50 protein-coding genes (1 of these 50 only partly in view) are annotated in these 56,826 nt (G+C 67.3%); 21 read left to right on the top strand and 29 right to left on the bottom strand.

The genetic code is table 11. The annotated features are described in order from the left end of the window. Positions 1-74: 74 nt before the first annotated feature. The 5 genes from AACH06_RS14360 to AACH06_RS14380 form a co-directional block, all read right to left on the bottom strand. Positions 75-728, bottom strand: a complete 654-nt coding sequence (locus tag AACH06_RS14360) for a DUF4126 domain-containing protein (RefSeq protein WP_341426421.1) — start codon at positions 726-728, stop codon at positions 75-77. An 8-nt stretch (positions 729-736) separates the two neighbouring features. Then, on the bottom strand, positions 737-1,528 hold the full coding sequence (locus AACH06_RS14365; protein WP_341426422.1) for an enoyl-CoA hydratase/isomerase family protein: 792 nt from the start codon (positions 1,526-1,528) through the stop codon (positions 737-739). Positions 1,529-1,828: 300 nt separating this feature from the next. Continuing rightward, positions 1,829-2,212: a nuclear transport factor 2 family protein gene (locus AACH06_RS14370; RefSeq protein WP_341426423.1), complete on the bottom strand. Its 384-nt coding sequence runs from the start codon at positions 2,210-2,212 to the stop codon at positions 1,829-1,831. Between the two features lie 8 nt (positions 2,213-2,220). Next, entirely contained in the window at positions 2,221-3,843 is a 1,623-nt protein-coding gene (locus AACH06_RS14375) for a carboxyl transferase domain-containing protein (RefSeq protein ID WP_341426424.1), read from the bottom strand. Continuing rightward, positions 3,844-5,016, bottom strand: a complete 1,173-nt coding sequence (locus AACH06_RS14380) for an isovaleryl-CoA dehydrogenase (RefSeq protein WP_341426425.1) — start codon at positions 5,014-5,016, stop codon at positions 3,844-3,846. It abuts the gene before it with no gap. A 144-nt stretch (positions 5,017-5,160) separates the two neighbouring features. Between AACH06_RS14380 and AACH06_RS14385 the strand changes: the two genes are divergently transcribed. After that, the gene (locus AACH06_RS14385) at positions 5,161-5,901 is read left to right on the top strand and encodes a TetR/AcrR family transcriptional regulator (protein ID WP_341426426.1); all 741 of its coding nucleotides are present in this window, start codon (positions 5,161-5,163) and stop codon (positions 5,899-5,901) included. Between the two features lie 30 nt (positions 5,902-5,931). Here AACH06_RS14385 and AACH06_RS14390 read toward each other — a convergent pair whose 3' ends face one another. Beyond that, a complete protein-coding gene (locus AACH06_RS14390) occupies positions 5,932-7,266 on the bottom strand; it encodes a dicarboxylate/amino acid:cation symporter (RefSeq protein WP_341426427.1) in 1,335 nt (444 codons plus the stop codon). 210 nt (positions 7,267-7,476) lie between these two features. Continuing rightward, on the bottom strand, positions 7,477-8,628 hold the full coding sequence (locus tag AACH06_RS14395) for an acyltransferase family protein (protein WP_341426428.1): 1,152 nt from the start codon (positions 8,626-8,628) through the stop codon (positions 7,477-7,479). A gap of 276 nt (positions 8,629-8,904) precedes the next feature. On the opposite strand from AACH06_RS14395, the gene AACH06_RS14400 reads away from it, so the two are divergent. Then, complete coding sequence (locus AACH06_RS14400) at positions 8,905-9,147, top strand: DUF2789 domain-containing protein (RefSeq protein ID WP_341426429.1); 243 nt, start codon at positions 8,905-8,907, stop codon at positions 9,145-9,147. 109 nt (positions 9,148-9,256) lie between these two features. Here AACH06_RS14400 and AACH06_RS14405 read toward each other — a convergent pair whose 3' ends face one another. Continuing rightward, positions 9,257-9,727: an Lrp/AsnC family transcriptional regulator gene (locus AACH06_RS14405; protein WP_423222033.1), complete on the bottom strand. Its 471-nt coding sequence runs from the start codon at positions 9,725-9,727 to the stop codon at positions 9,257-9,259. A gap of 126 nt (positions 9,728-9,853) precedes the next feature. Here AACH06_RS14405 and AACH06_RS14410 point away from each other — a divergent pair, with 126 nt between their 5' ends. Continuing rightward, on the top strand, positions 9,854-13,426 hold the full coding sequence (locus AACH06_RS14410; protein ID WP_341426430.1) for an indolepyruvate ferredoxin oxidoreductase family protein: 3,573 nt from the start codon (positions 9,854-9,856) through the stop codon (positions 13,424-13,426). A gap of 14 nt (positions 13,427-13,440) precedes the next feature. Here the strand turns inward: AACH06_RS14410 and AACH06_RS14415 are convergent, their stop codons facing one another. Further along, positions 13,441-14,748: a GGDEF domain-containing protein gene (locus tag AACH06_RS14415; RefSeq protein WP_341426431.1), complete on the bottom strand. Its 1,308-nt coding sequence runs from the start codon at positions 14,746-14,748 to the stop codon at positions 13,441-13,443. A 64-nt stretch (positions 14,749-14,812) separates the two neighbouring features. Further along, positions 14,813-15,415 (bottom strand): 2-hydroxychromene-2-carboxylate isomerase, encoded by a 603-nt coding sequence (locus tag AACH06_RS14420; protein ID WP_341426432.1) that lies wholly within the window; start codon positions 15,413-15,415, stop codon positions 14,813-14,815. Positions 15,416-15,575: 160 nt separating this feature from the next. Here AACH06_RS14420 and AACH06_RS14425 point away from each other — a divergent pair, with 160 nt between their 5' ends. Continuing rightward, positions 15,576-16,460 carry an amino acid ABC transporter substrate-binding protein gene (locus tag AACH06_RS14425; RefSeq protein WP_423222034.1) on the top strand — a complete coding sequence of 295 codons (885 nt, stop codon included), beginning with the start codon at positions 15,576-15,578 and terminating at the stop codon, positions 16,458-16,460. 376 nt (positions 16,461-16,836) lie between these two features. Here the strand turns inward: AACH06_RS14425 and AACH06_RS14430 are convergent, their stop codons facing one another. From AACH06_RS14430 to AACH06_RS14470, 9 genes are all read right to left on the bottom strand, one after another. After that, positions 16,837-17,376 (bottom strand): chorismate--pyruvate lyase family protein, encoded by a 540-nt coding sequence (locus AACH06_RS14430; protein ID WP_341426433.1) that lies wholly within the window; start codon positions 17,374-17,376, stop codon positions 16,837-16,839. Then, positions 17,373-18,503, bottom strand: coding sequence for an acyl-CoA dehydrogenase family protein (locus AACH06_RS14435; RefSeq protein WP_341426434.1), 1,131 nt, complete (start codon positions 18,501-18,503; stop codon positions 17,373-17,375). The genes AACH06_RS14430 and AACH06_RS14435 overlap by 4 nt, the downstream gene beginning before the upstream one ends. Before the next feature lie 28 nt (positions 18,504-18,531). Then, complete coding sequence (locus AACH06_RS14440) at positions 18,532-19,203, bottom strand: SDR family oxidoreductase (protein ID WP_341426435.1); 672 nt, start codon at positions 19,201-19,203, stop codon at positions 18,532-18,534. Continuing rightward, positions 19,200-19,862, bottom strand: coding sequence for a LysE family translocator (locus AACH06_RS14445; protein WP_341426436.1), 663 nt, complete (start codon positions 19,860-19,862; stop codon positions 19,200-19,202). The genes AACH06_RS14440 and AACH06_RS14445 overlap by 4 nt, the downstream gene beginning before the upstream one ends. Before the next feature lie 148 nt (positions 19,863-20,010). Further along, on the bottom strand, positions 20,011-21,189 hold the full coding sequence (locus AACH06_RS14450) for an acetyl-CoA C-acyltransferase (protein ID WP_341426437.1): 1,179 nt from the start codon (positions 21,187-21,189) through the stop codon (positions 20,011-20,013). Positions 21,190-21,220: 31 nt separating this feature from the next. After that, complete coding sequence (gene aceK / locus AACH06_RS14455) at positions 21,221-23,023, bottom strand: bifunctional isocitrate dehydrogenase kinase/phosphatase (protein ID WP_341426438.1); 1,803 nt, start codon at positions 23,021-23,023, stop codon at positions 21,221-21,223. Positions 23,024-23,211: 188 nt separating this feature from the next. Then, positions 23,212-23,880, bottom strand: coding sequence for a carbonate dehydratase (gene can / locus AACH06_RS14460; RefSeq protein WP_341426439.1), 669 nt, complete (start codon positions 23,878-23,880; stop codon positions 23,212-23,214). A gap of 120 nt (positions 23,881-24,000) precedes the next feature. Further along, complete coding sequence (locus AACH06_RS14465; RefSeq protein ID WP_341426440.1) at positions 24,001-24,711, bottom strand: Type 1 glutamine amidotransferase-like domain-containing protein; 711 nt, start codon at positions 24,709-24,711, stop codon at positions 24,001-24,003. 62 nt (positions 24,712-24,773) lie between these two features. Next, complete coding sequence (locus AACH06_RS14470; RefSeq protein WP_341426441.1) at positions 24,774-25,241, bottom strand: MerR family transcriptional regulator; 468 nt, start codon at positions 25,239-25,241, stop codon at positions 24,774-24,776. A 96-nt stretch (positions 25,242-25,337) separates the two neighbouring features. Between AACH06_RS14470 and AACH06_RS14475 the strand changes: the two genes are divergently transcribed. After that, positions 25,338-26,417: an MBL fold metallo-hydrolase gene (locus AACH06_RS14475; RefSeq protein WP_341426442.1), complete on the top strand. Its 1,080-nt coding sequence runs from the start codon at positions 25,338-25,340 to the stop codon at positions 26,415-26,417. A gap of 266 nt (positions 26,418-26,683) precedes the next feature. Here the strand turns inward: AACH06_RS14475 and AACH06_RS14480 are convergent, their stop codons facing one another. The 5 genes from AACH06_RS14480 to glyQ all read right to left on the bottom strand — a co-directional run bounded on the left by AACH06_RS14480 (position 26,684) and on the right by glyQ (position 32,111). Beyond that, positions 26,684-27,601: a M48 family metallopeptidase gene (locus tag AACH06_RS14480; protein WP_341426443.1), complete on the bottom strand. Its 918-nt coding sequence runs from the start codon at positions 27,599-27,601 to the stop codon at positions 26,684-26,686. 70 nt (positions 27,602-27,671) lie between these two features. Then, positions 27,672-28,427: a lysophospholipid acyltransferase family protein gene (locus AACH06_RS14485; RefSeq protein WP_341426444.1), complete on the bottom strand. Its 756-nt coding sequence runs from the start codon at positions 28,425-28,427 to the stop codon at positions 27,672-27,674. Positions 28,428-28,446: 19 nt separating this feature from the next. Then, a complete protein-coding gene (gene gmhB, locus AACH06_RS14490) occupies positions 28,447-29,031 on the bottom strand; it encodes a D-glycero-beta-D-manno-heptose 1,7-bisphosphate 7-phosphatase (RefSeq protein WP_341426445.1) in 585 nt (194 codons plus the stop codon). A gap of 48 nt (positions 29,032-29,079) precedes the next feature. Then, complete coding sequence (gene glyS, locus AACH06_RS14495) at positions 29,080-31,188, bottom strand: glycine--tRNA ligase subunit beta (RefSeq protein ID WP_341426446.1); 2,109 nt, start codon at positions 31,186-31,188, stop codon at positions 29,080-29,082. After that, positions 31,185-32,111 (bottom strand): glycine--tRNA ligase subunit alpha, encoded by a 927-nt coding sequence (gene glyQ / locus AACH06_RS14500; protein WP_341426447.1) that lies wholly within the window; start codon positions 32,109-32,111, stop codon positions 31,185-31,187. Before glyQ ends, glyS begins: the two co-directional genes overlap by 4 nt. 168 nt (positions 32,112-32,279) lie before the next feature. On the opposite strand from glyQ, the gene AACH06_RS14505 reads away from it, so the two are divergent. Next, the gene (locus AACH06_RS14505) at positions 32,280-32,759 is read left to right on the top strand and encodes a hypothetical protein (RefSeq protein WP_341426448.1); all 480 of its coding nucleotides are present in this window, start codon (positions 32,280-32,282) and stop codon (positions 32,757-32,759) included. Here the strand turns inward: AACH06_RS14505 and lnt are convergent. Together lnt and AACH06_RS14515 are read right to left on the bottom strand one after the other, a co-directional pair. Continuing rightward, entirely contained in the window at positions 32,728-34,239 is a 1,512-nt protein-coding gene (gene lnt, locus AACH06_RS14510) for an apolipoprotein N-acyltransferase (RefSeq protein WP_341426449.1), read from the bottom strand. The genes AACH06_RS14505 and lnt overlap by 32 nt on opposite strands. After that, a complete protein-coding gene (locus AACH06_RS14515; RefSeq protein ID WP_341426484.1) occupies positions 34,236-35,129 on the bottom strand; it encodes an HlyC/CorC family transporter in 894 nt (297 codons plus the stop codon). The genes lnt and AACH06_RS14515 overlap by 4 nt, the downstream gene beginning before the upstream one ends. Positions 35,130-35,313: 184 nt before the next feature. Here AACH06_RS14515 and AACH06_RS14520 point away from each other — a divergent pair, with 184 nt between their 5' ends. From AACH06_RS14520 to AACH06_RS14565, 10 genes are all read left to right on the top strand, one after another. Then, complete coding sequence (locus tag AACH06_RS14520) at positions 35,314-35,898, top strand: sigma-70 family RNA polymerase sigma factor (RefSeq protein ID WP_341426450.1); 585 nt, start codon at positions 35,314-35,316, stop codon at positions 35,896-35,898. Next, a complete protein-coding gene (locus AACH06_RS14525; protein WP_341426451.1) occupies positions 35,895-36,716 on the top strand; it encodes an anti-sigma factor domain-containing protein in 822 nt (273 codons plus the stop codon). Before AACH06_RS14520 ends, AACH06_RS14525 begins: the two co-directional genes overlap by 4 nt. A gap of 112 nt (positions 36,717-36,828) precedes the next feature. Next, entirely contained in the window at positions 36,829-37,344 is a 516-nt protein-coding gene (locus AACH06_RS14530) for a tetratricopeptide repeat protein (protein ID WP_341426452.1), read from the top strand. Positions 37,345-37,617: 273 nt separating this feature from the next. After that, entirely contained in the window at positions 37,618-38,673 is a 1,056-nt protein-coding gene (locus tag AACH06_RS14535; RefSeq protein ID WP_341426453.1) for a CobW family GTP-binding protein, read from the top strand. Between the two features lie 165 nt (positions 38,674-38,838). Continuing rightward, positions 38,839-39,567, top strand: a complete 729-nt coding sequence (gene dksA, locus AACH06_RS14540) for an RNA polymerase-binding protein DksA (RefSeq protein WP_341426454.1) — start codon at positions 38,839-38,841, stop codon at positions 39,565-39,567. Positions 39,568-39,614: 47 nt separating this feature from the next. Next, complete coding sequence (locus tag AACH06_RS14545) at positions 39,615-41,468, top strand: STAS domain-containing protein (protein WP_341426455.1); 1,854 nt, start codon at positions 39,615-39,617, stop codon at positions 41,466-41,468. A gap of 240 nt (positions 41,469-41,708) precedes the next feature. Further along, positions 41,709-42,260, top strand: coding sequence for an ATP-dependent protease subunit HslV (gene hslV, locus AACH06_RS14550; RefSeq protein WP_341426485.1), 552 nt, complete (start codon positions 41,709-41,711; stop codon positions 42,258-42,260). Positions 42,261-42,309: 49 nt separating this feature from the next. Next, positions 42,310-43,638 carry an ATP-dependent protease ATPase subunit HslU gene (gene hslU, locus AACH06_RS14555; RefSeq protein WP_341426456.1) on the top strand — a complete coding sequence of 443 codons (1,329 nt, stop codon included), beginning with the start codon at positions 42,310-42,312 and terminating at the stop codon, positions 43,636-43,638. A gap of 110 nt (positions 43,639-43,748) precedes the next feature. Further along, the gene (locus AACH06_RS14560) at positions 43,749-44,741 is read left to right on the top strand and encodes a Bug family tripartite tricarboxylate transporter substrate binding protein (RefSeq protein ID WP_341426457.1); all 993 of its coding nucleotides are present in this window, start codon (positions 43,749-43,751) and stop codon (positions 44,739-44,741) included. 94 nt (positions 44,742-44,835) lie between these two features. Next, positions 44,836-45,723 carry a potassium channel family protein gene (locus AACH06_RS14565; protein ID WP_341426458.1) on the top strand — a complete coding sequence of 296 codons (888 nt, stop codon included), beginning with the start codon at positions 44,836-44,838 and terminating at the stop codon, positions 45,721-45,723. On the opposite strand, the gene AACH06_RS14570 is transcribed toward AACH06_RS14565, so the two are convergent. Then, positions 45,670-46,437, bottom strand: a complete 768-nt coding sequence (locus AACH06_RS14570; protein ID WP_341426459.1) for a type III pantothenate kinase — start codon at positions 46,435-46,437, stop codon at positions 45,670-45,672. The two genes, AACH06_RS14565 and AACH06_RS14570, sit on opposite strands and share 54 nt — an antisense overlap. 191 nt (positions 46,438-46,628) lie before the next feature. On the opposite strand from AACH06_RS14570, the gene icmF reads away from it, so the two are divergent. The 3 genes from icmF (at position 46,629) to AACH06_RS14585 (ending at position 53,245) form a co-directional block, all read left to right on the top strand. Then, the gene (gene icmF, locus AACH06_RS14575) at positions 46,629-49,919 is read left to right on the top strand and encodes a fused isobutyryl-CoA mutase/GTPase IcmF (protein ID WP_341426460.1); all 3,291 of its coding nucleotides are present in this window, start codon (positions 46,629-46,631) and stop codon (positions 49,917-49,919) included. A 140-nt stretch (positions 49,920-50,059) separates the two neighbouring features. Then, complete coding sequence (locus AACH06_RS14580) at positions 50,060-51,958, top strand: M48 family metallopeptidase (protein ID WP_341426461.1); 1,899 nt, start codon at positions 50,060-50,062, stop codon at positions 51,956-51,958. 165 nt (positions 51,959-52,123) lie between these two features. Further along, complete coding sequence (locus tag AACH06_RS14585; protein ID WP_341426462.1) at positions 52,124-53,245, top strand: GGDEF domain-containing protein; 1,122 nt, start codon at positions 52,124-52,126, stop codon at positions 53,243-53,245. Here the strand turns inward: AACH06_RS14585 and AACH06_RS14590 are convergent. Both AACH06_RS14590 and AACH06_RS14595 read right to left on the bottom strand, forming a co-directional pair. Further along, positions 53,220-54,164 (bottom strand): sigma-70 family RNA polymerase sigma factor, encoded by a 945-nt coding sequence (locus AACH06_RS14590; RefSeq protein ID WP_341426463.1) that lies wholly within the window; start codon positions 54,162-54,164, stop codon positions 53,220-53,222. The two genes, AACH06_RS14585 and AACH06_RS14590, sit on opposite strands and share 26 nt — an antisense overlap. 190 nt (positions 54,165-54,354) lie before the next feature. Continuing rightward, positions 54,355-54,870, bottom strand: a complete 516-nt coding sequence (locus tag AACH06_RS14595; protein WP_341426464.1) for an EF-hand domain-containing protein — start codon at positions 54,868-54,870, stop codon at positions 54,355-54,357. Positions 54,871-55,052: 182 nt separating this feature from the next. Here AACH06_RS14595 and AACH06_RS14600 point away from each other — a divergent pair, with 182 nt between their 5' ends. Together AACH06_RS14600 and fusA are read left to right on the top strand one after the other, a co-directional pair. Next, positions 55,053-56,522 carry an AMP nucleosidase gene (locus tag AACH06_RS14600; protein ID WP_341426465.1) on the top strand — a complete coding sequence of 490 codons (1,470 nt, stop codon included), beginning with the start codon at positions 55,053-55,055 and terminating at the stop codon, positions 56,520-56,522. A 260-nt stretch (positions 56,523-56,782) separates the two neighbouring features. Then, positions 56,783-56,826 carry the 5' portion of an elongation factor G gene (gene fusA / locus AACH06_RS14605; protein ID WP_341426466.1) on the top strand. Its footprint extends 2,068 nt past the window's final position, so only the first 44 of its 2,112 coding nucleotides appear in the window; it begins with the start codon at positions 56,783-56,785; the stop codon falls past the right edge of the window.

Genomic DNA, 56,826 nt, shown 5'->3' on the forward strand with positions numbered 1-56,826 from the left:
GCCTTCACCGCAACGGCCCGTCGGCCGTTGTCGCCGCGGTTGGCAATCAGGATCTTGTGGAACATCTCTTTTTCCTAGGCGCGTACGGGAGACGCACCGAAGTGTTGGCGCAGGCGGCCGACGAGGCCGCGAACGAACTTGAACAGCAGCACCGTCAACGCCACCATGACCACGAGGGCCAAGGCCAGCGCGATGAAGAACGCGAACGGATGGGACCAGGCCAGCCACAGCATCACAGGCACCGTCGCGTCACCCAGCAGCGACAGGCCGATGTTGGAGAACGGCTCGGGCGAGGCGTTGACGGCAGCCCGCGTGGTGGCCTTGGCCGCGTGCGCCGTGGCCGCGAGGCCGCCGCCCATCAACGCTGCCATGAAGGTCCAAACGCCTGCATCGGCGCCCAGCGCACCGGCCGCCAGCGCCGCGCCCGCAGGGATGCGGATGAAGGTATGGACAGCATCCCAGGCCGAGTCCACCCAGGGCACCTTGTCCGCGAAAAACTCGACCAGCACCAGGAACCCGGCCAGGCCCAGCACACCGGGATGCTGCAGCACTTGCAGGCCAGGTGGAAGGTGGATCCAGCCCATCGCGCCCGCGAGGCCGGTGAGGAAGACGACCAGGTACAGACGCAGGCCACTCGCCCAGCCCAGCACCGCCGCCAGCGCCAGCAGGTGCATCGCATCCAGACCACTCACGGTCTGCTGCAGCGAAGAAGGCCAGGCCCAATCCATGGTGGCAGTCAGTTCGCCAGCCAGGCAGCCGGGCGCTTTTGAAGGAATGACTGCACACCCTCCTTGCCCTCGGTGCTGGCGCGGATGTCGGCGATGCGCCGCGCGGTGTCGGCCCGCAGTTCGGCGGTGATCTGCTGCCCGGCCAGGTCTTGCACCAGACGCTTGCAGGCCTTCACCGCCGCCGGCCCATTGGCGACGAGTGCCGCGACTGTGGTCTGCACCTGCTGGTCGAGCAAATCGGGCGCGACGCACTCGTGCACGAATCCCAGCGCCTTGGCGTGGGAAGCGTCAAAGCGCTCGGCGGTGACGAAGTAGCGTTGAGAGGCCCGCTCGCCCAGGGCTCGCACCACATACGGCCCGATGGTGGCTGGCAGCAGGCCGAGCTTGGCTTCGCTGAGGCAGAAGTTGACGCCTTCGGCCGCGATGAGGATGTCGCACACCGCCGCGAGGCCGACGCCCCCCGCGTAGCAGTCGCCATGGATGCGGCCGATCACGGGCACAGGGCAGCTGTAGATGGCCCACAGCATCTCGGCCAGCCCTTCGGCATCGGCGCGGTTCTGCTCCCACGAGTAGTCGGCCATCGCGCGCATCCAATTCAGATCGGCGCCAGCGCAAAAGGCCTTGCCGTGGCCGGCGAGCACGACGGCGCGCAGATCCTTGTCTTGCGCGAAACCACGGAACGTTGCCGTCAGTTCCGCGATGACGCTGTCATTGAAGGCGTTGCGGACGTCGGGGCGGTTGAGCCAAACCTCTGCAACATGCTGAGTGGGGCGCTTGATGTCGAGGGTGGTCGTGGTCATGACGTTTGCTTGCATAGGTTGGAGCGAGCCAAGGCGCCGGGGTGAGGGGCTCCGTTCATGTCCCCCGCCGTCAGCCTGCGGCTGCCGGCTCCTCCTGATACTTCACTGCGCCCCTCACCCCGCCACCTCGGACAGCACTGTTTCAGCGGCGCATCGCGATGAGAAGCCCGTGCCAGATTGGGACGGAGGGGTGTCCCCTGTAGCGAAGTAAAGGAGGAGCGCCGGGTGAAGACCGGCGCGGGGGACATGAGCGCAAGGGGGCGCCCCACCGTCCCGATCCCGCTCCACCCCAAACAAGGATCAATCACGCCGATACGCCCCAAGTGCATCGGCAGTGCGCCAAGCCGGCGGCGCCTCGAAAGTGCCCCAATACTCGGTGATCTCGGCGATCAAGCCGCGATCGAAGCGGAACAGCGAGTTGGCGAAGAAGCGGTCGTCGCCATGCGTGACCATGACCGTCGAATGAACGCGGCCATCGGCCAACGCATTCACCTCGATCACGTGGATCGACCAGCCTTCCGGGTAGACCGCCTGCACCTTGATCGCCGAATCCGCGTCGTCGAAATGCTCGCCTGAAGTCGGCCAATGCAGCTTGGCGTCGTCGCGAAACAGCGCACGCGCGCCGGCCCAATCGCGGGCCTCGAACCGCTGCCACAAGGCGCGAACCATATCGACAGGGTGCATCATCGTCATCACATCCGGAAGACGCCGAACTTCGCGTCGGGAATCGGGGCGTTCAGGCTGGCCGACAAGCCCAAGGCCAGCACGCGTCGGGTGTCGACCGGATCGATCACGCCATCGTCCCACAGCCGTGCGCTGGCGTAGTACGGGTGCCCCTGCACCTCATACTGCTGGCGGATCGGGGCCTTGAACGCCTCTTCCTCGTCGGCGCTCCACTGCCCGCCCTTGGCCTCGATACCGTCACGGCGCACGGTGGCCAGCACACTGGCCGCCTGCTCGCCGCCCATCACCGAGATGCGCGCGTTCGGCCACATCCACAGGAAGCGCGGCGAATACGCACGGCCGCACATGCCGTAGTTGCCGGCCCCGAACGAGCCGCCGATGATCACGGTGAACTTCGGCACGTTGGCGCAGGCCACCGCCGTCACCATCTTCGCGCCGGCGCGGGCAATGCCCTCGTTCTCGTACTTGCGGCCCACCATGAAGCCGGTGATGTTCTGCAGGAACACCAGCGGCACCTTGCGCTGGCAGCACAGCTCGATGAAGTGCGCGCCCTTGTTGGCACTCTCGGCGAACAAGATGCCGTTGTTCGCGACGATGCCCACCGGCATGCCCTCGATCCAGGCAAAGCCACAGACCAGCGTGGTGCCGTAGCGCGCCTTGAACTCGTCGAACTCGGAGTTGTCGACGATGCGAGCGATGATTTCGCGCACATCGAAAGGCTTGCGCGTGTCGGTCGGGATCACCGAGAGCAGCTCATCGGCAGAGTACTTCGGCGGCTGCGGCTCACGCATCGCCACCGGCACATCCTTCTTCCAGTTCAGGCTGCCCACCACCTGCCGCGCCAGGGCCAGCGCGTGCAAATCGTTGTCGGCCAAGTGATCGGCCACGCCCGAAAGGCGGGTGTGCACATCGCCGCCGCCCAGGTCTTCGGCGCTCACCACCTCGCCGGTGGCGGCCTTCACCAGCGGCGGGCCGCCCAGGAAGATGGTGCCCTGGTTCTTGACGATGATGGTTTCGTCGCTCATGGCCGGCACATAGGCGCCGCCGGCCGTGCACGAGCCCATCACCACCGCCACCTGCGGGATGCCTTGGGCCGAGAGGTTGGCCTGGTTGTAGAAGATGCGGCCGAAGTGATCGCGGTCGGGGAAGACGTCGTCCTGGTTCGGCAGGTTGGCGCCACCGGAATCGACGAGGTAGACGCAGGGCAGGCGGTTCTGCTGCGCGACCTCCTGCGCCCGCAGGTGCTTCTTCACCGTCATCGGGTAGTAGGTACCACCCTTGACCGTGGCGTCGTTGCAGACAATGACGCACTCGACGCCGCCGATGCGGCCAATGCCGGCGATCATGCCGGCGGCCGGTGCGGCGTCGGAGCCGTCCTTCTCGGTGTACATGCCGAGCGCCGCCAACGGCGCGATCTCGAGAAAGGGCGTGTCAGGATCGAGCAGCATCTCGACCCGCTCGCGCGGCAACAACTTGCCGCGGCCCAGGTGCTTGGCCCGGGCGGCTTCGCCCCCGCCTTCCGCAATCTTCGCCAGTTTAGCGTTGAGGTCTTCCACCAACGCGCGCATGGCAGCGGCGTTGGCCTTGGCCTCTTCGGAGCGCGGGTTCAGCTTCGACGCGATAACCGCCATTTACATGGTCTCCGAAAACAGTTCACGGCCGATCAGCATGCGGCGGATCTCGCTGGTGCCTGCACCGATTTCGTACAGCTTGGCGTCGCGCCACAGGCGGCCGGTGGGGTATTCGTTGGTGTAGCCCACCCCGCCCAGCGCCTGGATCGCTTCGCCGGCCATCCAGGTGGCCTTCTCGGCGGTGTAGAGGATGACGCCGGCGGCATCCTTGCGCAAGGTGCGGGCGTGGTCCCCGCGGTCGCAGGCCTGGGCGACAGCGTAGCCGTAGGCTCGGCAGGCCTGGAAGGTGGAGTACATGTCGGCCAGCTTGCCCTGCATCAGCTGGAACTCGCCGATGCTATGGCCAAACTGCTTGCGCTCGTGCACGAAGGGGACGACCACGTCCATGCACGCCGCCATGATGCCCAGCGGACCGCCCGACAGGACGACGCGCTCGTAGTCCAGCCCGCTCATCAGCACCTTGGTGCCCTGGCCCTCGAGGCCCAGCACGTTTTCGGCCGGCACCTCGCAATCGTCGAAGAACAGCGGGTAGGTGTTGGAGCCCCGCATGCCCAGCTTGTCGAGATGCTCGCCCTTGCTGAACCCCTTGAAGCCCTTCTCGATGATGAAGGCCGTCATGCCCCGAGCACCCAGCTCAGGCTCGGTCTTGGCGTAGACGACGAGCGTGTCGGCGTCGCCACCGTTCGTGATCCACATCTTGCTGCCGTTGAGCACGTAACGATCGCCCTTCTTCTCGGCGCGCAGCTTCATGCTCACCACATCCGAGCCGGCACCCGGCTCGCTCATCGCGAGCGCGCCCACATGCTCGCCGCTGATCAGCTTGGGCAGGTACTTCTTCTTCTGCGCATCGCTGCCGTTGCGGTTGATCTGGTTGACGCACAGGTTGGAATGCGCACCGTAGCTCAGGCCGACCGAGGCGCTGGCCCGGCTGATCTCCTCCATCGCCACCATGTGGGCCAGGTAACCCAACTGGGTGCCGCCGTATTCCTCGGGAACGGTCAGGCCCATCACGCCCAGCTCGCCGAGCTTCGTCCAGAGATCGGCCGGGAACAGGTTGGCCTTGTCGATGTCGGCCGCGCGCGGGGCGATCTCGTTCTGCGCAAAGTCGCGCACGGCTTCACGCAGCGCGGCGATGTCCTCACCCAGCGGAAACGAGAAAGTGGATTCGAACATCGAAGCTCTCCAGACAATGAATTGAGTTTCTCTCAACAATTCCGGCCGGCCACTTCAGTTCAGCGCGCCAGCCGAGCGCATCAGCCGCGAAATCTACCAGCGCACCGCTTGCGTCGCAAGCAATTGTTGAGTCATACTCAAAAAATGCCGACCCGACGCCCCACCGCGGCCGCCCACACCAGCCCCACCGCCCGCCCCGTGCGCCGCGAGCCGGCCAGTGCCAAGAGTGAGCAACGCATCCGCGACATCCTGCGCGTCGGGCGAGAGGTGTTCGCCGAGAAGGGCTATGAGCGCGCCACGACGACCGAGATCGCCCAGCGCCTGGGCGTCTCCGAAGCCACGGTGTTCACATACTTCCACGGCAAGCGCGAACTGTGCGAGCGGGTGATCACCGACTGGTACGACGAAATCATCGCGGCCATCGAGGCGGGCCTGCCCCGCCAGGAGCCTGCTCGGGTGCAGCTCGACTGGTTCGTGCGCACCCACTTGCGACTGTTCCTGATCCACGGCACCGGGCTGTGCGCCCTGGTGCTCTCCGAGGGCCGGAGCAAGGGCCAGGATTTTTCCGGCACGCTGCAGCCGCTGCAGCGGCGCTACACCGCGCCGCTGATGGATCTGCTGGCGCGCGGCCAGGCCAGCGGTGAATTCCGGACCGATGTGCCACTGCGGCTGCTTCGACCGCTGGTGCTGGGCCCGATGGAACACATCTTGTGGGAAGCCATCGCGCCGGGCGCTGACGGCGGCAAGCCCGCGATCGACCTGGAGGCGACGGCGAGCGCGGTCTCGCGCATGGTGTGGAGCGCCGTGCAGGCGCCCGATGCCGAGCTGGCGGCGCTGCGCCAACTGCGCGGCGACGTGGCCGCCGCCTTGCGCCGCTGCGGCTGAAGCACGCGCCGCGGCGGCGCCGTCAGGCCGTCAGGCGGCTTGGCGCTCTGGCGGCATGTGCAGATCGATCTGGTCGAGGATCTGCTCGGGCTCGTCGGCCAGGTCGCTTTCGTCACCGTCCAGGCGACGCTGCAGTTGCGCGGCATCGAGGTCGCCCGTCCACTTGGCCACCACGACCGAGGCGACACCGTTGCCGATCAGGTTGGTGAGGGCTCGGGCTTCGGACATGAAGCGATCGATGCCGAGGATCAACGCCAGGCCGGCCACCGGCACCCCGCCGACGGCCGACAAGGTGGCGGCCAGCACGATGAAGCCGCTGCCGGTGACACCCGCGGCGCCTTTGCTCGTGAGCAGCAGCACGGCCAACAGCGTCAACTGCTGGGTCAGCGTCATCGGCGTGTTCGTGGCTTGCGCGATGAACACCGCGGCCATCGTCAGGTAGATCGAGGTGCCGTCGAGGTTGAACGAATACCCGGTCGGCACCACCAGTCCCACCACCGACTTGCGTGCGCCCAGGTTCTCCATCTTCGCCATCATCCGCGGCAGCACCGATTCGGATGAGGACGTGCCGAGCACGATCAGCAACTCCTCCTTGATGTACTTGATGAACTTCCAGATCGAGAAGCCGTGTGCGCGGGCGATCAGGCCCAGCACGCCAAAGATGAAGATCAGGCAGGTCAGATAGAACGTGCCCATCAGCTTGCCCAGCGACAACAACGAACCGACGCCGTACTTGCCAATGGTGAAGGCCATGGCACCGAACGCGCCGATCGGGGCCACCTTCATGATGAACCCCACGATCGCGAACAGCACGTGCGAGCTCTTCTCGATCAGATCGAACACCACCGTGCCCCGGCCACCGAACTGGTGCAGCGCGAAGCCGAAGAGCACCGAAAACAGCAGCACCTGCAGGATCTCACCCTTCGCAAAGGCATCCACCACCGTGGTGGGGATCACGGCCATCAGGAAGTCGACGGTGCCCTGCATCTTGCCCGGGGCGGTGTAGGCCGCGATGCCCTTGGTGTCGAGCGAAGCCGGGTCCACATTCATGCCCGCACCAGGCTGCACCAAGTTGACGATCACCAGGCCGACGACCAGCGCGAGGGTGCTCACCACCTCGAAGTACAGCAGCGCGAGCCCGCCGGTCTTGCCGACCTTCTTCATGTCCTCCATGCCGGCGATGCCCACCACCACGGTGCAGAAGATGATCGGCGCGATCATCATCTTAATGAGCTTGATGAAGCCATCGCCCAGGGGCTTGAGCGCCTCGCCGGTGCTGGGAAAGAAGTGGCCCACCGCCACGCCAATCAGGATGGCGACGATGACCTGGACGTACAGCGATCGGTACAGCGGCTTGGAACTCATGCGGGTTCTCCCTGAGAAGAAGGGCCGCAGTGTGCGCGCCGGAAGGCGCGCTGGCGTCCGTAGCAACCACATGCCGCCCGGCCCAGGCGCCGCCCGACACCACCCTACCGAACGCTCGAAAGTGCCTGACGAGACATCCGACGGGACGTCAGCCAGCAGGCCTGGCGGCCTGCGCGAGAACTCCAGCGCCAAGCGCCGGTGCGGCCCGGCTCAGCGGCGCTCGACCGCTCGATGGATCAGCGTGCCGGCTACGAGGCTGGCCACCCAGGCCAACACCATGCCCATCGCGTGGGCCTCGGGCGACTCGGGCCACTGGTTGTAGACCACCGCACCGGTGATGAGGATCACCGCATAGTGGAAGAGGAAGACGGGGTAGGAAATCTGCGCCAGGAACGCCAGAGCCGATTGCGCGGCTCGTGCCAGGCCGCTGCGCATCGCGGCAGGCTCGGGCAACAGGCACAGCAGCACGGCCGTGGCTCCCGCGAGCGCAATGCGACTGCGCCATTCCACCGCCAACGCCAGGCCCACGATGAGCATCAGGCCCAGGGCCGCGGGCTCACGCGCCACACGCAGGCCGCGCACCCAGCGCGCCAGCACCCCGAGACCGTAGGCGCCGATGAAGTACGGCGCATAGGCATCGAGCGAGGCATCCAGGTTCCACCACAGCAGCGACACCAGCACCAAAGCCAGCACCACGGCGATGGAGACCGCAGCGCGCGACCAGTCGCGGCCCGGCATGCCGCGCAAGGTGGCGGCCAGCATCAGCAGCACCACATAGAGCTGGAAGTCGATCGCCACATACCAAAAGCCTGCCGACAAGGACTCGATGCCCAGCACATCCTGCGCGAGCACGATGTGGGCCGCGAGTTGACCGGGCTCAGGGGCGGCCGGGATCGTCGGGTGGTCCATCAGCCCTCGCGCCAGCCAGGCCGCCACGACGACGGCCAGCACCGCGAGCAGATAAGGTTTGGCCAGGCGCTGATAGCGGCGCCAGCACCCCGCCGGCACATCACGCCAGCCAACCTTCGGGGCAGCACCCGGCGACGGCCACAAGGAGCCGGCCGCCAGGAAACCTCCTGTCACGAGAAACACCTGCACCACCATGCGTGCGTGCTGGTTCAACGCATCCAGCAATGCGGGTGCCAGATCGTGGGCCACATCGCACATCGGCCCGTACAACGCCATGTGGTGCCAGAGGATCAACTGCGAAGCGACGGCCTTGAACAGGTTGATCCAGAAGACCGGCAGCGCGGCCACGGTGTCGCGGGCGCCCACGCGCGTGGGCGTGCCTGCGGGCGCCGAGCGCCAGCCGGGGTACCAGACGGGGGTGGGGGCCGGGAGCGTGGCTTGCCGCTGATTCATCGGCAGCACCTCTTGCACACGACCCGCGGAACATGCTGCCCCGAGAGCGTGCGGGCAGCACCGTGAATCTCAAGTCTCACCACAAGGCTATCGAAGCAGTAGAAGGTCTTAACGCGGCGCGGAACTTAGCATTCTCCCTCATGGCTGCAGATTGCGCAGTCGTGACCTGACGCAACAAGCTGCAAGCCGATCGCCATGGCGAATCCCACCCTGGTGGCACGGCTCACAGCTTTTGACCGCCCCTGATCTCGCACCCGATCTCGCACCGGAGGACGCATGGACACCACTGAACACACGCTGGAGAAACTGTTCGCCCAACTCGGCCTGCCCGAGGACCAGGCTTCGATCGAGCATTTCATCGGCCAGCACGCGCCGCTCGCGGGCGAGGTGCTGCTGTGCGACGCGCCGTTCTGGTCGGAATCGCAGGCCACGTTCCTGCGCAGCGCCTGGAAGAGCGATGCCGACTGGGCGCCGACGGTCGACACCCTCGACACCTTGCTGCGCACGCCGCCGCAGTGAGCGCACCCAGGCCCTGCGCCTGAGCGTCAGACCGCGCGGCGTCGCGGTCGGGGCACTCTTCGGCTGCGCACGACAGCCCAGGAGAGCGGAACGACAGCCGCTCGATCGTTCAGGGCAAGGGCAAAGGCAACGCGGTCTCGTACTTCACTTCCCGCAGCACCACGTTCGTGCGGATGCTGGAGACACCTTTGAGTTTGAACAGGCGTTCCTGCAGGAAGCGGTCGTAGGCCTTCATATCGGGCACGACCACCTTGATCACGTAATCGGCCTCGCCGGTGATGCTGGCGCACTCCATGATCTCGGGGCTGCTGGCGACCAGCCGTTCAAAGTCTTCGACCGCCCCATCGGTGTGGCGAACCAAGGAGACATAGGCCCAGGCGCAAATCGCGAGGCCCAGCTTCTCGCGGTCCATCAGCACCACCTCGCGGCGGATCACGCCGCTTTGCTCCAGCTCTTTCAGGCGGCGCCAGACCGGCGTGGCGGACATGCCCACGGCCTCGGCCAGCTGCTGCGCGCTTTGGCGCCCTTTGCGCTGCAAGGTGTCGATCAGCCGGCGGGTGACCCTGTCGAGTTCAATCATTCCTCATTTTCTGACTATTTGGAATGAATGCACTCACGCCAGCCGGAAATGGCGGCGAAAGGGAAGCACTCTTTCTCGCCGGAAGACGAGAATCAGCCCACTTCTTTGCCCGCCGCCAGGTGCCGCATGACCGCCGTCCCCGCCCTTCGCCCCTACGCCCTGACCGACAACCTGGCCGCTCGCCAGGGGGCGGTCTTCCTCACCGGCACGCAGGCCCTAGTCCGGCTGCCCCTGATGCAAAAGCGCCTGGACGAAGCGGCCGGCTGGAACACCGCCGGCTTCGTCTCCGGCTACCGAGGCAGCCCGCTGGGCATGGTGGATCAGCAGATGTGGAAGGCGAAGAAATTCCTCGCCGAGGCCTCGGTGCAGTTCCTGCCGGCCATCAACGAAGATCTGGCCGCCACCGCCTGCCTGGGCACGCAGCGCGTGGCACTCGACCCGCAGCGCACGGTCGACGGTGTGTTCGCCATGTGGTACGGCAAGGGCCCGGGTGTCGACCGCTCGGGTGACGCGCTCAAGCACGGCAACGTCTACGGCTCCAGCCCCCTCGGCGGCGTGCTGGTCGTCGCGGGTGACGACCACGGCTGCGTCAGCTCATCGACACCCCATCAGAGCGATGTGGCGCTGCAGGCCTGGAGCATGCCCGTGCTGCACCCGGCCAACGTGGCCGAGTACCTGGAGTTCGGTCTGTACGGCTGGGCGCTGTCGCGCTTCTCGGGCGCCTGGGTCGGCTTCAAGGCGATCTCGGAAGTGGTCGAGTCGGGCATGACCGTCGACCTCGATGCCATGCCGCTCGACTTCGTGCTCCCGGTGGAGCACCAGCCCCCGGCCCACATCGGCAGCCTGCACGTGCGGCAAGTCGACTTGCCCTCGCTGGGCCTGGAAGAGCGGCTCGCCGCCAAGCTGGATGCAGTGCGCGCCTTCGCCAAGGTCAACTCGGTGGACAAGCACATCGTCGCCAGCCCGGCGGCCACGTTGGGCATCGTCACCGTCGGCAAGGCGCACTACGACTTCATGGAAGTGCTGCGCCGGCTCGACCTCGACCCGAACGCGCTGGCCGCAGCCGGCGTGCGGGTCTACAAGGTCGGCCTGGTGTACCCGCTCGAGCCGACGCGCATCGTCGATTTCGCGCGTGGGCTGGAAGAGATCCTGGTGATCGAAGAAAAGGCGCCGGTCGTCGAGCGCCAGATCAAGGAGTTGCTCTACGGGATGCCGATCGGGGCCGGGGCCCAGCCGCCGCGCATCGCCGGCAAGACCACCCCCGAAGGCTCGCCGCTGCTGTCCGCGCTGGGCGAGTTGCGCCCTTCGCGCATCATGCCGACCATCGCCGACTGGCTGGCTCGGCTGAACCCCGCGCTCGACCGCCGCGATCGGGTGGTCGACTTCCTGATGCCTTCGCTGCTGAGCAACGAGGCCGATGCGGTGCGGCGCCAGCCCTACTTCTGCTCGGGCTGCCCACACAACTCGTCCACCAAGGTGCCTGAGGGTTCCCGCGCGCTGGCCGGCATCGGTTGCCATTTCATGGCCAGTTGGATGGAGCGGGGCACCTCGGGCCTGATCCAGATGGGTGCCGAGGGCGTCGACTGGGCGGCGCACTCGCGATTCACGAAAGAAAAGCACGTCTTCCAGAACCTGGGCGACGGCACCTATTTCCACTCCGGCCTGCTGGCGATCCGCCAGGCGATCGCCGCCAAGACCAACATCACCTACAAGCTGCTCTACAACGACGCCGTGGCGATGACTGGTGGCCAACCGGTGGACGGCACGATCAGCGTGCCGGAGATCGCCCGCCAAGTCGAGGCCGAAGGAGCCAAGCGCGTCGTCATCGTGTCGGACGAGATCGAGAAGTACGACGGCCACCACGGCCAATTCCCGGCGGGCACCACCTTCCACCCCCGCACCGAGATGGATGCGGTGCAGCGCGAGCTGCGCGAGATCGAAGGCGTGACGCTGCTGATCTACGACCAGACCTGCGCGGCCGAGAAGCGGCGTCGCCGCAAGAAGAAAGAGTTTCCCGATCCGCCTCGCCGCGTGTTCATCAACGAAGCCGTGTGCGAAGGCTGTGGCGACTGCGGCCAGGCCTCGAACTGCCTGTCGGTGATCCCGGTGGAGACCGACTGGGGCCGCAAGCGTCAGATCGAGCAGAGCTCGTGCAACAAGGATTTCTCCTGCGTCAACGGCTTCTGCCCGAGCTTCGTGACGATCGAAGGTGCGGTGTTGAAGAAAAAGGCCGGCGCGAAGTTCACGCCGGCCGACCTGGCTGCCGAGATCGAGCGCATCGGCGCCCCCCGCCCCTGGGATTGGACCGGCCCGTTCGACATGCTGGTCACCGGTGTGGGCGGCACGGGCGTGGTGACCGTCGGCGCGCTGATCACGATGGCGGCGCACCTGGAAGGCAAGCAAAGCTCGGTGCTCGACTTCATGGGCTTTGCGCAAAAGGGCGGCGCGGTGCTGAGCTTCGTGCGCGTGGCCCCGACGCCGGATCTGCTGAACCAGGTCCGCATCGACACCCAGCAGGCCGACGTGCTGCTAGCCTGTGACCTGGTGGTGGGCGCCTCCGCCGACGCGCTGGGCACCGTCAAGCATGGCCGCACGGTCGTGCTGGCCAACACCCACGAGATCGCCACCGCCGCCTTTGTGCGCAACCCCGATGCCAGCCTGCAGGCCCGCGCGCTGCTGGCCAAGCTGCGCCACGCAGCGGGCGACGACCTGGTCAGCACGCTGGATGCGCAAGACCTGGCACAGCAACTGATGGGCGACACCATGCCCAGCAACATCGTGATGCTGGGTGCCGCCTTCCAGCGCGGCCTGGTGCCGGTGAGCGAAGCGGCCTTGCTGCGCGCCATCGAGTTGAACGGCGTGGCGATCGAGGGCAACAAGGTGGCCTTCGCACTGGGCCGGCTCGCGGCGGCCGACCCCACGGCCCTGAAGCGGCTGGCCGGTGCGAACACGGGCAAGGCGGCCCTGTCGAACGCGCTGTTCGGGCCGGACAGCCTGGTTGAGCGTCGCGAGAAGTTCCTGACCGACTACCAGGACGCGGCGCTGGCCCAGCGCTTCCGCGCGCTGGTCGACGCGGTGCATGCGCGTGAGTCGGCCCTGTCGCAGGCGGGCAGCGTGATGGGCACCCCCATCACCGAGGCGGTGGCTCGGCAGTTCTCGCGACTGCTGGCCATCAAGGACGAGTACGAGGTGGCCCGCCTCTACACCGACGGCCGCTTCCAGGCGGCCCTGGCCGAGCAGTTCGAAGATGCCGGCAGCCTGCGCTTCCACCTGGCCCCGCCGCTGCTCTCGCGCCCTGGCCCCGATGGCCGTGCGCGCAAGATGACCTTTGGGCCGTGGATGATGGGCGCCTTCCGCTGGCTGGCCCGCATGCGGCGCATCCGCGGCCAGTGGTTCGACCCGTTCGGCCACACCGAAGAACGCAAGATGGAGCGCGCGCTGGCCGACGAGTACGAGGCACTGTGGCGCAACCAGTTGCTGCCCAAGCTGGATGAGGCCAACCACGCCGCAGCGCTGGCGCTGGCCAAGCTGCCCGAGCGCATTCGGGGCTACGGTCACGTCAAGCTGGCCAACGTGGCGGCCGTCAAAGCTCAGCAGGCCGATCTGCTGCACCGCTTCGAAACCGGCCAGCCTCCGGCTGGCACGCCGTCGGGCCCGGTCACCCGCAAGGTGATCGCCATCAGCGAGCTGACCACCTGAAAGGCTGGGCCGGATCAGCCGAGCGGCACCGCGCAGACTACCCGGTCGCGCCCTTGCCGCTTGGCCTGGTACATCGCCTCGTCGGCGCGGCGAATCGCGTCGTCCAGATCCTGGCCCCGCGACCATTCGGCCACGCCGAAGCTGCAGCTGACCTGCAGGCGGGCGGGCCAATCGGCCTGGGCCACGGCCTGGCGAAGGCGCTCCGCAATGCCGTAGGCCTCGGCCATCGGGGTGGCCTGGCACAGCAGCAAGAACTCTTCCCCGCCCCAACGGGCCAGCAAATCTTCGCGCTGGACCTGCGCCCGCACGAGCTCGGCCAAGCCGCGTATCACCTCGTCGCCCACAGCGTGGCCATGGCGATCGTTGATCTGCTTGAAGTGGTCGATGTCGATGAAGACGAGTGCCGCCGGGAACAGCGCCGCATCGCCCAGCCGCGTCTGCCCGATGAGCGCTTCGGTGAGACCATGCCGGTTCAGGGCACCGGACAAGGCATCCTGCCGGGCCTGCCGCGCCAGGTCGTTCGCCTGCGATTGCAAGGTGGCGTTGAGTCGCCGCAGCGACGTCTGCAAGGCCGAGCTGCGGCGCAAATGCCGGCGTGCCGCCAGGCTGTCGATCACCAGACAGACCAGCATCGTGGCGGCCCACATGCCCACCAACCCCAAGCCCAGCGTACCGGCGCTGATCCACTTGCCGTGCAGCTCGATGCGCTCGACCGCCAGCGTGTGCAGACCCGCATCGACCTTGCCCGCGGTGGCCACCGACAGGCTCACCACATGGGTCAGATCCTGGGCGATGAACTCCAGCGGCAAGGGGTGCTCATCCACCCACCACGAGGCGACGCCGATCTGCGACAGCGGGAACGCGAGCGCCCCACGGTAATCGGCCGGCGTGAAGGTGATCTCATGCACCTTCAGCGACCCCTCGTCGCCGAGGGCGCTGTAGCGCGGATGGAAACTGCGGATGAAGACGCGCACCGGCACGGCAGCCTGCGCCGCCCGCGCGCTCATCACGATCTCGATCGTGTCGTAGTGCGACAGGTCCAGGCCCTGCGGCGCTTCGCCCAGGCCGAACTGCAGTTCACAAAAGCGGTACTGGTAGCCGGCCCCGAGATGGCAGTCCAACACCACCTGCCGGCCTTCACGGCGCAGCACCGCCACGCTGTTGCCCCCTTCAAGATCGCGATCGTCGGTGACCAGCACCGGCCAGCGGCTGTCGGCATCGATGACCAGTCGGTCGTCCATGCCCCACCGGTTCCACGCGAGCGCGATGCCGGTGATGGCCAGCAGAACCATCAGCAACCGGCGCCACGCCCTGTTCGACATCGCGCGGGTCGATCAACTCAGCGGACAGCCACCGCCGGGGGCACCACCCGCTCGCCGTGGGCGCTCAGAACGGGCTGGTCAGCCATTGCTCGATCTGGGCCTTCCGATCGTTGCCCCAGAACGGTTCACCATCGATCACGAAGAACGGTGCACCGAAGACGCCCGCCGCGATCGCTTCATCGTTGGCGCGCTTGAGCCGGTCTTTCCAGACCGGGTCGCTCCAGGCCCGCTCGGCGGCATCGGCGTCGAGCCCGGCGTCGGCCGCCAGGGCCTTCAGCGCCGTCGCATCGTTCAGCAGCACGCCCCGCGTGAAGAAGGCCCGAAACCCGGCGCGCGTCCAACCCGCGGCCGCCGTTTCGCCTAGTGTCTCCTTGAGCCACCAGAAGACGCGGGCGGCGTTCTGGGTCGGGATCGGGAAGGTCTCGGGCGGCACATACGGCACCCGCTCGAATCGGGCGGACCGCTGAAAGTCGCGCAGCGAATAGTCCCGCTTGATCGGGTACGAGACGGGGCTCTTGAGTTCAGCCGCCGTGAAGGTCACCCCCAACAGGATCGCCTGGCGCCGCACGGTGCGGCCGTGGCGGGCAGCCAAGGCATCGATCCATTCATTGGCGATGTACGAATACGGCGAAGAGAAGTCGAAGTAGAAGTCGATCGGCGCTTTCATCGCACCGACGATACGCCGAAACACCGCCCCCGGTGAACGGCCGCGAGCCGATCGTGAAATAGGTGCTCCTCTGCCGGCGTGGCCGCGCTCACAATTCGAAGGGTTTGCCCTGTGGGCATTTGGTATCTGCGAGGGAAAAACGATGACAAAGATGCTGCGCATGGCGGCCCGAACGGGCGTCGCCACCTGGGTGCTCGCGGCCGCCGCCAACGCCCTGGCCTCGGCCCCGGTGCTGGACAAGCTGCGACAAGGTGGTGCGCTGGTGATCGCCCACCGCGAGTCGTCGACACCGTTTTCCTACCTCGACGCCGACAAGAAGCCGGTGGGCTACGCGGTCGACGTGTGCCTGAAGCTCGCCGAGGCGGTCAAGAAGGAACTGGGGCTGAAGGCCATGCCCGTCACCTTCAAGATGGCCACGCCGGCCAACCGCATTGCGATGATCGAATCGCACGAGGCGGATCTCGAATGTGGCTCCACCACCAACAACGCCGAGCGGCGTCAGAAGGTGGCCTTCACGGTGCCTCACTACATCACCGGCTCGCGCTTCCTGGTGCGGGCCGACAGCGGTGTCGAAGAACTGCCGCAGTTCGAGGGCAAGAAGCTGGTGTCGACCAAGGGCACCACCCCGCTGAAGGCCGTCCAGCAGGCCAACCGCGAGCGGCTGCTGCGCATCAACGTGCTCGAAGCGCCCGACCATGCCAAGGCGGTCGAGATGGTCGAGAAGGGCGAGGCTGACGGGTTCGTGATGGACGACGTGCTGCTCTACGGCCTGATCGCCAGCCGGCCCGACCCCAGCAAGCTGAAGGTGGTGGGCAAGCCGCTGACGATCGAGCCCCTGGCGATCATGCTGCCCAAGGATGACCCGGCCTTCAAGCACATCGTCGATGAAGAGATGAAACGCATGGTCCGCAGCCGCGAGGCCCATGCGCTCTACGAGAAGTGGTTCGAAAAGCCGATCCCGCCCAAGGGCACCTCGCTGAACCTGCCGATGAACTACCTGCTGCGCGACTTCTGGAAGTACCCGACGGACCAGGTGCCGTTCTGATGAAGCCCCCACGGGCCCTCCGGAGGGGCTCGCGCAGCGGACCGGCAGAGCCGGATCCGCGCTCGCCACTAGTCCAGTGAAACGGAGAAATCGGATGTTCGTGGACACCTGCCAGCGATGCAATCAAGGCGCCAAGCGCAGCCGGGTTGGACACCCGGCGAGCATTGGCAACGCCGAGTGCGCCGCTGGCAGGTGCCCACCCTGTGGGCCGGAGCTTGGCAGGGCGCGCCGCGGCGTTGCGACCCTTGCCCAGGCGTACAGCCTGGGCTGCGGGCCGCGCCTTGCTGCGCGCCCTGCCAAACACCGGCGAACATCCGATTTCTCCGTTTCACTGGACTTGGGATGAGCGGCGCTGCGCACGCTCAGGGAATGCGGCTCAGCGTGTGGGGGGCCAGGCGGCGACGAGCCGCGGCAGAAAACACTCCGCCACGCGCAGCGCCTGACCGGCGCGATGGAACACCGAGTGGCGCATCCACAGGCCGCGCGCCAGCCATGGCCGGTCTGTGGCCGCCAGCCATTTCCGCGCGATCTCCCGGGCCTGTGGGTGTTCGATCGACAGCCATTGCCACTCGAGCGGGGTGCGCCGGATCTCGCTGCGGCTGAACAGCAGGTGCGCGAGCGGACGGGTGCCCAGGCCCTGGATCGCGCGCCAAGCGCCGTGGGCCGCCTGCATCGAGGTCACCGAACGGGCGAAGACCAGTGGCGCACCGTTGCCGAAGAGGATGACCTCTCGCGCCAGCAACGGGGCCTGCGCCGGCAAGCCCAGCGAATCGTGCTCACCTGGCCAGGCAGGCGCCAGGCCCTGCTGCAGCACCCGCACGCTGAACGGCGGGTGCGCGCGCGCCAGGCGCGCCGACAGCGAGCCCGTCGCGCCGACCCACGCCGCGACGTTCGCCCTGGCGGGCTGCGGCCTCACGCGAGAGCGCGGCCGATCAGGATCTTCTGCACTTCCGACGTGCCTTCGTAGATCTGCGTGACCCGCACGTCACGGTAGATCCGCTCGACCGGGAAGTCGCTGACATAGCCGTAGCCGCCGTGCACCTGGATCGCCATCGAGCAGACACGCTCGGCCATCTCGCTGGCGAAGAGCTTGGCCATCGCGGCCTCCTTCAGGCAGGGCTGGCCCGCGTCCTTCAGGCTCGCCGCGTGCCAGATCAACTGGCGCGCCGCTTCGATCTGGGTGGCCATCTCGGCCAGCTTGTGCTGGATGGCCTGGTGTTCGAAGATGGGCTGGCCGAAAGCCACGCGCTCCTTGGAATACTTCAGCGCGGCCTCGAAGGCGGCCCGCGCCATGCCGACGCTTTGCGAGGCGATGCCGATGCGCCCGCCTTCCAGCCCCGACAGCGCGATCTTCAGGCCCTGCCCTTCCTCGCCCAGCCGGTTGGCCACCGGCACGCGGCAGTTTTCGAACAGGATCTGCGCCGTGTCCGAGCTGTGCTGGCCCATCTTGTCTTCGATGCGGGCCACGGTGTAGCCCGGCGTCTTGGTGGGGACGACGAAGGCGCTGATGCCCTTCTTGCCGGCCGCCTTGTCGGTCACCGCCATCACGATGGCCACATCGCCGTTCCGGCCGGAGGTGATGAACTGCTTGACGCCATTGAGCACGTAGTCGTCACCGTCGCGAACCGCGGTGGTGCGCAGGCCGCCCGCCTCGGAGCCGACGTGCGGCTCGGTCAGGCAGAAGGCGCCCAGCATCTCGCCACGCGCCAGCGGCTTGAGGAAGCGCTCCTTCTGCTCGTCGTTGGCGAAGGCCATCAGGATCGAGCAGACCGGGCAGTTGTTGACACTGACCACGGTCGAGGTGCCGCCGTCGCCAGCCGCGATCTCTTCCAGGATCAAGGCCAGCGCGAGGTAGTCGAGCCCGGCGCCGTCGTACTCGGTGGGCACCGCCACGCCGTAGCAACCCAACTCGGCGAGGCCCTTGAGTTCGGCCGCAGGAAAGTGGTGCTCCTTGTCCCAGCGGGCGGCCTGGGGGGCGATGTTGTCTTGCACGTAGGCGCGCACGGCGTCTTGCACGGCGCGATGGTCTTCATTGAGCAGCATGGAGCGCGTCTCTTCGGTTCAGTGTGGATTACCAAGCCAGCGGCTGGCCGTCGTGGTTCAGGAAGCGGCCGTTGTCTTCGGGCGTCAGGGCGGCCAAGGTGCGGCGCAGGTCGCGGGCACTGTCGGCCACATCGAGATCAGCCTCGCTGCCACCCATGTCGGTGCGCACCCAGCCAGGGTGCAGGGCCACGCAGACCGCCTTGCCGGCGAGCGCGAGCGAGATGTCTTTCAGCACCGAGTTCACCGCAGCCTTCGAGGCGCGGTAGAGCCACCCTTCGGCGTTGCTGCGCAGGCCCATCGAGCCCATGCGCGACGAGATCACGCCCAGGCGGGCGCCCTCGCCCAAGGCATCCACCAGTTGGGGCACCACCCGCATCGGGCCCAGCACGTTGGTGTGCATCACCGCATCGAAATCGGCGGCGGTGGGTGTCTGCAGGCCCTGGGTGCGCGGGCCGTAGACACCGGCGTTGATGACGATGGTGTCAAAGGCCTCGCCGTCGATCTGCCAGGCGAGGCCCGCCACGCTGGTCGCATCGTTCACGTCCAGCTTCAGCACGCGCGCGCCCTCGGAGCGCAGCAGCTTCAAGCCGTCTTCGGTGCGCGCGGTCGCGAACACGCGGGCGCCGTCACCCAGATACTGGCGCGCCAATTCGAGGCCGATGCCCCGCGACGCGCCGACGATCAGAACAGTGGTGGTCATGAATGAACTTCCGCCTGCGCCAGGCGCGCCGCCAGGCCCAGGAACAACACGCCGCCTGCGGCGTTGAGCCAGCGCGTCAGCCTCGGCGATCCGCCCAGTCGGCGCAGCCAGGCGGTGGCGGCCACGACCGCGAAAAGGAACAGCATGCCCTGCACGATCGACCAAGCACCGAGCGCCAGGAAGGCCCAGGTCTTGTGCTCGGCATCCGGCGCGATGAACTGCGGCAGGAAGGCCAGGAAGAACAAGGCCACCTTGGGGTTCAGCACGTTCGTCAACAAGCCCTGGCGGAACACCGCCGCGAGCGGAGCAGGTGCCGGAGGAGTGGGTTGCTGCGTGAGGGGCTGCGTGGGCGAGGCGACGCGACGGGCCGCTTCTCGCAGCATGCCGAGGCCGAGCCACACCAGATAGGCCGCGCCCGCCCATTTGACGAGCGAGAACGCCCACGCCGACACGGCCATCAACGCCGCCAGCCCGAAGGCCGCGGCCAGCGTGTGGACCACGCAGCCGGCGCACACGCCCAGCGCCGCCGCCACGCCCGCGCGCCATCCACCGGTGAGGGTGCGGCTGACGGTGTAGAGCATGTCGACGCCCGGGGTGGCGTTCAGCACCAACACCGCGACGGTGAACAGTGCGAGGTCGTGGATACCGAGTTCGATCATGTGCTTCCCCGAAGGCCGCGGCGTGCTCTGATCCGACCACCACGCCCTCGATTTTGGTCAAGGTGCTTGCGCGGATCCGGCTCTGCCGGTCCGCCGCAAGACCCCCTTTGGGGGGCAGCGACCGGAAGGGAGCGTGGGGGTCGACAGGTCACAGCAGCTCGACCGTCATCGCGGTGGCCTCGCCGCCGCCGATGCACAGCGCAGCGCAGCCACGCTTGAGGCCACGCTTCTTCAGCGCCCCCAGCAACGTGACGACGATGCGGGCCCCGGACGCGCCGATCGGGTGGCCCAGCGCGCAGGCGCCGCCGTGCACGTTGACGATCTCGTGCGGCAGCTTGAACTCGGCCATGGCCGCCATCGTCACGGCGGCGAAGGCTTCGTTGACTTCCCACAGGTCGACCTGGCCCGCGGTCCAGCCGGCCTTCTTCAGCGCCTTCTCGATGGCACCCACGGGCGCGGTGGAGAACCACTCCGGCGCCTGGGCATGCACGGCGTGAGAGACGATGCGTGCGATCGGCTTGGCCCCCATCTGGGCTGCGCTGGATTCGCGCATCAGCACCAACGCGGCGGCACCGTCGGAGATGCTCGATGCGTTGGCCGCGGTGATCGTGCCGTCTTTCTTGAACGCGGGCTTCAGGCCCGGGATCTTGTCGAGCTTGGCCTTGAAGGGCTGTTCGTCGTGCCGGATGACGGTGTCGCCAGCCTTGCCGGGCAGCGAGACCGGCGCCACTTCCCAATCGAAACTGCCGTCTTCGTTGGCCTGCTTCGCACGGGTGGTGGAAGCGATGGCGAACTGGTCCTGCGCCTCGCGGCTGAACTGGTACTTGGCGACGCAGGCCTCGGCGAACACGCCCATGGCCTTGCCGCGCTCGTAGGCGTCTTCCAGACCGTCCATCGCCATGTGGTCGAACATCTGCGTGGCGCCGTACTTCACCCCCTTGCGGGCGAACATCAGGTGGGGCGCGTTGGTCATGCTCTCCATGCCACCAGCGACCATCACCTCGGCGGTGCCGGCCATCAGCATGTCGTGGGCGAACATCATCGCGCGCATGCCCGAGCCGCACATCTTGCTCATCGTGACGGCGCCCGTCGAATCGGGCAGGCCGGCGCGACGCATGGCCTGGCGAGCGGGCGCCTGGCCCTGACCCGCCATCAGGCAGTTGCCCATCAGCACCTCATGGATGGCATCGGCCGGCACGCCGGCGCGCTCGACCGCAGCCTTGATGGCCACGCCGCCCAGTTCCCAGGCCGCAAGAGAGGCGAAGTCGCCGAGCAGGCCGCCGATGGGCGTGCGCGCCGCGGAAGCGATGACGATGGAATCAGCCATGGTGAGCTCCTTTTAGCTGTCGGAAAGTGATTCAGAAATGCGCGGCCTGTCGGCCGCTGACGCCCCGCCGCTGCGCAGAGAAGCGGCGTTCGGGGTCGTAAGGGAAAACGTCGTGCACATGGCCGGCGGCGATGCGCTCTTTGTGGGACTGCCAGAAGGCGGCATCGAGCAGGTCGGCGTGGTGCTTCATGAAGATGTCGCGCACCTGGCTGTTGCCCAGCAGGAAGGGACCGAACGTCTCGGGAAAGACATCGTGCTTGCCCACCGAGTACCAGACCTCGCCTGACAGCTCTTCCTCTTCGTTGCGCGGCTCCGGCACCCGGCGGAAGTTGCAATCGGTGATGTACTCGATCTCGTCGTAGTCGTAGAAGACGACCTTGCCATGGCGCGTGACGCCGAAGTTCTTCCACAGCATGTCGCCGGGAAAGATGTTGGCCGCGACCAGATCCTTGATCGCGTTGCCGTACTCGACGACGGCGTGCTCCATCTGCTGCGGCGTGGCATCTTTCAAGAAGATGTTCAGCGGGATCATCCGACGCTCGATGTAGACGTGGTTGATGATCACCTCTTCCTGGCCGTCGCCGTCACGATCGGAGATTTCCAGCAGGCTTGGGCAGAAGGTCTTGAGTTCTTCGATCAGCTCGTCTTCGAAGCGCGAGCGGGGAAAGGCCACGTTGCTGAACTCGAGGGTGTCGGCCATGCGGCCCACCCGGTCGTGCTGCTTGACGAGCAGGTACTTGCGCATGATCTGCTCGCGCGTGGTGTCCTTCTGCGGCGGATAGAAATCCTTGATCACCTTGAAGACGAACGGGAAGCTCGGCAGATCGAACACCAACATCACCATGCCCTTGATGCCGGGGGCGATACGGAACTTGTCCGAGCTGTGTCGCTGGTGGTTCAGCAGGTCGCGATAGAAGAGGTTCTTGCCGTGCTTCTGCAACCCGATCGCGTTGTAGATCTCGGCGCGGGGCTTGCGGGGCATCAGCGAGCGCAGGAACTGCACATAGGCCGAGGGCACCTCCATGTCGACCATGAAGTAGGCGCGCGCAAAGCTGAACAGCAGCAACAGATCGTCTTCACCGAACAGCGCCGTGTCGATGATCAGCTGGCCGCGCTCGGTGTGCAGGATGGGCAGCGCGAAGGGCAACTCGTTGAACCCGTTGACGATCTTGCCGACGGCGTAGGCGCCCTTGTTGCGGAAGAACAGGCTCGACAGCACCTGAATCTGGAAGTTCGCGCGGGGACGGAAATCACCCAGCGCCTTGAACACGGCCGCCAGCACCATGTCGACATCGCGCCCCAGGTCTTCGAACTCGCGCTCGAGCTGGAAGTTGGTGATCATGCGCAGCACCGCGTCGCGCAGCGTGTCGCGCGTCGGGTAGTAGGCGCGGTAGGTGGGCGTGGCCGCCGGTTCGTCGTTCTCGATGTACTCGGTCGAGACGGCCGGCCGCACGAAGATGAACTCGTTGTGGAAGTAGTTCCGGTGCAGGATCTTCGTGGTCACCGAGTTGAAGAAAGTCTCGGCGCACTCGGGCTGGTGGTGGTTGATCAGCAGGCCGATGTAGTGCAGCTTGATCTGCTGCCACACATCCATCGGCAGCCCGCTGGCATTGAACTCGACCTGCAGGCGCTCGGCGTTTTCTTCCACTCGCCGGTCGTAGAACTCGATCCGCTCGCGCTGCGCCCGCTGCTGGCCGTGCCAATCGGCCTGCTCGAAACGCCGTTTGGCGGTGCGGCCGGCCTCACGGAACAGCCGATAGTGCTTGTTGAAGCCATCGAGCATCGCCTGGGCGATGTCGAAGGCGCGACTGTCGTTGAGCTGTTGCGGGAACATGGCGGGCTTCGGCGGTCAATGGCGCGTCAGGGGCTGAGAGTTTTTCGGCGGCTCCCGAAAGGGGCACGCAGGCGACCCGGATCAAGGCGCAAAGCACAGCCATAGCTCGGGCTATGGCGAGCATTTGCAACGAAGAGCCGGGGCGTTTGGGGGTTCAAGACGGGCATCGGCGAAAGACTCTCAGCCTCTCAGTCGGCAGGGGCGGCGTAGCGGGTGCGGATGCCGTTGAGCGCCGCCGCATAGGCCTCGTCGACATCGTTCGGCCCGGAAACGGTCATGGCCAAGTCTTTCAGCAGACCGTTGTGCAGGCCGTAGACCCAGCCGTGAATCACCACCGTCTGTTCGCGCGCCCATGCGTCTTGCACGACCGTGGTGGTGCAGACGTTGCGGGCCTGCTCCAGCACATTCAGCTCGACCAGCGCATCGACCTGGCGCGCCGGATCGACCGTGTCGAGCCAGGCGCGGTGCTGGTGGCGCACGTCCTGCACATGGCGCAGCCAGTTGTCCACCAGGCCCAGGCGCCAGTGGTGCAGCGCGGCCTTCACGCCGCCGCAATTGGAATGGCCGACGACGATGATGTGCTTGACCTTTAGGCTGTCGACAGCGAACTGGATCACCGACAGGGCGTTGAGGTCCGAGTGGACAACGACATTGGCCACATTGCGGTGCACGAACAGCTCGCCAGGCAGCAGGTCCACCAGTTCGTTCGCGGGCACGCGGCTGTCGGCGCAGCCGATCCAGAGGTACTGCGGCGTCTGCTGGTTCAACAGCTTGGTGAAGAAGCCGGGCTCGCGCGCCTCGGTGTCTTCAGCCCATCGGCGGTTGTTGTCAAACAGTTCGGTCAGCTCGATGGACATGGGCAAAGGCGATACGCAGAGGATCGCGCCAGTTTACGAAGAGGCACCGGCCTGGAGGCTCACCGGCGGTCGATGGGATCGGTTGACGTTTACGTAAACGTCAATCATACCGACCCCGTCTTACCGAAGGGGCGCGGCGGGCCAATCGTCCCACGCGCCGCCGGCCACCGAGCGCCGCCGGCAGGTCAGTTGCTTGTCGACCGCCCGGTCGTGGAAAGCGGCGACAGCCTGACCGTCGTCGAACTGAACCAGGACGCCCTCGCCCGCGCCCCAGGCCGGCCCCGCCTCGGCCGACAACACGGCAGGCCGCCAGGCCTCGCTGTCCAGATGCGGGCAGAAGGTGCCCGGCAGCATGCCGAGGCCTTCGCGCACACCGCCGCCGGGAATGCTGTCGGTGACATAGCGCTCGAACCAGCAGTTGGCGCCGGCACTGATGCCGGCCAGCACGGTGCCGCCCTCATAGGCCTCACGCAATGCGCGGTCGAAGCCGAACTCGCGCCATACCGCCACCATGGCCACGGTGTTGCCACCACCGACGAAGACCAAGTCCGCCTCGCGCACCGCCGCGGCGTAGTCGCGCTTCATGTCGAAGGGAAAGAAGGCCAGGCAGTCTGGCTCGCAGTCGAGGCGCGAGAAGGCGCGCAGAAAACGCAGCTGGTAAAGCTCGCGGTCGCCGCTGGCCGTGGCCACGAACAACACCTTCGGACGAGCCCGCCCCGGCCGGACGACCGAGAGCAGGTACCTCTCCTGCCACAGACCATAGTCTTCCACCGAGAAGCCACCGCCACCGATGGCGACGATGCGGCGGGGCGAGGCGATGGCGGCGGTCATGGCGGGCTCCTCTGGTGCGATGGGCGGCGTGTAGCGGCGGGCGCTGGGGCGCGCCACGGGGGTCAACGGGACGGGGTCTTGGGTGCGCTGCGTGCGCGCGGCGCTGGCTTGGCGGCGCCGAGCAAGGCGCGGCATCGCGCCTCGTGCTGCTCGATCTCGGCCAGCGTGACCTGGATGTCCTCCAGTTGCTGCTCGAGCTGCCGGCGATGCTCGGCCAGCACCGCCAGAAAAGCTTCCAGCTGCGGCCGTTCGTCGCTGCCGGACTCGTACATGTCCACCAGTTGCTTAACCTCCTGGAGCGACAAACCCAGGCGCTTGCCCCTCAGCGTGAGCTTGAGCCGGGTGCGGTCGCGGTGGGTGTAGACCCGGTTGCGGCCGGCACGCGCCGGCTCCAGCAGCCCGACATCCTCGTAGAAGCGGATCGCCCGCGGCGTGATGTCGAACTCCTGCGCCAGCTCGGTGATGGTGAAGGTGGGCGCCGCGTCGGCCGCAGGGGCAGACGACGGTTTCGAGCGCGCAGATGAAGCCATGGGTAGACTTGACGTTAACGTAAACGTCAGTCTACGCGACTCGATGGCCTTGCACGCTTGCGTGCAGGCCCTTCCCTCCCATCACCCGCCATCGCCATGAGCCTTTCCAGCGACTCCGCCCTCCAGTACCCGCTGGGCCAACGGCTGCCCGGCACGGGTGAAGCCATCGAGGTGGCACCCGGTGTGCGCTGGGTGCGGATGGGGCTGCCCTTTGCGCTGGACCACATCAACCTCTGGCTGCTGCGCGACGTGGCCGACGACGGCCGGGAAGGCTGGGCCATCGTCGACGCCGGCATCGCCAACGACACGACCCGCGCCGCCTGGGAGCAAGTGTTCGCCCATCAGCTGGACGGGCTGCCAGTGCTGCGGGTGATCGTCACCCACATGCACCCGGACCACATGGGCCTGGCCGACTGGCTGTGCCAACGTTTCGACTGCCGCTTGTGGATCAGCGCCACCGACTGGGGCGCCGCGCGGTTGGCGAGTCAATCGACGACCAGCTTCGGCGGCGAGAAGGCCGCGGCGTTCTTCGCCAGCCACGGCCTGACCGACCCGGCAGCGCTGGACGCCGTGCGCGCCCGGCGCAACTACTACGCCTCGATGGTGCCCTCGGTGCCCACCAGCTACCGCCGGCTGATGGATGGCCAGCGCCTGCGCATCGGCGCCCACGAATGGCACGCCATCGCCGGCTACGGGCACGCCCCCGAGCACATGGCCTTGCATGCGGCATCGCTGGGCGTGCTCATCTCAGGCGACATGGTGCTGCCGCGGATCTCCACCAACGTCAGCGTGATCGACCTCGAACCCGAGGCGGACCCGCTGCCGCTGTACCTGCAGTCGATCGAGCGCCTGCGCAGCGTGCCCAACAGCACGCTGGTGCTGCCCTCGCACGGGCGGCCTTTCATCGGCCTGCACACCCGCATCCAGCAACTGCACGACCACCACGCCGAGCGCTTGGCGGATGCGCTGGCGGCGTGCCGAGAACAACCGATGAGCGCGGCCGACCTGATGCCGGCGCTGTTCCGCCGCGCGCTTGATCTTCATCAAACGACCTTCGCGATGGGCGAGTCGCTGGCCCATTTGCACGCGCTGCAAAGCCGGGGCGACGTGCGCGCGCTGCGCGGCGACGATGGCGTCTGGCGCTTCCACGCGACGGCGCCCTCGCACACGGCCTGAGCCCGGAAGGCGCCTGTGCGACGCCCCAAAAAGAATAGAGCCGGTCGACACTGCCGACCGGCTCCTCGGGTTTGACGGTGATTCCGTTCGATCCTCCCTGGACCGTCCCTATCGCTCACACGTGATGACAGCGAATGGGTGAACTGTGCCCGCGAACCCAGGCACCGGCCATCCCCCTTTGGGGGGAAAGTCGGCGATGAAAACGATTGGAGTACACACTCGCGGCCACTGTGCAAAGCGACCATTTCCGACGAGCGTCAGAACGCTCAGGTGAACACCGGGAGCACGGGGTCGCGCAGCTGCTCTTTGCGGTCTTCGAGGTCCGGGATGACCGAGCGGACAACCTCCCAGAAGGCCGCGCTGTGGTTCATCTCTCGAAGGTGGGCCAGTTCATGCGCCACCACATAGTCGATCACCGGCAGACCGAAATGCACCAGCCGCCAGTTCAGGTGAATCGAGCCATCGGCCGAGGCGCTGCCCCAGCGCGTCTGGGCTGAACTCAGCCGCATGCGGGCCACCCGCACGCCCAGGCGGGGCGCGAAATGCGCACACCGCTCTTCGAAGATTCGGCGGGCCTGGCGCTGCAGCCAGCTTTGCACCACATCGCGGATCTGCGGCGGCTGCGCCGTCTGTGGCAGGCCGATGTGCAGCGTCAACTTGGGCACCCCCGGCAGGGCCTCGGCATCGGTGTTCAGCACGGCGCCAGCGACACGGGGGTCGAGCACCAGGATGACGGTTTCGCCCAGAAAGGGCAGCGTGGCGCCATCGCGCCACTCGACGCGGGCCGCTTCGAGGCGGCGCTGGCGGTCACGCTGTTCGGCCAGCTTGCGCAGGATCCAGCTGGACTTCTCGCGCAAGGCCGCCTCGATCTCGCCCTGCCCCACCCAGCGCGGCGCGCTGACGGCCAAGCCCTCGGGGCCCACGGTGAAGCCGATGGACTTGCGACGTGCGCGGCGCAGCAGATAGGCCACCTGGCATTCGCCGAGGCGGATTTCGCGGTCGGCTCGTGGATGGCGATGGGTCATGGGCGCTTGGGCGGGCGCGGGCGGTGCGGCTGGCACGGGCTTCACACCGAGGGCCCCGGCAGGCGACGGAGCCGCCTCGGCGACCGGCGCGGCGGCAGGCGGCTCGGCGTCGAACAGCGAGAGCTGTTCGGGCATTTCGGCGGCGGGCCTGCGCGACATGGGCGCCGATTTTAGGGCTGCGTATCGCGCTTCGGCGCAGCGGCGAGAGCGATTTCAGCGGCCTGAACCTTCAAGCTTTGTACGCTTCTGGATCCAGCCGGCGCATCTCGGCTTCGATCCACGTCTCGACCTCTCGCATCATTTCGTCCGGTTCGCGGCCCTCGCTGGGAATCGGCTTGCCGATCGAAACATCGATCACGCCCGGTCGCAGCAGGAAGCTCTTGCGTGGCCAGCACCGGGCCGAGGTGACGGCGATGGGCACGACCGGTGTGCCGGTGCCGATCGCCAGACGGGTGGCGCCCGTCTTGTAGACGCCCTGTTCGCCACGCGCCGCGCGGGTGCCCTCAGGAAACATGATGACCCAGTTGCCCTGGCTCATGTAGCGCTTGCCCTGCTCGGCCACCTTGTTCCAGGCCTGGGCCCGCTTGCTGCGGTCGATGTGGATCATGTCGAGGCTGCCAATGGCCCAGCCGAAGAACGGGATCCACAGCAACTCGCGCTTGAACACGTAGCACAGCGGGTGCGGCATCAGCATCGGGTAGGCGAAGGTCTCCCAGGTCGACTGGTGCTTGGACGCCAGCAGCACGGCCGCCCGCGCATCGGCCGCGGTCGGCACGTTGTCCATGCCCTGAACCCGCCAACGCACACCGCAGATAATGCGTGCGCCCCAGATGGCAGTCGCCAGCCAGCGGGCACAGACCCAGTACAGCGGGGTGCCTCGCACGAAGATCGACATCAACACCACGAAGGTGGCCCACGGGATGACCGTGATCACCATCCACAGGAAAAACAGCGCCGAGCGCAGGGTCCAGCCGAGACGTTGCATGAAGAGGGGGGAAAAGGGTTCAGACGGCGAAGCGCGACGCCAGCTCCTGCTGCAGCAGGTGGCTGGCGAAGGCCGCCAGATCGTCGTGCACCACGGTACCGGGCACCGCCGAGGCCCATTGCGCGACCTCGGCCTCTGACACGAGGCTGGCGCGCCCGGTCTTCACCAGGTGCGGCGGGCAGCCGGCGGCCCGGGCCGCCTCCAGGTCGCGCAGGGTGTCGGCCACCATGGGCACTTGCGACAAGTCGGCGCCGTAGCGCTGGGCCACGTCATGCATCATGCCCGGCAGCGGCTTGCGGCAATCGCAGCCATCGTCACGGGTGTGCGGGCAGAAGAACACGGCGTCGAGCCGGCCACCCTTGGCCGCCAGCATCTTCATCATGTGCAGGTGCACCGCATTGACGGCCGACATGTCGATCATGCCGCGGCCGATGCCGGCCTGATTGGTGGCCACGACGACATGCCAGCCGGCGTGGTTCAACCGCGCGACGGCTTCGAGCGCGCCGGGCAGAGGCTCCCACTCGGACGGCTCCTTCACATGGTCCTCGCGGAACCGGTTCAGGATGCCGTCTCGGCCGAGGATGATCAGCTTGGGAACCTGCATCGGGGGCCTCCGGCGTGTCGCGGCATCGTGTGACGTGCAGTATGCCGGTCAGACGGCCAGGCGCGACAGATCGGCCACGCGATTCATCGCCGCATGCAGCCGGCCCAGCAGCGCGAGGCGATTGGCCCGCAACGCCGGGTCTTCCGCATTGACCATCACGTCGTCGAAGAAGGCATCGACCGGGGCCCGCAGGGCGGCCAACGCCTTCAGCGAAGCCGTGTAGTCGCCCGCATCGAAGAGCTGCGCCGATCGTGGCTGCACATCCCCCAGCGCCTCGAACAACGCCTTCTCGGCGGCTTCAGCGAACAGCTCGGGCTTCACCTCGGTGGGCAGCGAGCCCTCCACCTTCTTGAGGATGTTGCCGACGCGCTTGTTGGCTGCCGCCAGCGACTCGGCCTCGGGCAGCGCCGCGAAGGCACGCACCGCGTCGAGTCGGTTCTTCACGTCGGCCAGGCGCTGCGGCGCCAGGGCCAGCACCGCGTCGACTTCCTTCGCGGTGTAGCCCTGCTCGCGCAATTGCCCACCCAGCCTCTCGCTGAAAAAGACTTGCAAGGCCTCGCTCGGGTCTTTGATCAGCGCGCCGAATGCCGGCACGGCGGCAGCCACGAGGGCGTCCAGCCCCACCGGCAACTGCCGCTCCACCAGCATCCGGATCACCCCCAGCGCATGCCTGCGCAGCGCGAACGGATCCTTGTCGCCCGTGGGCAGTTGGCCGATGCCGAACAGGCCCACCAGGGTCTCGAGCTTGTCGGCCAGTGCCACCACCAGCCCCACGTCGTTGCGCGGCAGGTCGTCGCCAGCGAAACGGGGCTTGTAGTGGTCTTCTACCGCGAACGCGATCGCCTCGGGCTCGCCATCGTGGCGGGCGTAGTAGCCCCCCATGATGCCTTGCAGTTCAGGGAACTCGCCCACCATGTCGGTCAGCAGGTCGGCCTTGGCCAGCAGCGCCGCGCGATCAGCCTGCTGCGCAAGTGCCGCACCGCCCAGTTGCTCGCCGATCGTGCGGGCGATCGCGCGGACGCGATCGACGCGCTCACCTTGCGTGCCCAGCTTGCCGTGGTAGACGACCTTGGCGAGCCCCGGAACGCGCGATTCGAGCGATTTCTTGCGGTCTTGGTCGAAGAAGAATTTCGCGTCGGCCAGGCGCGGGCGCACCACCCGCTCGTTGCCGCCGACCACCGCGCTCGCATCGTCGGGCCGGATGTTGCTGACGATGAGGAACCGGTTGGTCAGCTTGCCGGCGGCATCGAGCAGCGGGAAGTACTTCTGGTTGGCCTTCATCGTCAGGATCAGGCATTCCTGCGGCACGCCGAGGAACTCTGATTCGAACTGGCAGGCCAGCACGTTGGGCCGTTCGACGAGGGCGGTCACCTCGTCAAGCAGGGCTTCGTCGTCGATCGGCTGCAGCCCCTGGCCCGCTGCCAGCGCCGCGGCCTGCAACTGGCGCGCGATCTCGGCCTTGCGCTCGGCGAAGCCCGCGATCACCGCGCCCTGCTCGATCATCTGCGCCGCATAGCTGTCGGCATCGGTCAACTCGATCTGCGGCACCAGGGCCTCGAAACGATGGCCTTGGGTCACGCGCCCGGCCGTCAGGCCCAGCACCTGCACCGGCACCACCGCCGCGCCATGCAACGCCACCAGCCCATGCGCCGGGCGGACGAACTTGACATCCGTCCAGCCGTCGGCGAGCTGGTAGGTCATCACCTTCGGGATCGGCAGCTTGGCCAGTGTTTCTTCGAGCGCCTTCTGCAGCCCTTCGGCCAGCGTTGCGCCCGGCACCACCGTGTCCAGGAACAGCGCTTCGGCCTTGCCGTCCATCGCGCGCTTGAGTTGCGGCACCACCGAGGCATCGGCCCCCAGCGCGGTCAGCTTTTTCAGCAAGGCGGGGGTGGGCTGGCCATCGGGCGTGAGCGCCACCGCCACCGGCATCAGCTTCTGCTGCAGCGGGCGATCGGCCGCCTTGGCAGCCACCTGGGCCACCTGCACGCCCAGCCGGCGAGGCGAGGCGTAAGACGTGACGGCCGCATCGGCCGCCGCCAGGCCCTGCGCCTTCAAGCTGGCGGCCAAGGTGCCGGCGAACTCGTCGCCGAGCTTCTTCAGCGCCTTGGGCGGCAGTTCTTCGACGAACAGTTCAACGAGGAGAGTGGGGGCGGTCATGGCTTCGGGCCGTCCTTTTGTTCGAGCTGGGCCAGCACTTCATCAGCCCATTCCTTGGGCGCCATCGGGAAACCCAAGCGGGCCCGACTGGCGAGGTAACTCTGCGCGACAGCGCGCGCCAGATTGCGGATACGGCCAATGTAGGCGGCGCGCTCGGTCACGCTGATGGCGCCGCGGGCGTCCAGCAGGTTGAAGGTGTGGCCGGCTTTCAGCAGTTGCTCGTAGGCTGGCAGCGCCAGTTGCTGCTCCATGAGGTACTTGCTCTGCTTCTCGTGGGCCGAGAAGGCCTGCAGCAGGAACTCGACGTCCGAATGCTCGAAGTTGTAGGTGCTCTGCTCGATCTCGTTTTGCAGAAACACGTCGCCGTACTTGATGCCCGGCGCGTACTGCAGGTCGTAGACGTTCTCCACGCCCTGCAGGTACATCGCCAGCCGTTCCAGCCCATACGTGATCTCACCGGTGGCGGGCTTGCAGTCGATGCCGCCCACCTGCTGGAAGTAGGTGAACTGCGTCACCTCCATCCCGTTGAGCCAGACCTCCCAGCCCAGGCCCCAGCAGCCGAGCGTGGGGTTCTCCCAGTCGTCTTCCACAAAGCGGACGTCGTTCTTCTTCAGGTCGAAGCCCAGCGCTTCAAGCGAGCCGAGATAAAGCTCGAGGATGTTGGCAGGTGCCGGCTTCAGCACCACCTGGTACTGGTAGTAGTGCTGCAGGCGATTCGGGTTCTGGCCATAGCGACCGTCCTTGGGGCGGCGGCTGGGCTGCACATAGGCGGCCTTCCACGGCTCGGGGCCGAGCGCGCGCAGGAAGGTGGCGGTGTGGCTGGTACCGGCGCCCACCTCCATGTCGTAAGGCTGCAGCAGCGCACAGCCCTGCGCATCCCAGTAGTCCTGCAGGCGGAGGATGAGTTGCTGGAAGGTCAGCATGGAAGCTCGATGCGGTGAAAACCGAAGATTCTAGGAGGCGTTCCTAGGGGGACAAGTTAGGGAGTGGATCCACCCACCCTAGGGATCGGTGGCGGACACGAATGCAGGGACATTGGCGGCGCCGCTTGCACGGGATCAGGCGGTACCCACCCACAAGGAGAGCTTTCCATGAAGTTTTGCAGACAAGCCGCTTGCGCCCTCGCCCTGTCCGCCCTGGCGGTCGCCGCCCAGGCCAAGGTGATCATTTCCGGGGTCTACCCGAGCAACTTCTCGTTCAGCACGGCCACCTCCCTGGTGCCGCTGGCGAGCACCGGCGCCACCTCGCGCACATTCAACATCACCAAGGCCGGCACCTATGTGCTGACCTTCTCGGCCGAATGCTCGGTCGACGCGCCGGCTGGCGACAACGCGGCCTGGGTCGACCTGGACATCCTGATCGATGGCGTGGCCGTGGCACCGACCGTCGGCACTTCCGACGCCTTCTGCGGCGCCAACGGCACGCTGGGCTTCGATGGCTGGGTGCGCCCGTCCATCACCATCCCGGTCTCGCTGACCGCCGCCAACCACACGCTGCAGGTGCAAGGGCGCCTGAACTTCGGCGCGACCGCCGGTTGGATCAGCGATATCTCGTTCGTTCTGCACCAGTAAGGCGCCGCGCGCCGAGGGCCTGGCCGGCGACGCCAGCCAGGCCCAACAGCCACAACGGCCACAGCCCGAACGCGGCCAGCCAGCGCGCATAGGGCGTGGCCCCCCGCCGGCCCTCGACCTCCGCGTCGAGCGTGCCGGCCACCAGCGGCGGCAGCTGTGCCGTCACCCGGCCAAGATGGTCGATCACCGCCGTGGCGCCAGTGTTGGTGGCCCGCACCATCGGCCGCTGGAACTCCAAGGTGCGCAGGCGAGAGAACTGCAGGTCCTGCTCCTGCACCATGTGCCTGCCGAACCATGCCAGGTTGCTGGCGTTGACCAGCACCGTGGCCTCATCCGGCCCGGCGACCGCGCTGTCGACCATGTGCTCGCCGAACAGGTCTTCGTAGCAGATCAGTGGCCGCAGCCGCTGGCCCGCAACCAGGAAGGGCGCCTGACTGCGGCCGCTGGCCTGGTCACCCAACGGGATCTGCATCAGCTCGACGAACCAGTGGAATCCCGGCGGGATGAACTCGCCAAAGGGCAACAGATGGCGTTTGCCATAGCTGTAGCCCTCGCCGGCAGATGACGCGCCCACCATCGAGTTCACGTAGCCCTCTTGCTCGTTGCCGAGAAAGGTGCCGATCAAGGCCGCCCGAGGGCCGGTGCGGAACGGCTCGGTCAGTTGCCGCCAGTAGTCGGGGTCGAGTTGGTCTTTCGGAATCGGCAGCACCGACTCGGGCGTGACCACCAGATCGCCCTGCGCCGCATGAAGCTGCGCCTGCAACGCCGCCATCTGGCCCACGATGCGGTCCGGGTCGAATTTCAGGTCTTGCGCGATGTTGGGTTGCAGCAGGCTCACCCGCAACTTGCCGGCAGCTTCGGTGAAGTCGTTCGGCAACCACTGCGCGGCCGCCAGCAGCACGGCCAGTGACGCCGGCGCGAGCCACGTTGGCCGGGCCCGCCGCGTCTGTGCCAGTGCCATCGCCACCAACGCCGCCACCGCACCCAGCCCATACACACCCACCCACGGCGCCAGCGCGGCCAGCGGGCCATCGCTGTGGGCATAGCCAGAGGCGATCCACGGAAAGCCGGTGAAGAATTGGCCCCGGGCCAGCTCGGCGAGCAGCCAGCAGGCCGCAAAGCCCGGCACGTCAAACGCAGCCCGGCCGGTGCGCCAGCGGGCGAACAGCGCCATCGTCAGCGCCAGGTAGCCCGACAGGCCGGCCGACAGCAGCACCACGGCCAGGCCCGCCATCAAGGCAGGCATGCCGCCGTAGTCGTGCATGCTGATGTAGAGCCACCACAAGCCGGTGGAGAGCCACGCCACGCCAAAGCAGAAACCCCGGCTCGCCGCCTGCCGCGGCGAAGCGTCGCGCACCGCTGCGGCCAACAACGCCAGAGCCACCCATTGCAGCGGCCACCAGCCCAGGGGCGCAAACGAGGCCGTGTGCAAACCGCCGGCGATCAGCATCGCCAGCGGCCAGAATCCCGGCCGCTTCACGCTTCGGCGTCGGCCGCCTCGGCCGGTTTGGGCAAGCGCAGCACCTTGAACCACCGCACGGCGCCGCCGCGGGTGAGCATCACGGTGAAACGGAGGTTGGCCACCTCCACCGATTCGCCGCGCCGAGGCACATGGCCCAGCTGGTGCGCGATGAGGCCGCCGATGGTGTCGAACTCGACTTCCGACAGCGCCACCGCAAAGGCCTCGTTCACCGAGGCGATGGCCGCATCGCCGGCCACGCGATGGCCGCCGTCGGCGAGCGTGTAGACGGCATTGGCGGCACTGGCCGCGTCCGCATCATCGAATTCGTCTTCGATCTCACCGACGATTTCTTCGAGCACATCTTCGATCGTCAGCAGCCCGGCGGTGTTGCCGAACTCGTCGATGACGATGGCGAGGTGGTTGCGGTTGGTGCGGAAGTCCCGCAGCAACTCGTTCAGCCCCTTGCTCTCGGGCACGAAGACCGCAGGCCGCAGCAAGGTTCGCAGGTTCAGCTCAGGGGCTCGCTGCAGCTTGAGCAGATCTTTGGCCAGCAGGATGCCGATGATGTTGTCGCGCGAACCTTCGGTCACCGGAAACCGCGAGTGGCCGGTGCCGATGACCACTGCCAGCAGCTCATCGTAGGGCGCGTCGATGTCGAGCAGATCCATGCGCGGCGCCGCGACCATGACATCACCCGCCACCATGTCGGCCATGCGCAGCACGCCCTCGAGCATGGCGCGCGACTGTGGCTCGATGAGCTCACGGTGCTCGGCCTCGGCCAGCGTTTCGATCAGCTCGTCTTTCGAGTCGGGGCCCGGCAGCAGGAACTCAACCAAGCGCTCGAACAAGGTGCGCTTGTCAACCCGTTCGGGCGAAGCGGCATCCCCCGGAGGGCTGCCACGCTGCAGGGGTGCGCCCTTTTTCGGCGAGGCCGGGGCGCGATGAGACTGAGGATCGGACACGAGGGTGCCGGCAATTGCGGGGAACCAAGGATACCCGAACGTCTTGACACCACCCGGTGTTCGGTTGGGCAGCGCGTGGCCATCGCCGCCCCTACACTCGCCGGCACTCTGCCTGCCTGCCCATTGCCCTGTGGATGCCCCCACCTCCGACCTGGCCGACCTGCTCGCCCGCACGGCGCTGCGCGACCGCGCGGCCTTTGCCCGGCTTTATCGGCTGACCAGCGCCCACCTGCTGGGGGTGGCCTGGCGCATCACCCTGCGACGGGAGCAGGCCGAAGAGGTGCTGCAGGATGCGTTCATCAGCATCTGGCAGCACGCGGGCAGTTACCAGCGCCATGTGGCCGCACCGATGACCTGGCTGATCAATATCGTGCGGAACCGGGCGATCGACGGCCTGCGTGCGGGCCGCGAAGAGGCGGCGCGAACCCACTCGATGGACGACGACGCGCTGGACATCCCGGGCGATCCACTGGCCGAGCCCTCTCAATTGCTGGCGGCCAGCATCGCCCGCCAGGGCCTGGAGCGCTGCATGAGCACCCTCAGCGCCAGCCAACGGCAGGCGGTGGCCCTGGCCTACTACAGGGGACTGGCGCACGGCGAGATCGCTGAGACGCTTGCCGCGCCCCTGGGCACCGTCAAAGCCTGGGTACGGCGCGGCCTCGACCGGCTGAAGACCTGCCTGGGCGACGATCCGTCGGCGGAAGGGGCCGCATGAACTATCTGCACCCACCTCGCCTGGAGGCCCTCGCTCGCGACTATGCGGTGGGCACCTTGCGCGGGCGCGCCCGGCGCCGCTTCGAACGCGTGTTGGCCGACTCTGCCGTCGCCAGGCAGGCCGTGGGCGCCTGGCAGGATCGGCTGGGGCGGCTCGCTGAGGTGGTGCCGCCAGCCAAGCCGGGCGCTGCGGTGTGGGACGGCATCGAGACGCGGCTTTTCGGCGGCGCTGCTCGCCCGGCCGTTGTCCAGCCCCCCGCAGCGCCCGACCGCGCCGCCCCTCGGGGACGCCGGGGGCGGCCGATCGCAGCCGGTGCGGGCGGCATCGGTTCGCTGGGTGGGCGTTGGCTGGGCGCTGGCCTGGCCGCAGGGCTGCTCGCCGGCAGCCTGCTGACCGTCGCTGCCCTGCGCTGGCAGCCCCCATGGGCGGCACGCGCCGGGCTGGAAGCCGCCGGCCCAGGGCTGCCCGCGTCCTATGTGGGCATCCTGTCGGATGCCGAGGGAGGGGCGATGCTGTTGGCCAGCTCTCGGCGGCATGGCCAGGTGCTGACGATCAAGTGGCTGAAGCCCGGCTTCCAGGTGCCCGATGGCCAGGTGGCGCACCTCTGGGCCTTGCCCCGGGGCGGCGGGGCCCCGGTGGCGGTTGGCGCCCTGCCAGGCGGCCCGGGCGCGGGCACGCTGGCGTTGCCGCAGCCGTCCGAAGCGCTGTTTTCGCAGGTCGAGCGTCTGGCCGTGAGCCTGGAACCAGCCTCCGCCGAGGTGCCCACGGCTCCGTCAGCGCCGTTCCTGGCCGAAGGCCCGTGCGCCAAGCTTTGGTGATGCCTGACTTTTCTTTGGCGGCGCCTGCGTCCAAATCAGCGCGGGCTCCGTAGGTGGCAGCAAGCGCCCCCGGTGGGCGCCCATTCATCCCATCGACCCACGAGGAATCCACATGATCCAACGCTGCACCACTGCCCACATCGCCCCCCGCACCGCCTGGCTGGGCGCCCTCGCGCTCGTCGCCGCACTCGGCCTCGCCGCACCGGCAGCCTGGGCCGCCGACACCTCGCCCAGCCCGAGCGCGGCACCGGACAAGCTGGCCGCCGCCCGCGACCTGATCCAGCAAGACAAGTGGGTGGCCGCTATTGAAGAGCTCAAGCGCGTGGATGACCGCAGCAGCGCGGATTGGAACAACCTGATGGGCTACAGCCATCGCAAGGCCAAGGTGCCCGACTACGCCGCCGCCGAACGCTATTACAACGAAGCGCTTCGCATCGACCCCAAGCACAAGGGCGCGCTGGAGTATTCCGGCGAGCTGTACCTGATGCTGAACCAGTTGCCGCAAGCCGAAGCCCGCCTGGCCGTGCTCGACAAGGTCTGCATGCTGCCGTGCGCGGAATACACCGACCTGAAGTCCGCGATCGCTCGCTACAAGGCCAATGGCAACAGCTATGTGGCTAAACCCTGAGCGCGGCGGCCAGGCCTGAGCGCGATGCCCAGGCTTGAAACCGGCGGCGAGGTCGCCGGGCCGCGCCATCGGGCGGGTTGAAAACAAGGCCGGCGCCTCCAGATGCGCCGCATGCGGTAGACCATGTCCCTGTGGCTTGACAGGGCATGGCGCCTGCCCCAGAGTCCAGGCCCCGGCCGCCCATGCGGTCGCGCCGGGGCATCGTTGCCCGGGGCGGGCCGCCTTGCTTTTCTCCGGCCTGCGCGGTGCCGCGCCCTCACCCTGAGCCCCACCATGTCCCTGATTCCCGCCACCATCCTCACCGGCTTCCTCGGCTCTGGCAAGACCACGCTGCTCAAGCGCGTGTTGACCGAAGCCCACGGCCAGAAGATCGCCGTCATCGAAAACGAGTTCGGCGAGGAAAACATCGACACCGACATCCTGGTCACCGAAAGCAAAGAGCAGGTGATTCAGATGAGCAACGGCTGTGTCTGCTGCACCATCCGAGAGGATCTGCGCTCCACCTTGGCAGATCTGGCCGCCAAGCGCCGCAAGGGTGAACTCGATTTCGAGCGCGTGGTGATCGAAACCACCGGCCTGGCCGACCCCGGCCCGGTGGCGCAAACATTCTTCATGGACGACGAGGTGGCCGAGAACTACCTGCTCGACTCCATCTTGACGCTGGTGGACGCCAAGCACGCGAACGACCAGCTGGACACCCGGCAGGAAGCGCGTCGCCAGGTCGGGTTCGCCGATCAGATCTTCATCAGCAAGACCGATCTGGTCGATGAAGTCGCGGTGGACGACTTGGTGCACCGCATCAAGCACATGAACCCCCGGGCCCCACAGCGCCGTGTCAATTTCGGTGACGTGCCTCTGTCGTCGGTGTTCGACCTGAAGGGCTTCAACCTGAACGCGAAGCTCGATATCGATCCAGACTTCCTCAATGAGGAGGCCGGCCATGGCCACGACCACCATGACCATGACCATGACCATGATCACGACCACGAGCACGGCGAGCATTGCGATCACCCGCACCATCACCACCACGATGACGACGTGAAGTCATTTGTGTTCCGATCGGACAAGCCGCTGAATCCCGCCAAGCTGGAGGATTTCCTCGGCGCGATCGTGCAGGTGTATGGACCGAAGATGCTCCGTTACAAAGGCGTGCTGCACCTCAAGGGCAGCGAGCGCAAGGTCATCTTCCAGGGCGTGCACCAGCTGATGGGCAGCGACCTCGGGCCCAAGTGGGCGCCGGGTGAAAAGAAAACCAGCAAGATGGTGTTCATCGGCATCGATCTGCCCAAGGACATCCTGTTGCAAGGGCTGGAGGGATGCCTGGCCTGAGGCCTTGGCGGCACGGCACGCACCACGTGGCTACAATCCGCGCGCCCAAACCGTGGCGGTTGCACCACAAGCGTTCCTGCTCAAGGGGTATAACCGCCATATCCCATGCCCTGTGGTGAGGAGACGGACGTGAGCAAGACACCGGCGAAGAGCGCTGCCCCTGACATGGAAGGCGCGTCGAAATCCGCCGCTGCCGCGAAGGCGCCCGCCAAGGCGGCGACGGCAAAAGCCTCGAGTGTGAAATCCGTCGCCGAAGCGTCCGCCAAAGCCCCCGCGGCGAAGGCGGCACCGGCCAAGATACCCGCTCCGGCGGCACCTCGTGCCCACGCTGCTCCCACCCCATCCACCGCCAGCTTCACCGACCGTTTCGCCCCCCCGAAACCGCCGACCAAGACGACCTATCCTGAACCGATGACTGCTGCCGTGAAGAGTGCCACCAAGGTGGACCCGAAGCTCGCCAATGCCTGGAAAACCAAGGCCGGACGAGACCTGACCGAGGCTGAGCTGCTGGCGATGCCCGAGTCTGAGTACATGAACGAGAAGCAGCTGGAGTTCTTCCGCCACCGGCTGCAAGAGCAGAAGGACGCGCTGCTGTCCAATGCCGGCGAGACGACCGAGCATCTGCGTGAAGACACATCCATCGTGCCCGACCCGGCCGACCGGGCGACCATCGAGGAAGAGCACGCGCTCGAGCTGCGCACGCGCGACCGCGAGCGCAAGCTGCTGAAGAAGATCTCGCAGTCGCTGGGCCGGATCGAATCCGGCGACTACGGTTACTGCGATGAAACCGGTGAGCCGATCGGCCTGGGCCGCCTGCTGGCCCGCCCGACAGCGACCCTGTCGCTCGAGGCGCAGCAGCGCCGCGAGATGAAGCAAAAGATGTTCGGGGACTGACGCTGACTTGCCCGATCTGCCCCTCTTGGCTACCCTGAGCCGACGATATGTCCAACGACAACGGCGGTGAAGGGGGCGGCCTGCTGCGCCGTGTGGTGCGCAAGGTTGCCGGCCCGGCGAAAGACCTGATCCAGAAGGTCGAAGACAGCCGGTTGAGTCAGTTCGCCGATTCGGATCGCGCCGAACTGAAGGCGATGATCGAGCGCAAGCGGCGCAACGATTTCGTCCGCAAACGCGAGCTGGACATGCTGCGGCGCATCCGCCGCGAAGGGCTCACCCCCGAGCAGGCGGCCGCGCTCGCCAACTCGAACCTCGACGATGTGGACGTGCGCGCCAGCCGCCCATCGAGCCTGGCCGATGGCGCCGTCAAGGCCAAGATCGACGCGATCGAGAAACAGATGGTGGGCGTGGCCCCGCTGTCGGTCTCGCGCCCCATGGCCTTCACGCCAGTGGCACCCCCGGTGGCCGTTCCACCGGCTGCCCCAGCCTCGGGGGCGCCCGCGTCGTCGGCTGGCGCGCCGGTGCATCTGAAGGCACCGCCGCCCGTCCTGACGCACCCGATCGATCCAGAGGCCACGATCCCGCTGGAACTGCGGCCCGATGGCAGCGGCCCGATCACCTTGCCGCCGAGCTTGGCGGTGGAAACCCGCGCCGCGGCGTCGCCGGCAGTGCCTGTGGCGCCTGCGCCGGCGGCCCCCGCCCCGCGCGAACTGCCGCCACTGGCCTTCGACATGGCGCCGGCCCCCGAGCCGGCCGCGGCACCTTCGGCGCGTACGCCAGTCGGTCGGATCACCGACCTGCCCGAGGTCGAGGTGCGCGAGATCAAGCACGACCCGGAGCTGGACGAAGCGGTCATCTCCTTCGCCAACGCCGATTTCGCGCACAGCGAGCACATCCTCGTGCAACTGACGGGCCAAGGCGCGCCGCGTCAGCATCACGAAGACACCTGGCTGGTGCTTTTCGACCTGTACCGCGCCACCGGCCAGCAACAGCGCTTCGACAGCCTGTCGCTCAGCTTCGCCGAGCAGTGTGGCCGTTCGCCGCCGCAGTGGTATTCGCTGCCCAAGCTGCTGGCCGACGCGGCCGCCGCGCACCGGGCGGCGCAGCCTCAAAACACCGATGCATCCAGGGTAGGCTGGGTCTGCGACCCGTTGCTGACGCATGACGGCCTGAGCCACTTGTCGTCGCAGCTGCTGCAGATGCCGATGCCCTGGGTGCTCGACTGGACCCAGCTCAAGCGCATCGAGCCCGCCGCCGCGGCAGAGTTGCGCCGGCAGTTCCAGAGCTGGGCGACCGAGAAGCTCACGATGCATTGGCTCGCGGCGGACCGGCTCTTCGACGTGCTGCAGGAAGCAGCCCCGGTGGGGGTGCGCGACGCCGACCCCGCCTTCTGGCTGGCCCGTCTCGATGCGCTGCGCCTGGTCAATCGGCCGGACCAATTCGACGACGTGGCGATCGACTACTGCGTCACCTACGAGGTCTCGCCCCCGAGCTGGGAGCCGACGAAATGCACCGTGCGGGTCAGCGGCCCGTCGGCGAACACCCGATCCGCGATCCTGTCGTCGGTGGGCGATGTCGTCACCTCGGTGATGGACGCGCCCGACGGCCACGGCGAAATCGAGGTGACCAGCCTCGAAATCTCCGGGCAGTTGGCAGGAGACCAGACAGCCCTGCTCAAGCATTTGGACCAGCGATTGGGCGATTCGAAGGTGGTGCGCATTTCATGTGCGCTGCTGATCCGGGTCGATTTCGTCGCCGCGGGTGACCTGCTGAACTGGGTGATCTCCAAACGCGCCGAGCAGCGCCACATCACGTTCACAGATGTGAACCGGCTCGTGGTGCTGATGTTCCACGCCATGGGCATCAGCGAACACGTGGCCACGCAACTGCGGCGGTCGTAAGCCCCCCGGCAACCTTTCCGAGGCGCCGCCCAGAAGGGCGCCGCGAGCAGGCAGTCAGCCTGCTCGCTCGGCGCCTGTCATCAGAGTGCGGTGGCGCTGCCTGCGCCTGCCTGCTTCTTCCGGTCGCACTCCAGCGGAGTCGACACTGCGGAAGCCGCATCCGTTCACCTTGAAGCGCGCACGCCGGGCACCATGTTGTCGTGGCATGCTCGACTTTCAATCTTCAAGAAGACTGATTCCATGGATTCCTATCACGGCACGACGATTCTGAGCGTGCGGCGCAAGCTGCCCGATGGGCGCTGGCAGGTGGCTCTCGGCGGCGATGGCCAGGTCACCCTGGGCAACACAGTCGTCAAGGCCAGCGCGCGCAAGGTTCGCCGGCTGCATCACGACAAGGTGCTGGCGGGCTTCGCGGGCGCTACCGCTGACGCGTTCACCCTGTTCGAACGCTTCGAGTCGAAGCTCGACAAGCACCAGGGCCATCTGGTGCGCGCGGCCATCGAGCTGACCCGCGACTGGCGCACCGACAAGGTCCTGCGCAACCTCGAGGCGATGCTGGCGGTGGCCGACCGGGAGGCCTCGCTGATCATCACCGGCAATGGCGATGTGCTGGAACCCGAACTGGGCCTGGTGGCCATCGGGTCCGGCGGCGCCTATGCACAGGCCGCAGCGCGCGCCCTGCTCGGGCACAGCGAGCTGAGCGCGCCGGACATCGTCAAGCGCTCGCTGGAAATTGCCGGCGAGATCTGCATCTATACCAACCAGAACCACACGATCGAGGTGCTTGAATGAAGCCCGCCCGCTCCTTGCCGGTCGCCGCCACCCGCCATCAGGGGGCCGCATGAGCATGACCCCACGGGAAATCGTCTCCGAGCTGGACCGCCACATCGTCGGCCAACAAGAAGCCAAGCGCGCCGTCGCGATCGCGCTGCGCAACCGTTGGCGGCGCCAACACGTCGAGGCGGGCCTGCGCGCGGAGATCACGCCGAAGAACATCCTGATGATCGGGCCCACCGGCGTCGGCAAGACCGAGATCGCCCGTCGCCTGGCGAAGCTGGCCGATGCCCCGTTCATCAAGGTCGAAGCGACCAAGTTCACCGAAGTGGGCTATGTCGGCAAGGACGTCGACTCGATCGTGCGCGATCTGGTGGAAGCCGCCATCAAGCAAGAGCGGGCCGCCGCGCTGTCCCGCGCCCGCATGCGCGCTGAAGAGGCTGCTGAAGAGCGCGTGCTCGATGTGCTGGTGCCGCCGCCGCGCAGCGTGGGCTTCGGCACCGGCGACACCGCTCAGGATTCCACGGCCCGCCAGGTGATGCGCAAGCGCCTGCGGGAAGGGTCGATGAACGACAAGGAGATCGAGCTGGAGCTGGCCGACACCAAGCCCGGCATGCAGGTCATGACGCCGCCCGGCATGGAGGAAATGGCCGAGCAGCTGCAGGGGCTGTTCGCCCAGATGGGCCAGGGGCGCAAGACAACCCGAAAGATGCGCATCGACGAGGCGCTGAAGGCCCTCACCGACGAAGAAGCCGGCAAGCTCGTCAACGAAGACGAGGTGAAGAGCCGGGCGATGGCGAATGTGGAGCAGAACGGCATCGTCTTCCTGGACGAGATCGACAAGGTGGCGGCCCGTGGCAACACGCAAGGCGCCGACGTGTCGCGCCAGGGCGTGCAACGCGATCTGCTGCCACTGGTCGAAGGCACGACCGTCAACACCAAGTACGGCCTGGTCCGCACCGATCACATCTTGTTCATCGCCTCGGGCGCCTTCCACCTGTCCAAGCCCAGCGACCTGATCCCCGAGCTGCAGGGCCGTTTCCCGATCCGCGTGGAGCTGCAAGCCCTGTCGGTGGCCGACTTCGAAGCCATCCTCTCGGGCACGCAAGCCAACCTGATCCAGCAGTACCAGGCCCTGCTCGCCACCGAAGGGGTGACGCTGCAGATCGCCCCCGACGCGGTGCACCGGCTGGCCGAAATCGCCTACGAGGTGAACGAACGCACAGAGAACATCGGCGCACGCCGGCTGTCCACGGTGCTGGAGCGGCTGCTCGACGAACTCAGCTTCGATGCGCCCCAACGCAGCGGCGAAACGGTGACGATCGACGCGGCCATGGTGTCGGCCAAGCTGGGTGAACTGGCTCGCAACGAAGACCTGTCACGCTACATTTTGTGAAACCATACCGTCCGCCCCGTGAATATGCCGCAACGGCACACGGGGCGGGGCCGGCCTTGGCGCGATGATCTCGGCCTTTGCATAGGCCGGTATCGGCCGTGGAGGCTTGCATGGTTCGACGTCGCGATTGCCTGGCACTTGCTGCCGCGGCATGGGGGCCCTGGTCACTGACCACGGCGGCGCACGCGGCCAACGCCGCGAACAACGCTCGGTCTCCCGTCTTGCCTCAGTTGCGCATTTACGTGCCCGGAGGCACGGGTGGCGGCTGGGACCAGACCGGTCACGCGCTGGGCGACGCCGCGGTGGCAGCGGGCCTGGTGCAGAAGGTCGTCTACGAAAACAAGGGCGGCAAAGGCGGCACGATCGGTTTGGCCGACTTCGTCGAGCGCTACAGCAAGGACCCCACCGCCGTGCTGGTGGGCGGCATGGTGATGGTCGGAGCGATCGCGGCGTCGCAGCCCAAGGTGACCCTGGCACAGGTCACTCCGCTGGCGCGCCTGACCAACGACTATCTGGCGATCGTCGTGCCCGCCGGCTCGAAGCTGAACACCTTGAAGGCGCTGACCGCCGAGTTGCAGCGCGGCGTCAGCGGCGTGCCCTTCACCGGCGGCTCGCTCGGCGGAGTCGACCACATGCTGGCTGGCATGATGATCCGTCAGCTGCGGCTGGACACCGACCAGCTCCGCTATGAGCCGGCCACGGCCGCCAAGGAATCTCTGGCCTTGATCGAAGCAGGCAAGGCGCAGGTTCTGATCTCGGGCTACAGCGAGTTGAAGGCCGATATCGAAGCCAAGCGGCTGATCGCGCTGGGCGTGTCGTCGCGCCGGGCGCTGCACGGCATTCCGTCGCTCAGCGAGCAAGGGGTCCCGATCGAGCTGGCCAACTGGCGCGGCGTGTTCGCCCCAGCCGGGATCTCGGATGTACAGAAAGCCACCCTGCGTGATCTGGTGATCGCGGCCGCCGAATCCTCCGCCTGGCAGCAGACGCTGAACGCCAAGGAGTGGCTCGGCGCCTTGCTGACGGGCGACCAGTTCAAGCAGGCGCTCGAAGTGGATCAGAGCATCGCGGGCGTGGTCGCCCACATGCTGAAACTGAAGGGCTGATCGGCCCCTCGATGCCGCGCCAGCGCTCGGCGGCGATGCCAGCGTCCTGATATTCGTCAAGCGCGCCGACCCGCGCGCGCTCTACGCTGGCTTGATGAAATGGCAGGGCCTGGCACTCGACACCCGGGCGTTCACCCAAACGTCATGGCACTGGCTGCACGTGCCGCGCAGCGACACGCGCGCGGGACGGCGCGAACGACTGTGGCGATGGCCGGTATTGCTGGCCTTGCTGGTCACCATCCCGGCCTTCTACGCCGAGTTGCTGCTGGCCTCGCCACCACGGTGGGCGGCGTGGGCGTATGTGCTTGCATCGGCCACCGTCGCTCTGGCGCTGTACCAGGTGAGCCGGCTCACCGGGCACCCGGTGTCGCATCTGCAAAAGAACCCGCTCGACCTGCTGCTCATCGGCGGGATGGCAGCCGCCGCGGCCCTTCCCCCGAGCAGCGACTCGTCGTGGGCGCTGGGCTTCCGGCTCGTGCTGGCCTTCATGACGCTGTGGCGCATGATCTGGTCGCTTCGGCACCTGATCACCCGCGGCGGCCTGGGTCACCTGATGATCATCTCGGTGTTGGTGCTCGGCGCCTGCGGCGTCGGTTTCTGGTGGATCGAACCCACCACGCCGGACCTGGGCTCGGGCCTGTGGCTCGCCTTCACCACCGCCGCCACCGTGGGCTACGGTGACCTGGTGCCCACCACGCCGGCGGCGCGCATCTTCGCGGTGTTCGTGGTGCTGCTGGGCTACGGGGTGTTGACGCTGGTCACCGCCGCCATCGCCTCGCGTTGGGTGGAGTCCGGCGAACGCCGTATCGAGCAAGAGTTTCTGCACGACATGCGGCGCGAGATCGCCGCCCTGCGCCAGGAGCTGGCCGCCATACGGGCTCACCTGCCCGCAGGCACCGCATCGGCGGTCGTCAGCAGCCCGCCCGCGTCAGAGCGCGAGTCGGTGCGACTGGATCTGCAGCAAACCGTCGAAGATGAGTGAATCGACCAGCTCGTGAGGCAGGTCGATGTAGGGCGACACCTTCCAGCCGGCCCCGCCGGTGACCAGCACCACCGGCGTTTCGCCGCAGTGCTCGGCCAGGTGGCGGTGCATGCGCTCGATGGCGCCGGTGATCGCGTAGGTGCCGCCGCTGGTCAGGGCGTCCGAGGTGTTGGCCGGGAAGCGGCGCACCTCGCCGGTGGGCACGCGCAGGCCAGCCGTGCCACTTTCCAGCGCACGCAGCATGATGCCGTGGCCCGGCAGGATCAAGCCCCCCAGGAACTTGCCGTTCGCATCGATGGCATCGACCGTGACCGCGGTGCCGATCATCACCACCAGCACCGGCTTGGCCGGCCCTCGGGCCATCACGTGCCCGCGCGCGCCGATCTGCGCCACCCATCGGTCCGCGCCGAGGCGTGCCGGATGGTCATAGCCGTTGGAGACCCCCGCCTCATGGGGTGACGGCACCACCCAGCGCGGCGTCAGGTCCCAGAGTTCCAGTTGTTCTTCCACCCGTCGGCGCACGGCCTCGCCCGCCACCACGCAGCCCAGCATGCTGCGCGGGGGCGCCAGGTGCTTCCACTCCTTCTCCGCCAGCTCATCGATGGTTTCGAGGAAGGCCGCGCCGTGCGCCAGCACGGCCGCGCCGGGCTGCGGCGAGGCGTAGAGCGCCCACTTCAGCCGCGTGTTGCCGATGTCGATGGCCAGGAAAGTCATGGAGCGCGAGCGTAGCAGCCGGCGGCGTGGCCGGGCTGACGCCTGGGAAAACCCCGATCACAGCCGGATGGACGGTGTCAGACTGCCGACACCGGAACCCTGGCATCATGCAAAATTGACGTTTACGTAAACGTCAACCAGACGTCCGCCCCGACCACCCATCCGGCCCACCGCCGTCAACCAGTCTGACCATGACCGACCTGTCCGCCGAGTACAAAGCCCTGGCCGCCTACCGCCCGACGAACAAGGTGCGCTTCGTCACCGCCGCGAGCTTGTTCGACGGCCACGATGCCGCCATCAACATCATGCGGCGCATCCTGCAAGGTATGGGTGCCGAGGTGATCCACCTGGGCCACAACCGCTCGGTCGACGAGGTGGTCACCGCCGCCCTCCAGGAAGACGCCCAGGGGATCGCGGTGTCCAGCTACCAGGGCGGGCACAACGAATACTTCAGCTACATGGTCGAGCTGCTGCGGGCCCGGGGCGGCGCGCACATCCAGGTCTTCGGCGGCGGCGGCGGCGTGATCGTGCCCGCCGAGATCCGCGCCCTGGCCGAGCAAGGTGTGCGCATCTACAGCCCGGAAGACGGCCAGCGCATGGGCCTGCAAGGGATGATCGGCGAGATGATGATGCGCGCCGACGCCGACCTGTCGGTGCACGCACCCAAGGCGGTGGACGCCATCCAGGGCCACGCCGAATCGGCCTGGCGTTCGCTGGCGCAGCTGATCACCGCGCTCGAAAACGGCAAGGCCGAAGCGGATCTCGTGGCTTCAGTGCACGAAGCGGCCAAGGCCCACCCCGCCCCGGTGCTGGGCATCACCGGCACCGGCGGCGCCGGCAAGTCGAGCCTGACGGACGAACTGATCCGCCGCTTCCGGCTCGATCAGGACGATGCGCTGCGCATTGCGGTCATCTCCATCGATCCGTCGCGGCGCAAGAGTGGCGGCGCGCTGCTGGGCGACCGCATCCGCATGAACGCCATCAGCCCGTGGCAGCAGGGCCACCGCGTCTACATGCGCTCGCTGGCCACGCGCGACACCGGCAGCGAAGTCAGTGCCGCCCTGCCCGACGTGATCGCGGCGTGCCGCGCAGCGGGCTTTGACCTGGTGATCGTCGAAACCTCGGGGATCGGCCAGGGCGACGCGGCCATCGTGCCCATGGTCGACGTGCCGATGTACGTGATGACGCCGGAATTCGGCGCCGCCAGCCAGCTCGAGAAGATCGACATGCTGGATTTCGCCGAGTTCGTGGCGATCAACAAGTTCGACCGCAAGGGCGCCCTCGACGCCCTGCGCGATGTGGCCAAGCAGGTGCAACGCAATCGCGAGGCCTTCACCGTCTCACCCGAGCAGATGCCGGTCTTCGGCACCATGGCCAGCCGCTTCAATGACGACGGCGTCACCGCGCTCTACCAGGCGCTGCGCGCCCGCCTGGCCGATGCTGGCCTGAAGCTGGGCGACGGCCGGCTGCCGTTGGTGGCCACCCGGCACAGCACCCACCAGACGCCGATCGTGCCCCCCGCGCGTGCGCGCTACCTGGCCGAGATCAGCGACACCGTGCGCGGCTACAAGGCCCGCTCACGCACGCAGGCCCGCCTGGCGCGTGAGGTGCAGCAGTTGCGCTCGACCGCCCGCATGCTGGGTGAGGCCCGGCCCGAGCAGGCCGACGCGCAAAGCACCGTGCTCGCGCTGGCCGACCAACGCGAGATGCAGCTCGCAGGCGATGCGCGCCATCTGCTGGCCCAATGGCCCGACATGCAGAAGGCCTACGCCGGCGACGAATACGTGGTGAAGATCCGCGACAAGGAGATCCGGACCCGCCTGGTCCACACCACGCTGTCGGGCTCGAAGATCCGCAAGGTGGCGCTGCCGCAGTACGAAGACCACGGCGAGATCCTCAAGTGGCTGATGCTGGACAACGTGCCCGGCAGCTTCCCCTACACCTCGGGCGTGTTTGCGTTCAAGCGTGAGGGCGAAGACCCGACCCGCATGTTCGCTGGCGAGGGCGACGCGTTCCGCACCAACCGGCGTTTCAAGCTGGTGAGCGAAGGCATGCCGGCCAAGCGCCTGTCGACCGCATTCGATTCGGTCACGCTGTATGGCGCCGATCCGGCTCCGCGGCCCGACATCTACGGCAAGGTGGGCAACTCGGGCGTCTCGATCGCCACGCTCGATGACATGAAGGTGTTGTATTCGGGCTTCGACCTGTGCAACCCCAGCACCTCGGTGTCGATGACGATCAACGGCCCGGCGCCGACCATCCTCGCGATGTTCATGAACACCGCGATCGACCAGCAGCTCGACAAGTTCCGCGCCGACAACCAGCGTGAACCGACCGATACCGAAGCCGCGAAGATCCGCGAATGGGTGCTGGCCAACGTGCGCGGCACAGTGCAGGCCGACATCCTGAAAGAAGACCAGGGCCAGAACACCTGCATCTTCTCGACCGAGTTCTCGCTGAAGGTGATGGGCGACATCGCCGAGTACTTCGTGCACCACGACGTGCGCAACTTCTACTCGGTGTCGATCTCGGGCTATCACATCGCCGAAGCGGGCGCGAACCCGATCAGCCAGCTGGCCTTCACGCTGAGCAACGGCTTCACCTTCGTGGAAGCCTACCTGGCGCGCGGCATGCACATCGACGACTTCGCGCCGAACCTCAGCTTCTTCTTCAGCAACGGCATGGACCCGGAGTACACCGTGCTCGGCCGCGTGGCGCGCCGCATCTGGGCGGTGGCGATGCGTGACAAATACGGCGCCAACGAGCGCAGCCAGAAGCTGAAGTACCACATCCAGACATCCGGCCGCAGCCTGCATGCGCAGGAGATCGCGTTCAACGACATCCGCACCACGCTGCAAGCGTTGATCGCGATCTACGACAACTGCAACTCGCTGCACACCAACGCCTACGACGAGGCGATCACCACGCCGACCGAAGAATCGGTGCGACGCGCGATGGCGATCCAGCTGATCATCAACCGCGAGTGGGGCCTGGCGAAGAACGAGAACCCGAACCAGGGCGCCTTCATCATCGAAGAGCTGACCGAGCTGGTCGAGGAAGCCGTGCTGGCCGAGTTCGAGAAGATCGCCGAGCGCGGCGGCGTCCTCGGGGCGATGGAAACCGGCTACCAGCGCTCGAAGATCCAGGAAGAGTCGATGCACTACGAGATGCTGAAGCACACCGGCGAGTACCCGATCATCGGCGTCAACACCTTCCGCAATCCGCACGGCGATCCGGTTCCTGAGCACATCGAGCTGGCACGCTCCACCGAAGAGGAAAAGCAAAGTCAGCTCCAACGCCTGGCCGACTTCCACGCCGCGAACGTCGCCGACGCGCCCGCCATGCTGCAGCGCTTGAAGACCACAGTGATTGAGAACCGCAACGTCTTCGAGGTGCTGATGGATGCCGTGCGTGTGTGCTCACTTGGCCAGATCACCTCGGCGCTGTTCGAGGTGGGCGGGCAGTACCGGCGCAGCATGTGAGGCACCACCAGCCCGGCGGGCGGGCGGACCGATTCCACCTTTTGTGAGGGTTCGCCGGGCTTTCACGGTTCACGACGACGCAGCGAGCCACGACAATCTCGCCCCAAGACAGCGCCAGTGAAGGTGCGCGAGGGGGGATCATGGACGCAGAACGATTTGCCCAGATGGTGGGCCGGCTCGAGCGCGAGAGCACCGAGCATCCACGCAGTTACGCCCTGAAGGTGGCCGCCTTGGCGGTACTGGGCTTCTTCATACTGGCGATCGTGCTGGGGGCGGCGGGGCTGGGCCTGCTGCTGTTGGTCGGCATCGCGCTGGCCACCTTGCTGACGGGCGGCAAGGCCCTGCTGCTGCTGTTCAAGCTCGGCAAGCTGCTGGTCCTGCTCGCCATCCCGCTGTGGTACCTGGTCAAGAACTCGCTGAAGGCGATGTTCGTGCGACTGCCTCCGCCGCAAGGGTTGGAACTGACCCGGGCCCAGGCACCGGCGCTGTTCGCCGCGGTCGATCACATGCGGCAGCGACTCAAGGGCCCCAAGGTTCACCATGTGCTGCTGGTCGACGAGGTCAACGCCGCCGTGGTGCAGCGCCCGCTGTTCGGCCTGATCGGCTTTCCTCGCAATTACCTGCTGCTGGGCCTGCCACTGCTGGACAGCATGTCGCCAGATGAGGCCATGGCCGTGGTGGCGCATGAGTATGGGCACCTGGCCGGCTCTCACAGCCGCTTCGGCGCGTTCATCTACCGGCTGCGCCTGAGCTGGGGCACGATCCAGCACCACGCCGAGCAGTGGCAAGGTTTCGCCGGCAAAGGGCTGAACAAGCTCATCGGCTGGTATGCACCGTACTTCAACGCCTACACCTTCGTGCTGGCCCGGGCCAACGAATACCAGGCGGATCGCGCCTCGGTCGATCTGGTCGGCGCCCAGGCAGCGGCGGATGCCCTCAAGCGGGTGAATGTGGCCGCCCCCCGCTACGACCGATTCCTCAACCAGACGCTCGAACAGATCCGTGATGTGCCGCAGCCACCGCGCAACCTCGCGGAGCGTTGGGCCCACGAGGCCAGCGGCGAGCCGGCGCCAGAGCAGGTGCAACGCTGGCTCGGCCAAGCGCTGGCCCGAGAAACCAACCTGGCCGACACCCACCCCGCCCTCGCGGCACGGCTGGCGGCACTGCCAGGGCAGTCGACTGCGATGGACCAGCCCCCACGCCCGCGCCAAGGGCCATCGGCCGCGCAAGCCTGGCTCGGGGCTCAACTGCCCGCGCTGCACCAGCACTTCCAGGCGGCCTGGGCAGACCGAGTGACGGAACCTTGGCGGCAGCGCCACGAAGAGGTCCAGAACCAGCGCGGCCGGCTGTCGGCACTTCGGGCTCTGCCCGAGCGCAGCGGCAGCGAAGAATTCGAGATGCTGCGGCTGCAGTCGCACCTGGAGCCCGACACCGACTGGCGCGACACCCTCGCCGCCTTCAATGCCAGCCACCCGGACCACCCCGGCGGGCTGTACCTGGAGGGCGTCCTGAGGCTCGAGAAGGACGATGAGTCCGGCCTGCCCCTGCTGGAACGGGCGATGGCGCTCGACGCCGACGCCATCAAGCCGGCCTGCGAGCGGGCTTTCAGCTTCTGGCAGCAGCGAGGCGACAAGACCCGCGCCGAGGCCTACGGCGACCGCTGGCGCCAGCGCGATGCCTTTGAACACCAGCGCCAGGCCGAAATCGCACGGCTGAACACGCAGCATCCCGTGCGACCGCACGGCCTGGATCCGCAAGTGCTGGCCCAGGTCCGGCAGGTGCTGGACGGTGTCAATCGCGACGGCATCGCCGCCGCCTACCTGGTGCGGCGCGAACTCCCCTCGGATCCTTCCGTCGACACCTACGTGCTGGGCGTGGAGCTGACCTGGTGGGCCAAACGCCGCAGCCGCCAAGCAAACATCGTGAACCGGCTCGCCCACCAGGAGTGGCCGCTGCACCTGATGATCTGCACGCTCGACGGTGACCTCAGCAGCTACGGCAAGACCCTCAAGCGGATCGACGGCGCCCAGTTGCTCTGACCCAGACGTGGCGACTTGGCCGCCCCCTACGCCGAAAAAGCCCGGTCTGGCCCCCATTTGCGGGGCATCCCGAACAGCGCTCGGCCCCAGCCCCCGCACAGAATCCGTCAACGCCATGGCTGAGGCCCGCCGGCACCGGCGGGCCGGGCCCTGAAGGCGCGGAAGATGCCCCAGACGCACACCACGAGAACCCAGGTCGAGCGTGAAAACCGGATGCTGCTGGCGCTGCAGGTGGCCGGTTGCACCGCCATCGCCATCATCTGGTCGATGGAGTGGTGGAACGGCGACCTCTCCCCTTGGGACCGCTGGGCCTATCCCGCGCTGATGGTGATCCAGGGTGGCTGCGCGGCGCTGCTGACCTGGTGGCCGCACCGTGCCGAGTGGGCGCGGGTGATGGCGGTGCTGGCACTGAAGGGCTATCTCGTGATTGCCCTGAACCAGGCCTTGTTCGCCTCGCCATTCCAGCCCTACCAGTTGGTCACCACCTTGTTCTGGCTGCCGCTCGGCTATGGCACGGCATTCGTGTTCCTGAACCTGCGGGCTGCCCTGCTGTCTTCAGCGGCGCTGTACCTGGCGACCTACGGCACCGTGCTTTGGAACCTCACCTGGGGCGAACCACCCCCCTGGCCCGACTACGTGCGGCCGATGATGAGCAACCTGGCCATCGCGCAGATCGTCTATGTGATCGTGCTGCTGGCGATCTCCCAGCTCAAGGCCAGCTACACCCGCAGCCAGGCGACCGTCGAAGTGATGCGGCAGATGGCCGCTACCGACCCGCTGACCGGGCTGCTGAACCGCCGCGCGATGGCCGATCACCTCGCCGCCAACCACGCCCTGGTGCTGCGCGGCACGCAGCCCATGTCGGTGATCCTCCTCGATGCCGACCATTTCAAGCACATCAACGATCGCCGCGGCCACGCCACCGGAGATCGGGTGCTGATGAAGCTGTCGTCACTGCTGCGGTCGCAGCTTCGCACCTCCGACCGGCTCGCCCGCTGGGGCGGCGAAGAGTTCCTGGTGATGGTGCCCGCCACCGGCCTGGAGGCGAGCTGCGAGTTGGCCGAACGGATCCGGCGCGCGGTGGCCACGGCCGACTGGGAGCCGGGCCTGGGGGTGACGATCAGCCTGGGCGTGGCCGAATGCCGCAGCCATGACACCGTCGACAGCCTGATGGCCCGGGTCGACCGTGCGCTGTATGCCGCCAAGTCGGCGGGGCGCGATCGGGTTTGCGCCGAGGAGAGCGACGAGCCAGCCGAGGCCCTCAGCCCCAGCGCGTCGTCGGGGTGATCTCGATGAAGTCGTCGTCCTCGCCCGTGCCGCTGGGCGGTGTCTTTCGGCCGCGCTGGGTGAGCACTTGCTCCATCATCTCGTCCCAGGCGTCCTTCGGAGACCGGTGCAGCTCTTCCTCGCGCTGACGCATCAGCTTGGCAAACTCTTCCGACGACTTGTCGGGGTAACGGTCGGTGGCGCGGCTCGGCACATTGCCGAAATGCACCGCCACCCGGCGAACCACCGAGTGATAGATCTGCGACACCCGTGACGGGGTGACTTTGAGCGACTTGGCCACCTCGAGCGGGGTCAGCCCAATCCCCAGGTAAGCGTCGATCACCATCCGCTCTCGTTCGGGCAGCTCGGCGAAGAAACTCTCGAGCCGGCGCATCACGATGCCGGTGTCGACGCGCGCTTCCACCTCTTCTTGCGGGGTGGCCGGGTGGAAACGGTGGCCATGGTCGCCGCCGTCCTCGTTCTCGTCGGCATCCAGGTTGACCTGGTGGCGCCCCATCTGATCGGCCTGCATCAAAGAGCCAATCTCATCGGCGGGGATGCCGGTCGCCGCCGACAGCTGCGAATAATTGGGCTCAGCCCCGTGCTGCTGGCGATGGCGCTCGCGCGCGATCTGGATGACCTTGATCTTGCGGCGTTCGCCGCGGCTGAGGTAGTCCATCTGGCGCAGCTCGTCGAGCATCGCGCCCTTCACCCGCATGCGCGCATAGCGGACGAAGGCCTCCTGGGCCTCGGGGCTGTCTCGATCGCCTTCCCACTCGAAGCTGACGGCCGCCTGGGCCACCGCGATCAGGCCCACCTGGATCAGGTCGGCGCGCTCGACGTTGGCGGGCAGATGGCGCACCAACGCCTGCGCCTGCTTGCGAACCCAGGATTGGTTCTTGGCGATCAGGACCGACGGGACACCCTGCATCGAGATCATGGTGACTGCATCATAGGCCTGCAATCGGCCCTCCCAGCCCCATAAAAGTGGGGGGAAATGCGGCCAATGCCCGGCCTCGGGTCTCGGCAAGCAGCGAGCGAGGCCGCGACGGGCCCCGCGCAGGGGGCAGGCGTGCCGGATGGGGCCGCCAGCCCACCCGGCCGTCAACCCCCGTCAGCCCGGCTTCACATCACTTGCCTCGGGTGGCCTTGGCTTCCTCGGCGGTCACCCGACCATCGCGGTCGGCGTCGGCCGCCTCGAAGCGACGGGCCAACTTCGGATTCGCCGCCACCTCGTCGCGGGTGATCACGCCGTCGCCGTTGCTGTCCATCTTCTCGAACGCCCCGCCGGCTTTGCTGTTCATGCGATGGCCCTTCGCATGGGTCTTGATTTCGGCGGGCGTGACCTTGCCATCGTGGTCCGCATCGATCTCCTCGAAGCGGGCGGCCAACTGCGGCGCTGCGGCAGCCTCTTCGCGGCTCACGACGCCATCGTGGTTGGTGTCCAGCTCGGCAAACTTGTCGCGCGGCATCCGTTGCGGCTTCTCGCCGGCCGCCGGTGCCGCAGCAGGCGCAGGCGCTGCCGCCGGTGCCGGCGTGGTGGTGGGGGCGGCGGGCGCGGGCTCGGCGGGCGCCTGGGCACGAGCGGCCAGCGGCGAGATCAGGGTCAAAGCGGTGGCCAGGCAGGCCCAGGTGTGTCGGTTCAAGGTGTGCTCCTGAGAAAGGCGATGCGGCGGCAACGCGCCGCCCTCAGTCTTGACAACGCAAGGATGCGACAGGCGGCGACAAGCCCCGCCGGGCTTTACGCGAATTTACCCTTGAGCACCAGTCCATTTCGGCCCCAACCGCCGCTCTCTGGAAACGCCCGCCGGTGACGGCAGAATGGAGCATGACCGAAGCCCCATTCACTCCCCGCCAGACCTTCGACGACCCCGACGCAGCCTTGGCCCAGGTGGCCTCGCTGTACCAGAGCCAGGTGCAACACCTGCGCCACCACCTGCAGGCCTATGTGGCCGGGCACGAGCCCAATGGCCGCGTCCGCGCCTGGTACCCCAGCGTACGGGTGCAAACCGATACGGTGGCCCGAGCCGACACCCGATTGAGCTTCGGCTTCGTCGCCGGTCCCGGCACCTACGAAACCACCCTGACCCGCCCGGAGCTCTTCGCCGACTACTACCGCGAGCAGTTCCGGCTGCTGCTGCGCAACCACGGCGTCTCGCTGGACATTGGGCTGGGCACCCAGCCCATCCCGGTGCACTTCTCGCTCGCCGAGGCCGATCACCTCGAAGGGACGATCACGCCCGAGCGCCGCATGCGCCTGCGCGATCTGTTCGACCTGCCCGACCTGGCGGCCATGGACGATGGCATCGCCAACGGCCTCTACGAGCCCGCCCCCCGCGAGCCACACCCGCTGGCGCTGTTCACCGCACCGCGGGTGGACTACTCGCTTCACCGCATGCGGCACTACACCGGCACCGGGCCCGAGCATTTCCAGAACTTCGTGCTGTTCACGAACTACCAGTTCTACATCGACGAGTTCATCCGCCTGGGCCACCTGTGGATGGGCGACCCGAACAGCGAGTACCTGGCTTTCGTCGAGCCGGGCAACGTGGTCACGCCACGGGTCGGCCTGCCCCAAGCCGCCACGGGGCACGCGCCGCCGCGGCTGCCGCAGATGCCGGCCTACCACCTCGTGCGTGAAGGGCACGGTGGCATCACCATGGTGAACATCGGCGTCGGCCCCGCGAACGCCAAGAACATCACCGACCACATCGCCGTGTTGCGGCCGCACGCGTGGATCATGCTGGGCCACTGCGCCGGCCTGCGCAACACCCAGCAGTTGGGCGACTACGTGCTCGCCCACGGCTACGTTCGCGAAGACCACGTGCTCGACGAGGAGCTGCCGCTGTGGGTGCCCATCCCGCCGCTGGCCGAGGTTCAGTTGGCGCTGGAGCACGCGGTGGCGGAGGTCACCCAGCTGTCAGGCTACGAGCTGAAGAAGATCATGCGCACCGGCACCGTGGCCACCACCGACAACCGCAACTGGGAGCTGTTGCCGCACCCGGGCCCCGAGCGCCGCTTCAGCCAGAGCCGGGCGATTGCTCTGGACATGGAGTCGGCGACGATCGCCGCCAATGGCTTCCGCTTCCGGGTCCCCTACGGCACCTTGCTGTGCGTCAGTGACAAGCCGCTGCACGGCGAGATCAAACTGCCGGGCATGGCGAACCACTTCTACCGCGAGCGGGTCGACCAGCACCTGCGCATCGGCGTGCGCGCACTTGAGCTTCTACGCGAATCGAGCGTGGGCCAGTTGCACAGCCGCAAGCTGCGCGGGTTCGCCGAGGTGGCATTCCAGTAGCCGCCTCTCCCGTTCAGCCACCCCGACGCCCGGCCCGCCCGGGCGTTTTGCTTTCTCGCAAGGGTTGGTGTTCGGTCGCTTGCGCCCGGCACCGGGCAGGCGTAGGCTGGGTTCACTGGACGGCCCGCCTGATTGCGGCGTTTCGTGCCGCATTGGGTGACTGACGGCCCCAGGCGGCTGCATGCCAGCAGCCTCCGCCTTCGCGAGGGGGGTGAGTCGCCTCGGGAGCGGCCCGTTGTCGACTCACGAGGAGAGCCACCATGTCAAGCCCAGAACTTCCGGCGGCCGGGGCCTCGGCCGCCGG

Source organism: Ideonella lacteola (assembly GCF_038066555.1).
In the GTDB taxonomy this organism is placed as follows: Bacteria; Pseudomonadota; Gammaproteobacteria; order Burkholderiales; family Burkholderiaceae_C; genus Ideonella; species Ideonella lacteola.

What these genes read in the sequence shown, in the direction of transcription:
- AACH06_RS14360 (WP_341426421.1), bottom strand. Translation starts at nt 728, where the DNA reads ATGGATTGGGCCTGGCCTTCTTCGCTGCAGCAGACCGTGAGTGGTCTG.
- AACH06_RS14365 (WP_341426422.1), bottom strand. Translation starts at nt 1,528, where the DNA reads ATGACCACGACCACCCTCGACATCAAGCGCCCCACTCAGCATGTTGCA.
- AACH06_RS14370 (WP_341426423.1), bottom strand. Translation starts at nt 2,212, where the DNA reads ATGCACCCTGTCGATATGGTTCGCGCCTTGTGGCAGCGGTTCGAGGCC.
- AACH06_RS14375 (WP_341426424.1), bottom strand. Translation starts at nt 3,843, where the DNA reads ATGGCGGTTATCGCGTCGAAGCTGAACCCGCGCTCCGAAGAGGCCAAG.
- AACH06_RS14380 (WP_341426425.1), bottom strand. Translation starts at nt 5,016, where the DNA reads ATGTTCGAATCCACTTTCTCGTTTCCGCTGGGTGAGGACATCGCCGCG.
- AACH06_RS14385 (WP_341426426.1), top strand. Translation starts at nt 5,161, where the DNA reads ATGCCGACCCGACGCCCCACCGCGGCCGCCCACACCAGCCCCACCGCC.
- AACH06_RS14390 (WP_341426427.1), bottom strand. Translation starts at nt 7,266, where the DNA reads ATGAGTTCCAAGCCGCTGTACCGATCGCTGTACGTCCAGGTCATCGTC.
- AACH06_RS14395 (WP_341426428.1), bottom strand. Translation starts at nt 8,628, where the DNA reads ATGAATCAGCGGCAAGCCACGCTCCCGGCCCCCACCCCCGTCTGGTAC.
- AACH06_RS14400 (WP_341426429.1), top strand. Translation starts at nt 8,905, where the DNA reads ATGGACACCACTGAACACACGCTGGAGAAACTGTTCGCCCAACTCGGC.
- AACH06_RS14405 (WP_423222033.1), bottom strand. Translation starts at nt 9,727, where the DNA reads ATGATTGAACTCGACAGGGTCACCCGCCGGCTGATCGACACCTTGCAG.
- AACH06_RS14410 (WP_341426430.1), top strand. Translation starts at nt 9,854, where the DNA reads ATGACCGCCGTCCCCGCCCTTCGCCCCTACGCCCTGACCGACAACCTG.
- AACH06_RS14415 (WP_341426431.1), bottom strand. Translation starts at nt 14,748, where the DNA reads ATGTCGAACAGGGCGTGGCGCCGGTTGCTGATGGTTCTGCTGGCCATC.
- AACH06_RS14420 (WP_341426432.1), bottom strand. Translation starts at nt 15,415, where the DNA reads ATGAAAGCGCCGATCGACTTCTACTTCGACTTCTCTTCGCCGTATTCG.
- AACH06_RS14425 (WP_423222034.1), top strand. Translation starts at nt 15,576, where the DNA reads ATGGCGGCCCGAACGGGCGTCGCCACCTGGGTGCTCGCGGCCGCCGCC.
- AACH06_RS14435 (WP_341426434.1), bottom strand. Translation starts at nt 18,503, where the DNA reads ATGCTGCTCAATGAAGACCATCGCGCCGTGCAAGACGCCGTGCGCGCC.
- AACH06_RS14440 (WP_341426435.1), bottom strand. Translation starts at nt 19,203, where the DNA reads ATGACCACCACTGTTCTGATCGTCGGCGCGTCGCGGGGCATCGGCCTC.
- AACH06_RS14445 (WP_341426436.1), bottom strand. Translation starts at nt 19,862, where the DNA reads ATGATCGAACTCGGTATCCACGACCTCGCACTGTTCACCGTCGCGGTG.
- AACH06_RS14450 (WP_341426437.1), bottom strand. Translation starts at nt 21,189, where the DNA reads ATGGCTGATTCCATCGTCATCGCTTCCGCGGCGCGCACGCCCATCGGC.
- aceK (WP_341426438.1), bottom strand. Translation starts at nt 23,023, where the DNA reads ATGTTCCCGCAACAGCTCAACGACAGTCGCGCCTTCGACATCGCCCAG.
- can (WP_341426439.1), bottom strand. Translation starts at nt 23,880, where the DNA reads ATGTCCATCGAGCTGACCGAACTGTTTGACAACAACCGCCGATGGGCT.
- AACH06_RS14465 (WP_341426440.1), bottom strand. Translation starts at nt 24,711, where the DNA reads ATGACCGCCGCCATCGCCTCGCCCCGCCGCATCGTCGCCATCGGTGGC.
- AACH06_RS14470 (WP_341426441.1), bottom strand. Translation starts at nt 25,241, where the DNA reads ATGGCTTCATCTGCGCGCTCGAAACCGTCGTCTGCCCCTGCGGCCGAC.
- AACH06_RS14475 (WP_341426442.1), top strand. Translation starts at nt 25,338, where the DNA reads ATGAGCCTTTCCAGCGACTCCGCCCTCCAGTACCCGCTGGGCCAACGG.
- AACH06_RS14480 (WP_341426443.1), bottom strand. Translation starts at nt 27,601, where the DNA reads ATGTCGCGCAGGCCCGCCGCCGAAATGCCCGAACAGCTCTCGCTGTTC.
- AACH06_RS14485 (WP_341426444.1), bottom strand. Translation starts at nt 28,427, where the DNA reads ATGCAACGTCTCGGCTGGACCCTGCGCTCGGCGCTGTTTTTCCTGTGG.
- gmhB (WP_341426445.1), bottom strand. Translation starts at nt 29,031, where the DNA reads ATGCAGGTTCCCAAGCTGATCATCCTCGGCCGAGACGGCATCCTGAAC.
- glyS (WP_341426446.1), bottom strand. Translation starts at nt 31,188, where the DNA reads ATGACCGCCCCCACTCTCCTCGTTGAACTGTTCGTCGAAGAACTGCCG.
- glyQ (WP_341426447.1), bottom strand. Translation starts at nt 32,111, where the DNA reads ATGCTGACCTTCCAGCAACTCATCCTCCGCCTGCAGGACTACTGGGAT.
- AACH06_RS14505 (WP_341426448.1), top strand. Translation starts at nt 32,280, where the DNA reads ATGAAGTTTTGCAGACAAGCCGCTTGCGCCCTCGCCCTGTCCGCCCTG.
- AACH06_RS14525 (WP_341426451.1), top strand. Translation starts at nt 35,895, where the DNA reads ATGAACTATCTGCACCCACCTCGCCTGGAGGCCCTCGCTCGCGACTAT.
- AACH06_RS14530 (WP_341426452.1), top strand. Translation starts at nt 36,829, where the DNA reads ATGATCCAACGCTGCACCACTGCCCACATCGCCCCCCGCACCGCCTGG.
- AACH06_RS14535 (WP_341426453.1), top strand. Translation starts at nt 37,618, where the DNA reads ATGTCCCTGATTCCCGCCACCATCCTCACCGGCTTCCTCGGCTCTGGC.
- dksA (WP_341426454.1), top strand. Translation starts at nt 38,839, where the DNA reads ATGGAAGGCGCGTCGAAATCCGCCGCTGCCGCGAAGGCGCCCGCCAAG.
- AACH06_RS14545 (WP_341426455.1), top strand. Translation starts at nt 39,615, where the DNA reads ATGTCCAACGACAACGGCGGTGAAGGGGGCGGCCTGCTGCGCCGTGTG.
- hslV (WP_341426485.1), top strand. Translation starts at nt 41,709, where the DNA reads ATGGATTCCTATCACGGCACGACGATTCTGAGCGTGCGGCGCAAGCTG.
- hslU (WP_341426456.1), top strand. Translation starts at nt 42,310, where the DNA reads ATGAGCATGACCCCACGGGAAATCGTCTCCGAGCTGGACCGCCACATC.
- AACH06_RS14560 (WP_341426457.1), top strand. Translation starts at nt 43,749, where the DNA reads ATGGTTCGACGTCGCGATTGCCTGGCACTTGCTGCCGCGGCATGGGGG.
- AACH06_RS14565 (WP_341426458.1), top strand. Translation starts at nt 44,836, where the DNA reads ATGAAATGGCAGGGCCTGGCACTCGACACCCGGGCGTTCACCCAAACG.
- AACH06_RS14570 (WP_341426459.1), bottom strand. Translation starts at nt 46,437, where the DNA reads ATGACTTTCCTGGCCATCGACATCGGCAACACGCGGCTGAAGTGGGCG.
- icmF (WP_341426460.1), top strand. Translation starts at nt 46,629, where the DNA reads ATGACCGACCTGTCCGCCGAGTACAAAGCCCTGGCCGCCTACCGCCCG.
- AACH06_RS14580 (WP_341426461.1), top strand. Translation starts at nt 50,060, where the DNA reads ATGGACGCAGAACGATTTGCCCAGATGGTGGGCCGGCTCGAGCGCGAG.
- AACH06_RS14585 (WP_341426462.1), top strand. Translation starts at nt 52,124, where the DNA reads ATGCCCCAGACGCACACCACGAGAACCCAGGTCGAGCGTGAAAACCGG.
- AACH06_RS14590 (WP_341426463.1), bottom strand. Translation starts at nt 54,164, where the DNA reads ATGATCTCGATGCAGGGTGTCCCGTCGGTCCTGATCGCCAAGAACCAA.
- AACH06_RS14600 (WP_341426465.1), top strand. Translation starts at nt 55,053, where the DNA reads ATGACCGAAGCCCCATTCACTCCCCGCCAGACCTTCGACGACCCCGAC.